The organism is Clostridium sp. L2-50 (genome assembly GCF_000154245.1).
In the GTDB taxonomy this organism is placed as follows: Bacteria; Bacillota; Clostridia; order Lachnospirales; family Lachnospiraceae; genus Coprococcus.
On record NZ_DS480321.1, the window covers coordinates 115,343 to 173,013 of the forward strand.

Consider the following 57,671-nt stretch of genomic DNA (forward strand, 5'->3'; position numbering starts at 1 on the left):
GCGTCTTGCGGAATAATAGTATGTCAGAATATGGACATAGGTACTCAAGATACTCCCTTAAAATAAATCGTCACAACAAGGAGTAGAGATGAGCCGGAAGATTTTGATTGTAGAGGATGAAGAAAAGATTGCCAGATTTGTAGAGCTGGAATTGGTTCATGAAGGCTATGAAGTAATAAAGGCATTTGACGGGCGGACAGGTCTGGATCTGGCACTATCAGAACATGCTGACCTGATCGTGCTGGATGTTATGCTTCCAAGGCTAAATGGTCTGGAGGTCCTTCGCCGTATTCGTAAAGAAGGAAATAATGTTCCGATCCTGCTGCTTACTGCAAGGGATGCGGTAATGGACAAGGTGTCCGGGCTGGATGCGGGAGCGGATGATTACATTACGAAGCCATTTGCGATCGAAGAACTTCTGGCTCGTATCCGTGTAGCGCTGAAGCGGAAAAGCACCGACCGGCAGGAGACACATAAGCTAGAGATCCATGGGGTCAGCCTGGATACCGACCGGCATGAGGTTATGGTGGCGGGAGAACCGGTGGAGCTTACCAATCGGGAATTTGAGCTGCTGCATACTCTGATGGAGAATAAGAATATCGTCATGGATCGGGAAAAGCTGATGAATATTGTCTGTGGTTATGAGTATGTCGGTGAGACAAATATCATAGATGTATATATCCGGTATCTGCGTACGAAGATCGATGACCGGTTCGGTATCAAGCTGATCACAACGGTACGAGGCGTAGGCTATGTGATCAGGGAATCATAGGAAGGTGTAACGGGATAGAGTATACGGTCTGATGATAAGGGTAGATGCAGAAACAAGAGCAAGATTGAAAGAATGTATAAGAAAAGGTATCACGGATGAATGAAAATAAGAGGATGACCTCGATCGCCAGAAAAATAAATATCAGCTTCTGGCTGAAGGAAGTAGGCAATGTAATAGGAATCAATATTATCATTGCCTTTCTTATTATGGGAACCTGGATGTACTGGTGTACCACAAAGCTTCCGGATCAGGTAACAGGTGAGCATTATTATTTTAATGTCAATCAAGAAAAGCATACACTGGAATATGTGATCGATGGAAATGACCGGAAATCATATGCATATGATTTCCGGGATGTAAGGGATCTGGTAGCTGTACCGGGAATCATACTGTTATCGGCAGAAGGATTTGTGTTGTTCTTTGCGTTATTCCGGACTTCTGTTGTCAGAAGAAAGCTGAAGCCGTTAAATGATCTGGCGGTAAAGGCAGAACAGATCAGTAAGATGTCATTTGAGCAAAATGGTATGGAGGATCAGAAGAAACGTTCCGATAAGAAGTCTGCAAAGACATTTGACCAGAATCAGATGGATCATCTGGAACAGGCAATATCACATATTTCTCCGGATGATGCCGAACAGGGAGTCCATACCGGAGACAAGGAATTGAAAAGTATTGAGATCGCGTTGAATAACCTGCTTCGGAATATGAAGGAAAACGAAAGGCGGCAGGTACGGTTTGTATCGGATGCATCACATGAGCTTCGGACACCTATTGCTGTGATCCAGGGATACGTGAATATGCTGGATCGATGGGGAAAAGAGGATGAAAAGGTTCTGACAGAATCCATCGAAGCCCTTAAGAATGAGTCCCAGCACATGAAGGAGCTGGTAGAACAGCTTCTGTTCCTTGCGCGGGGTGACAGCGGAAGAAATACTCTGAATAAAGTGAAACTGGATCTGAATCAGATGGTCAGTGAGGTCTGGGAGGAATCCCAGATGATCGATGAGAAGCACCGCTATCTGTTTCGTGGAACAGATCCTGCATATATGACAGGTGATATAGCCATGATCAAACAGTCCATCCGGATCTTTGTACAGAATGCGGCAAAGTATTCTTCGGATGGTGCGGATATTACATTAGGAGTTATGCTGGAATCCGGTTATGTCAGTTATATGATTCAGGATGAGGGCATCGGAATGGAGTCGTCAGATGTCGTTCATATCTTTGAACGATTCTACCGATCGGACGAAGCGAGAAACAGCGAGACCGGCGGTTCCGGCCTGGGACTTTCCATAGCCAAATGGATCGTCGATGCTCACTCCGGCACGATCCAGGTCGTATCCCGTCCGGAGATCGGCACCCGATTTATTGTCCGTTTCCCGATGTGTGAGTAAACAAGAGGTTGTTGATGATTCTTGTGTTATTTATAGTTGTGATATTTTGGCTCTGCTGGTATGGATATATACATAAGACATCAGTGAAGTTTTCGTTGTGAGGTTTGCACTAGCTGTCAGCACCAAGCCCATGTCTGAACCCGTAAGGGTGAGTTTGGGCGACTGCTGGCAATAAGCGTGCAAATCCGAGCAGAAAACGGAACGGTCTTTGTATATGTCCATACCAGCAGAGCCAAAATATCATGGCAAAAAGTAGAGGTTGAACAACAACAACCTCTTTAGCGGAAAGGTCTGGTGCGGAATTCGTTAAAGACCATGAAGATGGCGACCGCTCCGGCAAGTCCATCGGCGATAGGGCCGGAATACATAATGCCATCAATACCCATAAAAAGCGGCAGAATAATTAATAATGGAAGAAGGAACAGGATCTGTCTGGTTAATGACAGGAATGTTCCTTTTTTCGGTTTGCCGATCGATGTAAAGAAGTTCGAAGTGATCGGCTGCATAAAGTTTATAAACGTAAAGAACAGAAAAATACGAAAATAGCTGATCGAAAACTGGAAGTAGCTTTCGGAGCCATTTCCGAAAATGGATATGATCTGCCTTGGCACAAACTGGAATAATAGAAACGCAATGAGCGCGATCACAAATCCACAGGTAGAGGCGAACAGATAGGCAGACTTTACCCGTTTGTATTTTCCTGCACCGTAGTTATAGCTGGTGATTGGCTGTAAGCCTTGTGATATACCGATAATCAGAGATAGAAATACCTGATTTACTTTTGTGATAATTCCGGCACAGGCGATAGGGATTGCTTCGCCATAGATGGAAAGGGAGCCATAGTATTTGAGAGATTTGTTCATAATGATCTGTACGATCATCATGGCAAGCTGATTGCTGCAAGGAGCAGTACCAAGGGATGTGACTCTCGCTATGATCGGTCTACTGATGCGGAGATGTTCTTTTCTTATCGTTACAGTCTTACAGTGGGATAAAAACCAGATGACAAGACCGGCGGATATTACCTGACCGATAACGGTTGCGATGGCTGCGCCTGTCATACCCATCTGAAGAACGGATACAAACAGAGCATCTAAGATGGTGTTGATTACGGCTCCGGTAAGGTTACAGATCATGCTAATCTTTGGTCTGCCATCTGCGCGGATCAGATGACCGCTTCCGGTCGTGAGGATCAGAAAAGGAAATCCAATCGCAACAATGCCTGTGTAAGTTTTTGCATAGGAAAGTACATTGTCGGGAGATCCAAAGAAACGGAGCAGAGGCTCTAAGAACAGCAGGGTGATCGTAGTTAAAATCACACCACAGCCAAAGAGCATGACAGCGGAATTGCCGATATAATAAACTGCTTTTTCCTTTTCTCCTTTTCCCATAGCCAGATTAAAAGCAGATGCGCCGCCGATGCCGAACAGCAGAGCGATCGCGATACAGGATATGGAAAGTGGAAATGAAATATTGGTTGCGGCATTTCCGAGTTCACCGACATTTCGCCCAATGAAAAACTGGTCAACAATGTTATAAAGAGAGCTGACCAGCATGGCTACTATACTTGGAATAGCAAATTGCATTAATAATTTTTTTACGGGTTGAGTGCCGAGAGGATTTTCATTCGTTGTCTGTGTATTCATGTGAGTTGTCCTTGTTTACAGTTTCTTGCGGGTGTAGGTCGTGCGGGTAAATATAATGTCGTCACCACCGGATTCGCCAGTTGTAATATCGAATTCATCTGCATTGAATTCTGGGAAGAAGACATCTCCGTCTTCAACGACAGTATCAACTTCTGTGATATACATCGTATCAACCAGTGGAAGTGCCTCTTTGAACAGCCCATATCCACCGGAGATATAGACATTTCCCTCTTTTACAGCATCAAGAGCTTCCTGTAAGGAATGAACGGTAAGCAGGTTTTCACCGGAGTAATTGGCAGTATTTGACACAACGATATTCATTCGGTTCGGGAGAGGATGTCCGATCTCTTCATATGACTTACGTCCCATAACCACAGTATTCCCTGTTGTCAGTTCTTTAAATTGTTTCTGTTCTCCTTTGATCCGCCATGGGATCTGGCCGTTTTTTCCGATTACATTATTTTTTGAACGTGCGACGATTAATCCTATCATAGTATGGGTTCCTTTCTCAGATGTCATATTTATTTTTCAGCATACCTGATCTTACGAAAATCAGCAAGTGGATTGCTGGTTTAAGCATGCCAGTTGTTGTTTCAGATATTCATATCTTAAACGTTTTTCTTCTTTTGCAAAATGTACTTCACGGAACTGCTCAGGATTGTTCTTATAAGAAAGAGTCTCATCACCAAACTGTTCACTGGTCAGGTCAAATATATGACCGTTGACATTGTTATAGCAATGATAGTTTCCGCCGGGACGCAGGATGCCATACACCTTGCCGCCAAAGATGTCCTGAACCAGAAATGCTGTGATAGAACACTGCCCCAAGGTTTTATTCTCCGGTGTCCAGCCATCACGTAGTCTTGGTGCGCAAGTATCAGCGCACCAGATATCAGATAATCTGTCATACAGATCCTGTGGTGTATGGATTCCTTTATACTTGTTTGTTATGGCAGGAACGGTTGCCTGTTTCCAACCATAGAAGTTGTAGGTCTTCATTTTCAAATATCTCCTCATTTGCTATTGAATGAAATGTGTTGCTTTTGTTTGGATTTATAAATGATATTTATAGTATACGTTTCAGTTTGCAGTTCTCGATTCCTGCACTCCAGAATTCTGACAGCGGGATCCCTTTGACCTGACAGATGATACTGGAATTCATAGCTCCATGTCCGACAATCAGGACATCCTTTCCTTCGTCTAATTGTGGTTTTACAACCGCTTTTAGGAATTCTCCTGTTCTCGCAAATAGCTGTTTAAAGCTTTCTCCACCATCCTTTGGAACTTTATAGTTTGCCGGATCAAGAAAGAGATCTTTTATTGGACAGCCGGGAGTAGTTATGCAGTTTGCGGTTCCTTCATAGCTGCCAAAACTCATTTCTTTTAACCGGTCGTCCGTTATGATCGGAATGTTCCGCCCTTTTAATACGATCTCGGCTGTTTCCTTTGCTCGGATAAGGGGAGAGCAGTAGCAGATATCAAAATGGATATCGGCATATTCTGTTCTGGCATGCTCCGCCATCTGGCGTCCTTCTTCATTTAATGGAATGTCTGTCCGACCTTGTAGTTTCCGCATGGCATTCCAGTCTGTTTTTCCATGTCGCATGATGTATAACATTGTTGTATCTCCTATAGATATAATTTTTTATCTTCCGAATGTCTGACAAGCATCCAATTCTCTTTCCTCAAATATCTTTTTAATATGTCTCGATATAGTTGATTTATCCCTTTGAAACAGTTCTGCCATCTGGTCAAGTGATAACCAGACTGTATCATTTCCAAATTTCTCATATTTTCTCGTTGCTCTTATCTTTCACCATGTTTTCCGTTTTAATATAGTATGCCAACAGCCTAAGGACATAATCTGGAGCATTACACATTCCTCTTTCCTACGCTGTCTTTGCACTTCGTGCACGCCAATCGTGGACAGCTATCGCATGGTCAGTGCTAATGCTTCTCTGCGTCGCTAACGCTCCTTGACAAGGTTCAAGGAGGTTCTGCTCTCGCTTCGCTCGCCAGAACAACTGCGTTTCTAAGTTCAGACTTCGTGCGTTGCACTTGTCTTCTCTAAGAGAACGCAAGTTTCAGCAGTAGCCCGCATCCAATCGAACTTCGTTTTTAACTCGTTCTCTTGGGCGTGCCTTGCATGGTCCTCCGTAATCTGCTCTCACTTCGCTATGCTCGTGACAGCAGAACTACGGACTCAACGTGCCCGGTGTGGCCAAACTGGTCGACGACAGCGACTTTTTCGAGGTGGTAGCCGGCGGGAGTGAGGATGGCGATGTCACGGGCAAGGGTTGCGGGATCGCAGCTTACATAGACAAGCCGTTTTGGATTCATCCGGATCAGGGTGTCAAGGAGTACCTTGTCACAGCCTTTTCTTGGTGGATCGACAACGACGACATCTGCATGGGAACCATCGCCGCCTTTTTCGTAAATGGCAGGAACGACTTCCTCCGCTTTTCCGGTAAAGAATTCGACGTTGTGGATATCGTTAAGTTCCGCATTTTTACGGGCATCCAGGATTGCCTGAGGAACGATCTCCACACCGTATACCTGTTTTGCTTTCTGAGCAAGAAACAGGGAGATGGTTCCGATGCCGCAGTACATATCCCAGACGGTTTCCTCGCCGTTCAGATCTGCATATTCCAATGCTTTTTCATAAAGTACCTTAGTCTGCACAGGGTTTACCTGATAGAAGGACAGAGGTGAAATCCGGTATTTTACATTGCCGATATAATCTGTGATGTATGGACTGCCCCACAGTGTTTTGCAGGTTGGTCCAAGAATCTTATTTGTTTTTTCTGTATTGATGTTCAGGCAGATTGAAGTCATTCCGGAAATTTTTGTCAGACGGGAGATGAGTTCATCTGCATGAGGTAGTTTTTTTCCATTTACGATGAGACAGACCATAACTTCGCCGGTTGTAAACCCAACACGAGTCAGAATATGACGTACCAGACCCTGTCCGGTTGTTTCGTTATAAGTGGAAATGTTATATTCCGTGAGAAATGCACGGATGATCGGCAGAATCTGATCATTTACTTCTGCACCGATCGCACAGGTATCGGAATCGATGATCGAATGGGTTCTGCCGGCATAGAAGCCGATCACGATATTGCCGTTTTTGTCTCTGCCAACCGGAAACTGTGCTTTATTTCGATAGTGGTATGGTTCTTTCATACCATAGATTGGTTCCATCAGAGTATCGGGATTCTCAATCTTGCCGATCCGGCGCAGACATTCTCTTACTTTATTCCATTTGTATTCCAACTGCTTCTCATAGGAAATGTGCTGAAGACTGCATCCACCACAGCTCTTTGCGACTGGGCAGACCGGAGTTACGCGGTAAGGGGATGGTGTGATCAGGCGAACCAGCCGTCCGTAGGCGATCGATTTTTTTGCTTTCATGATCGAGATCTCGGCTACGTCACCGATCACTGTATCTTTGACAAATACAGTGATATTCTGCACGTTATTTCCATCTTCGGATGAAGCTTTCGTGGAAATGTCTGTGCCTGTTTTGTTATTTGCTACATCAGAAAGAGAGAGATGGCCGATGCCTTCTCCCTCATTTCCCATGTCCGTTATTTCTATTGTATATATACTGTTCTTTTTAAGTTCCATAAAATAAATATCGTATCCTTTATTTTGTAGATCTGCGGATATTACTTTCTATCATTTTATTGTAACCAAGCCAGCCGGTCTCGTCCTTGCTGTCTAATGCTTCCATGAATGTCTGGATCTTGGCATCTGTATTATCGGCAAATGATAATGCAAGTGCTTCGATCAGGGCAGGCTTCTTTGGAGAGCCGTATTCCAGTTCGCCGTGGTGGGAGAGGATACAGTGCTCCAGTTCGTTTGCTTCCTTTGCAGGAAATTCCGGAACAGAATCACGAATCTTGTCGCGGATCATCATAGTACCCATTACGATGTGACCAAGTAACTGACCGGAATCTGTGTAATCATTTTCCGGGAATGTTGAAAGCTCATAGACCTTGCCGATGTCATGAAGCATGGCAGCAGTCAGGAGCAGGTCACGATTTAAGATCGGGTAGTATGTAGTGTAGTAGTCACACATGCTGGTAACTGCCAGAGTGTGCTCTAACAGACCGCCGACAAATCCATGATGAATGGATTTGGCAGCCGAATGCTTTTTGAATTCTTTTGCAAGAGCTTTGTCCTCTACAAAGAAGCTTTCCAGAAGCTTTTTGTAGTAAGGTTTTTCGATCGTTGCGATAATGCCAAGCAGCTTGTCAAACATTTCATCGACATTTTTCTTCGTGCATGGCATATAGTCGTTGATATCGTATTCCCCTTCTTCAGCGATACGGATCTTCTTAATTGTCAACTGGAGAGTGTTGTTAAATGAGGTAACCTGACCGTCAACCTTAACATAGTTCATGGATTCAAAATGCCCAATTCCGCTGTTCAGTTCCCAGATCTTACCATCCATTGTTCCGCTGGCATCTACCAGCTGCAGAGAATAGTAGGATTTACCTGATTTTGTCTTTCCTGTGATCTTGTTTTTGCAGAGGTAAACCTCTGAAACCATTTCGCCTTCGCGAAGCTCGTGTATATATCTCATAATGTAAGCCTTCCTGTTATTTTGTTCCGAAAATTCTGTCGCCGGCATCACCGAGACCCGGGCAGATGTAAGCATTTTCATTTAAGCATCTGTCAAGCTGACCAACATAGATCTGGATGTCCGGGTGATCCTTTTGAAGTCTTTCCAGACCTTCAGGAGCAGCGATGATACACATGAATTTGATATTCTTGCCGCCGTGCTGTTTGATAAATGAAACAGCTTCGGAACCGGAACCGCCGGTTGCTAACATTGGATCAACAACAAGGATTGTTCTCTGCTCGATCGGATCCGGCAGTTTACAGTAATACTCATGCGGCTCGTGTGTCTTCGGGTCTCTGTAGAGCCCAATGTGTCCAACCTTTGCTGATGGAACCAGAGCAAGGATGCCGCTTACCATGCCAAGACCGGCACGGAGGATCGGTACAACTGCCATCTTTTTGCCTGCGATCATAGGAGATTTGCAGGTTTCGATCGGAGTCTTGATCTCTACATCTTCTGTAGGCAGATCACGAAGTGCTTCGTAGCCCATAAGCATAGCGATTTCTTCTACAAGTGTACGGAATTCATTTGTTCCGGTGTTCTCGTTTCTTAACATTGATATTTTGTGTTTGATCAAAGGATGATTCATAATTGTGACATTACTCATATCGGTAACCCCTTTTCGTAAAATTTTTAACTGTGTATAATTCTACCATAAGACAACAGGAAATTAAACCCTGCGATACCGGAAAAATCAACGGAAATCATTTCAGACAGACATAAAAAATCATCGACCGCGCCAACAGAACAGTTTTTAGAATGATCAGGAAAAACTGTCGGTCGGCAGGACCGATGATTTTGTAAAATATAATATTAATCGTTGTAGTCCGGCAGATCGTTATAGTACATTTTGATCGCATTTGTGCTCTTTTCCAGAACTGCCATTGTCGATGGAAGAGGAACCGCGATCAGATCGTCGAATTCAAATTCACCAAGCTCCGGTCGGATCTCATATCCAAGATTTCGTTCGTTGATCGAGAAATCAGCTTGAAACTGGTAATTGTTCCCTCTGGCGTCCAAGCGGATCCATTTCTTGACATCCGGTTCAAATACTGCATTCAGTGCATGAAGTGCCAGCTTGTTATCATATGTGAATCGTTTGATCCTCTGGTAGCAGAATCCGGTGTAAATACCATTTGCACGCATCAGTGCGGCTAACAGATTTGCCTTTGAATAGCTGATACCGGTTTTCTTTTCCAGAACATCTGATGCAGAGATCGTGATCGTGGAATCTTTGGCGTCCCAGGTGTGATCAATTTCATCTCTGACAAAATAATATATGGTTTCTATTTTTTCGTAAACAGATCTGCAGTTTTTGGTAAGATCCATAGCCTTCTCCATAACCATGGGATTGTCGAAATCGACATATTTATCATACTGTAGATATGCTGCATCCCTATTTCTCTGTATTAGCTTCATGTTTACCTCCCAAAAGTATTACAAGTAAGATAAATGACAGAGGACCAATCTCTGAAACTCCAGCTATTTGTCGCTGGTTACTTGAAATATGTAGAACTTCAGATAATATGATTCATCTGCAGCCCACAGAATCGGATGATCAGGAGCCTGAGTACGGAATTCAACCTGTCTCAGTCGTTTGTGAGAGTTGGAAGCAGCCTGCCCGATGGTTTTTGTAAAGAGTTCATAGTCCATGAAATGGGAGCATGAACAGGTGGCAAGAAAGCCGCCATCTTTAACGAGCTTCATGGCTCTCAGATTTATTTCCCGATAACCTTTTACAGCGTTTTTAATTGAGTTGCGTGATTTTGTAAATGCAGGTGGATCCAGAATTACAACGTCGAATTTCTCGCCCTGTTCTTCCAGTTCAGGGAGCAGATCAAAGACATCTTTACAGATAAATGTAACCGAATCCTCCAGATGGTTCAGCTTTGCATTTTCCTGTGCCTGTTTGACCGCAAGTGCGGAAGCATCTACACCCAGTACGCTTGTGGCACCGGCAATTCCGGCGTTCAGCGCAAAAGAGCCTGTGTGTGTGAAACAGTCAAGAACTTTTGCATCCTTACAAAGACGCTGGATCGCAAGTCGGTTGTATTTCTGGTCAAGAAAGAAGCCGGTCTTCTGACCGTCTTTTACGTCAACAATATAGTGTACGCCATTTTCAATAATTTCCACGTTCGTGTCGAATTCATCCCCAATGAATCCCTTGAATGGCTGCATCCCTTCATTTATTCTAACTTTAGCATCGCTACGCTCATAAACACCTTTGATTATTATACCATCTGATTTAAGGACATTTTTAAAATATTTATTAACAAATTTTTAACTCTGTCAATTCCAAGTGCAAGTGACTCAACGACCAGCACATCTTCAAATTTGTCAATCACAATACCGGGCAGGAAGTCTGCCTCGCCAAATACGATACGGCAGCTGCTTGTATCTACGGTTTTCTTACGATAATCCCATGCTGCCTGCAGACGCATGCGGAAGAAATCTTCATTGATCTCGGTATCGACGTGACGTGTCAGCATACGGACAGTGATCTTGGAATTCGTATTGATAAATCCCTTTCCCATCGGATATCCGTCAAAGTCTTTTACAATGATGATATCTCCGTTTTCAAAACTCCCCATGATGGTATCTATTTCATTGTCATAAATCCAGGCGCCGCCGGCTTTGATGGTTCTGCCCTCGCCCTTCTTTAATGTTACGATTGCGCTCATGTTACACCTCGTTCATTTTTTGATAAATCATAGTATATCATGGATGGCATGTTTTTTAAATCCGCTTTGCGGATGCAACAGTGGGAAGCAGAAGGTTCTTACAGAATAAAGAACAAATATTCGATTTGCTCTGTACTTTTTTTAAATGGAATGATATATTAGACAGAGAACAATAATAAGAATATTGATTGTATTTAGATAGATATATCAGGAGAACATAATGGATCATTTCAAATTAGTATCAGAATATCAGCCGACCGGTGATCAGCCGCAGGCGATCAAAGAGCTGGTGGATGGATTTAAAGAGGGAAATCAGTTTGAAACCCTGTTAGGTGTAACCGGTTCCGGTAAGACATTTACCATGGCAAATGTAATAGCACAACTGAATAAACCGACGCTGGTGCTTGCGCACAACAAAACGCTGGCGGCACAGTTATATTCGGAAATGAAGGAATTTTTTCCGGAAAATGCGGTAGAATATTTTGTTTCTTATTATGATTATTACCAGCCGGAAGCATATGTGGCATCGACTGATACTTATATAGCGAAGGATTCTGCGATCAACGATGATATTGACAAGATGCGTCACAGTGCAACAGCGGCCTTGATCGACAGAAAAGATGTTGTGGTCGTATCCTCGGTATCCTGTATTTACGGTATCGGTGATCCGGATGAATACCGGGAGCAGATGCTGTCGCTCCGTGTCGGAATGATCAAGGATCGGGATATGGTGATCGATGAACTGACGGATATCCAGTATGTCAGAAATGATATGGATTTCCACCGTGGAACATTCCGTGTACACGGGGATGTGCTGGAGATCCTTCCGGTATCGACATTTGAAGATGCTGTGCGTGTTGAATTCTTTGGTGATGAGATCGACCGTATCTGTGAATTTGATCCGTTGACTGGGGAGATCAGGCGCAGCCTGAATTTTACCTGTATCTTTCCTGCTTCTCATTATGTTGTCGGACATGAGAAGCTGGAACGTGCACTTACAAAGATCGAAGCGGAATTGGCTGAACGGGTACAGTATTTTAAGGAAAATGATAAGCTGATCGAAGCGCAGCGGATTGAAGAACGGACAAATTTTGATATAGAGATGATGCGGGAGACAGGCTTCTGCTCCGGTATCGAGAATTATTCAGGACCATTATCCGGCAGAGAATCCGGGGAGACTCCGAGCACATTGCTGGATTTCTTCGGTGATGATTTCCTGTTGATCATAGATGAGTCGCATATGACGATTCCGCAGGTCGGAGGAATGTATGCAGGTGATCGTTCCAGAAAACAGAATCTGGTGGATTATGGATTCCGTCTGCCATCCGCATTGGACAACCGTCCGTTAAACTTTGAAGAATTTGAATCGAAGTTAGATCAGGTATTATTTGTATCGGCGACACCATCCAAATATGAAGCAGAACATGAGCTGCTCCGGGCCGAGCAGATCATTCGACCGACCGGATTGCTGGATCCACCGGTGGATGTCCGTCCGGTAGAAGGACAGATCGACGACCTGATGTCAGAGATATTGAAAGAGACAGAACAGGGACACAAGGTTCTGGTTACAACACTTACAAAACGTATGGCAGAGGATCTGACAGATTTCCTGCGTGAGAATGGCATTAAGGTCAAATATCTTCATTCTGATATTGATACAATGGAGCGTGTAGAGATCGTGCGTGATCTCAGAATGGGTGTATTTGACGTATTAGTTGGTATCAACCTCCTTCGTGAGGGACTTGATATTCCGGAGATCACACTGGTGGCTATCCTGGATGCAGATAAAGAGGGCTTCCTGCGTTCGGAGACTTCATTGATCCAGACGATCGGACGTGCTGCGAGAAATTCAGAAGGTCATGTTATCATGTATGCAGATATGATGACAGACTCCATGAAACGTGCGATCTCGGAGACAAATCGTCGTCGAAAGATTCAGGATGCTTATAATAAGGAACATGGGATCATACCGAAGACGATCCAGAAGAGTATCCGTGATCTTATTACAAATGAAGTCACAGAAGATAAACCGGTTGTGGATGCAGAGAAAGATATTGAATCCATGACAAAGAAAGAGCTGAAAGCAATGATCGATAAGCTGACAAAGAAGATGAACATGGCAGCCGCCGACCTGAACTTTGAAATGGCAGCGATCGTCCGTGATGAGCTGAAAAAATATAAAGAAGCTTTACGAGATTATGATAAGTAGAAAATACAATACAGATCATGCTGTCGTACTAATTGAAAGTGTATAAACATGTATGATCATATTATTATTTGTTTGAATATTAGTTGTTAAACTAATATGAAAGATATCATTACTATTATGAAGTAAGCCTTATCCGAGGCCGGTACTTAAGTTGCGTTTTTTGCAACTTTATGTACCGCTGCACGAGGATACGAGCGGAAGCGTCTTACGGAATAATATGTAATGTATCTTTCATATTGTATAAAAGTAATAATAAATATAATGATCATACATGTTTATAAGATTCAAATAAAATGAGCAGAAAGAAGGTCAACCGAAATGGGTGATATTAAGTATATTACGATTAAAGGTGCAAAAGAACATAACCTGAAGAATATAGATGTGAAGATTCCGAGAGATAAATTTGTCGTTGTGACAGGTCTGTCCGGTTCGGGCAAATCCTCACTGGCATTTGATACGATCTATGCCGAAGGTCAGCGACGCTATATGGAGTCCTTATCTTCCTATGCAAGACAGTTCCTTGGACAGGCAGAGAAGCCGGATGTCGAGAAGATCGAGGGCCTGTCGCCTGCGATATCGATCGATCAGAAATCGACAAATAAGAATCCGAGATCCACAGTCGGAACAGTAACGGAGATCTATGATTATTTCCGTCTGTTATATGCAAGAGCAGGAATCCCACACTGTCCGAAATGTGGAAAAGTGATCAGCAAACAGAGCGTGGATCAGATGGTAGACGATATCATGCAATTGCCGGAACGGACAAAATTCATGGTACTCGCACCGGTTATAAGAGGCAGAAAAGGGGAACATGTGAAGCTGTTGGAGAAGGCGGCAAAGAGCGGTTTTGTCCGTGCGATCATTGATGGCAGTATGTATGAGTTATCCGAGGAGATCAAGCTGGATAAGAATAAGAAGCATAATATTGATATTGTTGTGGATCGTCTGGTCGTTCGTCCTGATATGGAACGAAGACTGACAGATTCTGTAGAGACAACTCTGCGGATGGCAGAAGGTCTGATGAAGATTGAGGTTATAAATACAGATGGAGAAAATGAAATCTTGAATTTCTCTGACAGCTTTTCCTGCCCGGATTGTGGAATCAGCATTGATGAGATCGAGCCCAGAAGCTTTTCATTCAACAATCCATTTGGCGCATGTCCATGTTGTGCCGGTCTGGGATTTAAGATGGAATTTGATCCGGATCTGATGATCCCGGATACCAAGCTGTCGATCAATGAAGGGGCAATTGTTGTGCTGGGCTGGCAGTCCTGTAATGATGGAAAGAGTTTCACAAATGCAGTACTTCGTGCATTGGCAGAGGAATATCATTTCTCACTGGACACACCATTTCAGGATTACAGTGATGAGATCAAAGATCTGTTATTATATGGCAAGAACAGCCGTCCGGTAAAGGTTCACTATAAAGGACAGCGTGGAGAAGGCGTCTATGATATTACATTTGAAGGACTGATCAAGAATGTCCAGCGAAGATATCGGGAGACCGGAGGTGAGACGACCAAGGCCGAGTATGAGACTTTTATGACGATCACGCCATGTGAAGAATGTAAAGGAAAACGTCTGAAACCGACAGCACTGGCTGTTACGATCGCCGATAAGAATATTGATGATCTGACCAGAATGTCGATCGAGGATCTTACAAACTTTATGGATAATATTAAGTTGACAGACCGGCAGATGCTGATCGGCGGGGCAGTTTTAAAGGAGATCCGGGCGAGACTGCATTTTCTGATCGATGTAGGCCTTGATTATCTGGCACTTTATCGTTCTACAGGCACATTGTCCGGTGGAGAGGCACAGCGAATCCGTCTGGCGACACAGATCGGTTCCGGGCTTGTGGGAGTTGCTTATATTCTGGATGAACCAAGTATTGGTCTGCATCAGAGAGATAATGATAAGCTGATCGGAGCATTGGAGCATTTGCGTGATCTTGGAAATACTCTGATTGTGGTAGAGCATGATGAAGATACGATGCGTGCAGCAGATTATATTATAGATATCGGTCCGGGAGCCGGTGAAAATGGTGGTTATGTTGTTGCGGAAGGTACAGCAGAGGAGATCATGAAAAATGAGAACTCGATTACCGGTGATTATTTAAGCGGAAGAAAAAAGATTCCGGTACCGGAGGTACGAAGAAAGCCAACGGGCTGGCTGACCGTTCAGAATGCGTATGAGAACAACCTGAAGCATATTGATGTGAATATACCACTGGGTATTATGGTATGCGTGACTGGTGTATCCGGTTCGGGAAAGAGCTCACTTGTAAATGAGATCTTATATAAGAAGCTGGCGAGAAGACTGAACAAGAGCCGTATCAAACCGGGACATCATGATCACATCGTGGGTTACGATGCACTCGATAAGGTGATCAATATCGATCAGTCACCAATCGGAAGAAGCCCGAGATCGAACCCGGCAACCTATACAGGTGTATTTGACATGATCCGTGATCTGTTTGCAAATACAAAGGATGCCAAGGCAAGAGGATATAAGAAGGGAAGATTTTCATTCAATGTATCGGGTGGACGATGCGAAGCCTGCCGTGGTGATGGTATCATCAAGATCGAGATGCATTTCCTGCCGGATGTCTATGTTCCTTGTGAGGTATGCGGCGGCAAGCGGTACAATCGTGAGACACTGGAAGTAAAATATAAAGGTAAGAGCATTTATGATGTTCTGGATATGACTGTGGATGAAGCCTGCGAGTTCTTTGCAAATGTTCCAAGCATTCTGCGAAAGATCGAAACGTTAAAGGATGTTGGCCTGGGCTATATCCGTCTGGGACAGCCATCTACCACTTTATCCGGAGGAGAGGCACAGAGAGTAAAGCTTGCGACGGAGCTTGCCAGACGTGGAACCGGAAAGACGATCTACATTCTGGATGAACCGACGACCGGACTTCATTTCGCCGATGTTCATCGTCTGGTGGATATTCTTCGCAGACTTAGTGACAGTGGAAATACCGTAGTTGTTATCGAGCATAATCTGGATGTTATAAAGACTGCCGATTATATCATCGACATGGGACCGGAAGGCGGTGTTCGCGGTGGAACAGTGATCGCACAGGGAACACCGGAGGAGATCGCAGAATGTGAGAATTCATATACCGGACAATATCTGAAGCGGTATTTATAAAGTGTGAAGATAGAGAATACAATTAAGCTCTTATATAGATATCAGTTTTATAGAATGTGTAGAATTGATATAGAGGAATTAGAGATATAGAAATTTGGAAACATAAGGAATTAGCAACATGAGGAATGATAAGATCATTGGCGCATTGATCGGCCTTGTAGGTGCGGCCGGTAATTCCGGCTGGACAGAGAAAACAGATCAGACGATCGCAAGTGCGTTATTACAGGAAGACAATGATGAGACAATAGAGGAAATACACCGGGAGAAATACCGACTTTCTCCCGGGTGTTCCACCTGTACGGCTCCATGCGGGAATACATCTGATTATGATATGAGCTGTTTCTGGAATGGCAGCCTGGAAGAACAGAAGCGTAAGCATGACATAATCAATGAATTACAGCAGGTGGCAGAACAGTATAACAGCGGAAATCTTAAGAGATTACCTGAGGTCTGTTTCCGTGCACTTGCATGCTTTTCCTATGGCATGGACGAAGCTGCATACGAGTCTTTAATGAGCGACTTCCATAATATAGCCGAAACTGTTTAAGAGTAGAACTGCAGATAGAGTTACAGTTATATCTTAGCGTTTATGTTCTATATAGATTTGCTTTTCAGGTAGCCAAGGCTGACAAATAACACTACGACTTCAACGATCGGCATAACAAACCACAGGCTGGATGCACCCAGACACAATGGAAATACAAGGATACAGATACTGCTTAAGATGATATTTCGGAGCAGTGAGATGCACAGGGATTGTGCAGATCGCAGTATCGCCTGTAAATAGTAAGAAGTCAGCAGGTTAATGCCAAATGGCAGGAATGCAAAAAAGTAGGTTCGTATACCCAGATTTGCAATATCAGTCAGTGTTGGATTCATTTTAATAAAAATACGACAGACCGCAGTCGGGAATAAGATTCCACTAAGCGAGAAGATGGCACCCATTATAAGGATAGTGGTATATGCCATCTTTTTTATTCCTTTGATTCGGACCCCATTTCCTGCACCATAATTAGTAGAGATAACAGGCTGGATCGACTGACCGACTCCGGTAAACAGGGAGTTGAACAGGATTACACAGTTTGAGATCACGCTGTAGATCGAGAGTGCATTTTCACCGCAGTATTTCAGGATCTGGATATTAAACAGCAGTACGATGAATCCATTTGCAAATTCATTGAAAAAACTTGGGATACCACCGACAATAATATGACGGATACTGGGAATCGTGTGAATCGGTCGGATGAAATGAAGACCGTTTTTGCGTGAGAAAAAGTGTGAGCCACCGACAATTACCTGGATAGTCATACCGAGAACGGAAGCGAATGCGGCACCGCCCATTCCCATATGCATAGGAAATACAAAAATGATATCCAGTGCGATATTTACGACGCCGCCAAGCAGAACTCCCGCCATTGCACGGTTTGGATCATTGTCGGCACGGATAAAGATTGCTACATAATTTGAAAATACAGCAACCGGAAGGAAAATGTTGATATAACGCATGTAGGACATGGCGTATGGGAATAAGGTGTCATTTGCTCCCATCAGATGAAGCAGCTTAGGCATGCAGGTGGCATAGATCAGCCATAATAGGGTAGTAACAGCCGTAATCAGGAAAAAAGAGATTGTAAAATAACGATTGGATTTCTGATGATTACCACTTCCCCTGTGAACACTCATCTGTACAGAGCCGCCGACACCAAACAGGATTCCGGTTGACATCAGGATGCAGAGAAGTGGTGTTGTAATACTTAGGGCAGCAAGAGCATCTGCGCCGACACCTTTTCCAATGACGATCGCATCTGTCAGTGTATAAATAGACATAACCATGGCACTTCCAAGTGATGGTATCAGAAATTTGAAGTATAATTTTTTCAGATTGTCTTTTAATAAATCCATTATAAGTCCTCCTATGCTGTGCTGTTCACAAAAAAAGAGCCAGATAAGATAATCTTATCTGGCTCATAACATTCATGTCCATCCGGGAATCCTGAATAACATTCAGAACACCTTGCAAGGTATATCATATATACCGTCCGATTCGTGCCTATTATACCAAGTTGATAGAAAATGTCAATCAATTTTATGGCATTTTTTGTATGCGGGTGTTATAATAGCATCCGCAAAAAACACAGTGAGGTAGGAATAAATGAATTTTATTAAGAAAAACTGGATAGGAATTCTGGTGTGTTTTATCATAGCAGTTCCTTCATGGTTAATTGGAAAACGGTTTCCGGTTGTCGGCGGACCGATCATTGCGATATTAGCCGGTATGTTGATCGCACTCGTATGGACGGATAAGGGAAAGGCAGAAGCCGGTATCAAATGGACATCAAAGATTGTTTTGCAGACAGCCGTTGTATTATTAGGATTTGGCATGAATCTCGGAGTAATCCTGCAGACAGGAAAACAGTCGCTTCCGATCATTATCTGTACGATCGGTACATCCTTATTGATCGCATGGATCCTTCGAAAGGTGATGAAGGTTCCGGCAAATACTTCGATTCTTGTCGGTGTTGGATCTTCTATCTGTGGTGGTTCCGCAATCGCAGCAACAGCACCGGTTATAGATGCAGATGACGATGAAGTCGCACAGGCTATTTCTGTTATCTTTTTCTTTAACGTGCTTGCGGCTATCTTCTTCCCGATCATAGGAAAAGCAATAGGATTTGATACGGCATCCGGTGATGCATTTGGAATATTTGCGGGAACAGCCATCAATGATACATCTTCTGTAACAGCGGCGGCATCAACATGGGACAGCATGTGGAATCTTGGAAGTGAGACTCTCAATAAGGCAGTAACGGTAAAACTGACCAGAACACTGGCAATTATACCGATCACATTAGTGCTTGCGGCAGTTCGTGCAAGACAGGCGGCAAAGACAGAGCAGAAGACAAATGGATTCAGCTTGAAAAAAGCATTTCCTATGTTCATTCTGTATTTTGTGATCGCATCTATAATCACAACGATCTGTATCAGTCTGGGCGTAAATGCGGATGTATTTGCACCGTTAAAGGAGCTGTCCAAATTCTTCATTATCATGGCTATGGCGGCGATCGGGTTAAACAGCAATGTTATTAAGCTGATCAAAACCGGTGGCAAGCCGATTTTGCTAGGTGCATGCTGTTGGATCGGCATTACCTTGGTCAGCCTGCTTATGCAGCATGTTATGGGAATCTGGTAAAAGCATGTAAGAACGCCCTTGGGGCATATATGGCAGAAAACCTGTAACAGCAATATGCCCCATATGGTTTATACAACAGAACACAAGTGGTCTGTGAAATAAATCCATATGGGGCATATTATTGTTATACGATATTCGTATTACGAAAGAAATTAGTCGTTAGCTTTGCCAACTGATCCGAAAAGTTCCATCTTTTCTTTAACAGTAGCCTTGATAGCTTCGAAACCAGGAGCAAGAAGCTTTCTAGGATCAAATCCCTTACCTTCAAGATCCTTACCAGCCTCGATGTACTTTCTTGTAGCATCTGCGAATGATAACTGGCACTCTGTGTTAACATTGATTTTTGAAACGCCAAGTGAGATAGCTTTCTTGATCATGTCAGCAGGGATACCTGTACCACCGTGAAGAACTAATGGCATAGTACCTGTCTTCTGCTGGATAGCATCAAGTGTTTCGAATGAAAGACCCTTCCAGTTTGCTGGGTACTTACCATGGATGTTACCGATACCGGCAGCAAGCATATCTACGCCAAGATCAGCGATGATCTTACACTCTTCTGGATCTGCGCACTCGCCCATACCAATAACACCGTCTTCTTCACCACCGATTGAACCAACTTCACACTCGATAGAAAGACCAAGCTGATGAGCAACATTAACAAGCTCTGTTGACTTAGCAAGGTTCTCTTCGAATGGATAGTGTGAACCATCGAACATGATAGATGTGAATCCGGCCTTAACACACTTGTAGCATCCTTCATATGTTCCGTGATCAAGGTGAAGAGCTACAGGAACTGTAATTCCTAAAGAATCGTGCATAGCCTTAACCATAGCTGCAACTGTTTCAAATCCAGTCATATACTTTCCAGCGCCTTCTGAAACACCAAGGATTACAGGAGACTGAAGTTCCTGAGCTGTAAGAAGAACAGCCTTTGTCCATTCAAGGTTATTGATGTTAAACTGACCAACGGCATATTTTCCAGCCTTAGCCTTTTCCAACATTTCTTTTGCTGAAACTAACATTATAAATTCCTCCATTATAAAAATTATTTTGGGCTTTCATCTGCCCGAATTGTCCACATTTATAATGTAAAAATCCGGTTAGATAACCCTACTCTGTCGCCATTATACATTATTTATTTCCAAAATAAAAGCCATTTACAAAAACTTGATAAAAATAAAAAAATACTGCGCCATAATAACCCTGATGTCGCAGCGTAGTATTTTATCATTATGTAAAACATTTATAAAAGAATCCGCCATTTCCTTGAAATGCTAAAACTGGGATGGTAAAATTTTTATAATATAATTCGTGGAGGAAACAATATATGCTTCAGTTAAAGAAGATTGTGAAGGACTATCAGACCGGAGATGAAGTGGTAAAGGCGTTAAAAGGCATTTCCATTAATTTCAGAAAGAATGAATTCGTATCGGTACTTGGTCAGTCCGGCTGTGGTAAGACAACGCTTCTTAATATTATAGGCGGACTTGATCAGTATACGAGTGGTGATCTGGTTATCAATGGCAGATCAACAAAAGAATTCAAGGCAAGAGACTGGGATTCATACCGGAATAATTCGATCGGTTTTGTATTCCAGAGTTACAATCTGATTCCGCATCAGACGGTTCTCGCAAATGTCGAGCTGGCGCTGACCTTATCCGGTGTATCCAAATCCGAGCGTAGAAAACGTGCAAAAGAGGTGTTGGAAAAGGTTGGTCTGGGCGATCAGATCTATAAGAAGCCGAATCAGATGTCCGGTGGACAGATGCAGCGAGTAGCGATCGCCAGAGCATTGATCAATGATCCTGATATCCTGCTTGCAGATGAGCCGACCGGAGCCCTGGACTCCGAAACCAGTGTCCAGATCATGGAGCTGTTAAAGGAGATCGCAGAAGAAAAGCTGGTCATCATGGTAACACACAATCCGGAGCTTGCAGACAAATATTCTACAAGAATCGTGAAGCTGTTAGATGGTAAGATCATAGATGATTCCGCACCATTTTCAGATGAAGACGAAGCGAAAGAATCAGAAGAAGCATATGCACCGAGAAAGACATCTATGTCTGTATTTACGGCATTTTCCCTCAGCTTTAATAACCTGCTGACGAAGAAAGGACGAACCCTTTTAACGGCATTTGCCGGAAGTATCGGTATCATCGGTATCGCGCTGATTCTGTCATTATCCAGTGGATTCCAGGGCTATATCAATGATGTGCAGGAGGAAACCCTGTCATCCTATCCAATCGAGATCCAGAAAAAGGCAATGGATTATTCTGACCTGATCTCGGAAATGGCGGGTAATACAAAGGAAGAAGATCTGAGTGATCATGACCCGGATCGTGTATACTCTGGTGATGTCATGGGCGATATGATGGTGTCCATGCTCTCAGAGGTAAAGGAAAACGATCTGGAAACATTTAAGAAATATATTGAAGATGATACAAATGGATTCAAGGATATCGTGAGTGATATCAAGTATACCTATGATACTCCGATGTATGTATTTAACGAAAATGCAGCAGGCGGTACACAGCAGGTAAATCCAAGTATCATGATGCGAGAGATGGGATTTGGCGATATGGAAGAATCCCAGAAATCCCTGTCAGGCTTCATGTCGGCATTCAGTTACGGAAATAATTCCATGGATATGTGGAAGCAGTTAATGAGTAATCGGGAGCTGTTGGAACAGCAGTACGATGTGCTTGCAGGACACTGGCCTCAGAATAAAAATGAAGTTGTACTGGTCGTTGATAAGAATAACGAGATCAGTGATTTTACCTTATATACATTAGGTGTCAGAAATGCTTCTGATCTTGGAGAGATGGTTCCGAAGATCATGGCAGGTAAAGATTACGATGCACCGGAGGAAATGAGCTTCTCCTATGATGATCTTTTAAATCTCAAATTCAAGCTCATTCTGCCGAGTGACATTTATCAAAAAAATGCAGACGGAACATGGGCAGACAAGAGTTCCGATGAAGATTATATGGCAGATGTGATCAGCAAAGGTCTGGATATTCAGGTTTGTGGTATCATCCGTCAGAGCGAATCCTCTTATGCAGCATCGATCGATGCGGGAATGATCGGTTATACCGCTGAACTTGCAGAGTATGTTGTATCCGAAAATGAAAAATCGGAGATCGTAAAACGGCAGCTTGACAATCCGGATACCGATGTATTTACAGGACTTCCGTTTTCAAACGGAGAAGATATCGACATGAGTCAGGTGGACATGCAGCAGATCGTTGCATCCATGAACCTGTCAGAGGAACAGCAGGCATATATTTCACAGATGTCTGATGAGCAGTTATTTGAAATGTTAAAGGAACAGGGCTATTTTGCACAGTCTACCGCAACCTATGATGATAATATCGAGAAGCTTGGATTTGCGGATCTGGCAAAGCCGTCCGTTATCAGCCTGTATTGTTCAGAATTCGCGGACAAGGATAAGCTGACAGATCTGATCGACAAATATAATGATTCACATTCAGACAGCGAGATCACTTATACCGATTATATCGGGCTGATGCTATCTTCCGTTACGAAGATCATCGATGCGATCACTTATGTATTGATCGCATTTGTAGCTATCTCGTTGATCGTATCATCGATCATGATCGGAATCATTACCTATATCTCTGTACTGGAGAGAACGAAGGAGATCGGTATTCTTCGAAGTATCGGAGCGTCGAAAAAGGATATTTCCCGTGTGTTTAACGCAGAGACATTTATTATCGGACTGGTATCCGGTGCGATCGGTATTCTGGTTACGGTGCTGTTAAATATCCCGATAAGCAAGGTGATAGAGAAATTTGTAAATGTGCCAAATGTATCTTCACTTCCGGTAAAGGGTGCGGTGATCCTTGTGATCATTAGTGTTGTGCTTACTTTGATCGGCGGTCTTATCCCATCTAAGATGGCAGCGAAGAAAGACCCTGTAATAGCACTTAGAAGTGAGTAACAGATAATTGTGAAATTAAAAATTATAAGTTATATATGAACAGTTTGAATTACCAAAACAGTGGCATTTGAGTCCGCCGGTCCTTAGATGGTGCATTAGCAGCATCTTAGTACCGTTGCAGGGCTAACTGAGACCTTAGCGAGGTTTACCGAGGTTAGTTCGAAGTTACACAGTGGGGAAACGAGCGGAAGCGTCCACTGGTTGGTAATGTCAATACTGTTCATATAAAAAAGAGAATATTTAATTCACAATTATCTGTCATGATAGAAAGGAGCGAGGCGGCATGAGTGCATATGTTGAGTTTAAGGATGTTAAGAAAATATATAAGACCGGCGAGGTTGAGATCCATGCTCTGCGGGATGTGAACTTCGAGATTGAAAAAGGAGAATTCTGTGTCATTGTTGGAGCGTCAGGAGCGGGAAAGACAACGATTCTGAATATCCTGGGCGGAATGGACACGCTGTCCGGCGGCAGTGTATATCTGGACGGAAAAGAAATCTCCGGGCTGAACAAGCGGCAGCTTACGGCATACAGGAGATATGATGTAGGATTTGTATTTCAGTTCTATAATCTGGTGCAGAATCTGACGGCACTGGAAAATGTAGAGCTTGCGGCACAGATCTGTAAGGACCCGTTAGATGCGGCAACGGTATTAAAGCAGGTAGGGCTTGAGGATCGTATGGCAAATTTCCCTGCACAGTTATCCGGTGGAGAGCAGCAGCGGGTAGCGATCGCCAGAGCACTTGCAAAGAATCCGAAGCTGCTTTTATGTGATGAACCGACCGGTGCGCTGGACTATAATACAGGAAAATCCGTACTCAAATTGCTTCAGGATACCTGTAGGAACACCGGAACTACGGTTATCGTTATCACACATAATCAGGCACTTACAGCAATGGCAGATCGTGTGATCACAGTTAAGAGCGGAACAGTAGAGAAGGTTGTTCTGAATGATAACATTAAAAATGTAGAAGATCTGGAATGGTAGGTATGTCTTATGAAATCAATGATGCGTCGTACGACATTTCGAGAAATTAAAAACAGTTTTGGACGGTTTGCAGCGATTCTCGCGATCATAGCGTTAGGTGTTGGTTTCTTTTCAGGCCTGAAGATGACCAAGCCGGCTATGGTAAAGACGATTACGGATTTCCTCAGTGATTCGGAATTCTATGATCTGCATCTGGTGTCTACGCTTGGCTATACAGATGAGGATGTGGAAGCATTTGCGGGTGAGGATGATGTCCGGTATGCAGAGGGCAGCTATTCATTTGATGTGCTTTATGATGGTATGGGTGATAATGAACGTGCACTCAAAACCTTGTCATTGCCGGAGCATGTGAATGACATCCGTCTGGTGGATGGCAGACTGCCGGAAGCGGATGATGAATGCGTAGTGGATGACAAGCTGACAGATGTGAGAATCGGTGATGTCATTACCGTGGCAGATACGAATGGTGATGCCACTGAGACAAAGCTCCGCTATAGGAAATTTACGGTTACTGGAACCGTACAGTCCTCCCTTTATATTAATTTTGAACGTGGAACGACTACTCTCGGGACCGGTAAATTAAGTGGATTTGTATATATGAAGCCGGAAGCATTTGACTGTGAATGCTACACTGACGTCTATGTCAGGTTTGATCAGGACTATGCGTTATACGATGATGCGTACGATACCTATATGGACGAGAAAAAGGATGCCTGGGATGCTATCTGTCATGACCGTGTTACGAAACGATATCAGGCGCTTTTGATGCAGACCGGGCTTACCGAAGATATGGTTGCCGGCGTAACCATAGATGACGCACCGGATGTCAGTTATTATATTCTTGGCAGGGAGACGAATGTCGGTTATGTCTGTTTTGAGAGTGATTCCGATATCGTGGATGGTGTAGCAAAGGTATTTCCGGTGTTCTTTGTATTGGTTGCTGTGCTTGTCTGTATGACGACGATGAATCGTATGGTCGAGGAACAGCGAACAATGATCGGAATGCTAAAGGCACTTGGATACAGTGAGCATACGATCATGAGCAAATATATGATCTATTCAGGGCTGGCAGCAGTTATCGGATGTATAGGAGGCTTTTTTGCAGGAACGTATGCATTCCCACGGGTAATCTGGAAAGCATATCATATGATGTATCTGAATATTAGCTTAAAATATATTGTAGACTGGAAGCTGGCAGGAATTGCTATGCTGGTATCTCTGGCATGTTCGGTAGGAACGACATGGTTTACCTGCCGGTATGAGCTGTCGGAGACTGCGGCAGGTCTGATGCGGCCGAAGGCACCGAAGGCGGGCAAACGTGTATTCCTTGAGAAAATATCATTTGTATGGAAACGATTAAAATTTCTGCATAAGGTATCGGTTCGAAATATCTTTCGGTATAAGAAGCGTTTCTTTATGATGGTAATAGGAATCAGCGGATGCACAGCCCTGCTTCTGACCGGATTTGGTATCAATGATTCGATCGCCGGCTTTGCAGATCGTCAGTATGATGAGATCCAGATCTTAGACGGAACGATGACCCTTGCAGAGAGTGTTGATGATGTAAAGAAAACGAATGCAGCTTCTGAGGAAAATCAGAAGGATCAGCAGGAAGCAACGCAGACGGGTTCGGAATCAGCGGCAGCCGGTGATCTGTATGATAAATTAGACAAATATATGCAGGACTATGATTTTGTTGGTGAGACAAGCTGGGATCTGATAGAGTCCGATGGCATTAAGAGCATTAATCTAGTTATTATGAAAGAACCGGAGCATTCGGACAAATATATGGATTTTCACAACAGTAAGAATGAGAAGGTCGCATATCCGGGCAAGGATGAGGCGGTTATCAACAGTGCTTTGGCAACCCGGTATGATCTGTCCGTTGGGGATACCATTACGATCCGGAACAGTGATATGAAAGAGATCAAGGCAAAGATTTCCGGCATCTTTGAAAATTATGTATATAATTATGTATATCTGTCGCCGGAAACATACATGGATCAGATGGGAGAAGCTCCGGTATATCATTCCGTCTATTTCAATCTGAAGCCTGATATGGATGCACATGAAGTGGCTGCCGATCTTATGAAAGAAAATGTAGTTTCTGCAGTAGTCGTGAATGGAGATATGCGCGAACGTATCAGCAATATGATGAAGAGTCTGGACTATATCGTTCTGGTCGTTATCCTGTCGGCGGCAGCACTGGCATTTATCGTGCTGTATAACCTGACAAATATCAATATTACAGAACGAATCCGGGAGATTGCAACCGTAAAGGTGCTTGGATTTTTCAGAAATGAAACCTCATCTTATGTGTTCCGTGAAAACTGGGTGCTGACGGCAATCGGAATAGCGGTCGGTCTGGTGCTCGGAGTATTTCTGCATAGCTTTGTTATGGATCAGATCCGTGTGGATATGGTTTCATTTGACACTTACATTTCACCGCTTAGTTATGTGTACAGCATTATTCTGACGTTTGCTTTTAATGGCTGTGTCAACCTGTTCATGTCGGTGAGACTGGAGCGGATCAATATGGCAGAATCCCTGAAATCAGTGGACTAAGGGAAAGCGTAAAAATGAAATCATGAAATATAGAAAACAGATACTGTATTGCGGTTGATGCAATGAAAAAAATACCATAAAGAACTGTGGGTGAACAAAAAGCCCGCAGATAGAAAAATATACAAATAAAAATATAGTGGCAGGAGGAAGAAAAAATGACAGTTACAAATGATATTAAGTACATCGGTGTGAATGACCATGAGATCGATCTGTTTGAGGGACAGTATATTGTGCCAAATGGCATGGCATATAATTCTTATGTGATCATGGATGAGAAGATTGCCGTTATGGATACGGTGGATCAGAATTTTACGGATGAATGGTTAGCAAAGCTGGAAACGGAGCTTGCAGGCCGGACACCGGATTACATCGTGGTTCAGCATATGGAGCCGGATCATTCGGCGAATCTTGCAAATTTCATGGAGAAGTATCCGACAGCAACAGTTGTTGCAACAGCGGCAGCATTTAACATGATGAAGAACTTCTTTGGAAAAGATTATGCTGATAGAAGAATGATGGTGAAAGAGGGAGATACCTTATCACTTGGAAAGCATGAGCTGACATTTGTCATGGCTCCGATGGTACACTGGCCGGAGGTTATGATGACCTATGACAGCACAGATAAGGTATTATTCTCCGCGGACGGCTTCGGCAAATTCGGAGCCTTGGATGTAGAGGAGGACTGGGCATGTGAGGCTCGCCGTTACTACATCGGAATCGTAGGAAAGTTCGGTGCACAGGTTCAGGCATTGTTGAAGAAGGCAGCAGGACTGGATATCCAGATCATCTGTCCGCTTCATGGACCGGTTCTGACAGAGAATCTCGGATATTATATCGGTTTATATGATACATGGTCATCTTATGGAGTAGAAACAGACGGTGTAGTGATCGCTTACACATCTGTCTATGGACATACAAAAGAGGCAGCAGAGCTTCTTGCAAAGAAGCTGACCGAAAAGGGATGCCCAAAGGTAGCAGTCAATGATCTTGCCCGCTGTGATATGGCAGAGGCAGTAGAGGATGCGTTCCGTTATGGCAAACTGGTGCTTGCAACAACGACCTATAACGGTGACATTTTCCCATTTATGAGAGAGTTCATCAATCACCTGACAGAGCGTAATTTCCAGAACCGCACGATCGGTCTGATCGAGAATGGCGCATGGGCTCCAATGGCTGCAAAGGTTATGAAGGGTATGTTTGAAAACAGCAAGAATCTGACATTTACTGATACAACAGTTCAGATCAAGGCGGCATTAAATGACGCAAGCCTTGCACAGATCGATGCACTGGCAGATGAACTGTGTAAATAATCGATTCTTATATAGAAGTATTGTTCTACCACTATGATAAAGAGGTCGTACATATAAATGACAGAATGGAGAAGCTATGAATCTGGTAAAAATCTGTGGAATCACAGAAGAACAGGAAGTTGAATATGTAAATGAAGCCGGCGTGGATTTTATGGGAATGGTGATGTTCTTTCCGAAAAGCAAGCGGAATATCACAGTAGAAAAAGCATCTTCCCTTATAAAAAAACTGAACCCTGCGGTCACATCCGTAGCGGTAACGGTAGAACCGACGCTCGATCAGATCCGGGAGATCGAAGCTGCCGGAATCCAGATGATCCAGATTCATGGGGATATCAGCCAGGAACTGCTGCAGGAGATCCATATTCCTGTTATCAAAGCATTTAATGTACATGATCTGTCTTCTTATGAGAAATATCATCAGGCTGATATAGTAAAAGGATATATCTTTGATGCACAGACACCGGGCAGTGGGAAGACCTTTGACTGGTCTGTACTTTCCGATATTCCGCACGATGAGAAGTTTGCACTTCTTGCTGGTGGTTTAAATCCTGACAATGTGGCAGAGGCATTTGCCGCAACTCATGTGGATGGTGCAGACACCAGCTCCGGTGTGGAGAACGACACCGGAATCGGCAAAGACCGGGAGAAGATCCTGAGATTTGTGGAGAATGTGAAGAATCAGTAGAAGATGTATTATTTCAGGCACTCTGTGGGCAGTGATACGTTTTTGAGCAGACATTGGTTATTTTCATTGACTGCTTGAAAGGTATCATGCTTATAGGGTGCTGTTTTATTGTGCGATTTGCAGCAATGCTTTTCGTATGTCATCCAGATAATTTCTTCCGACCGTCTGGGTCTGTTTATTTGCAAGATAGATCGTGGAGCCGGATAAGGAGGTGACATGATTTATATTGACAATGCAGGATTTGTGACACCGTATAAATGGTTCGGGCAGATGCTGTTCCATGTTTTTCAGCGAGGTTCGTTCTGTGTATAAGCCGGAAGCTGTTGTGATGCAGCAGTCATGCCCCAGCCTGCTTATGGAAATGATATCATTGAACGGAATCCGTGTGATGTTATTGTCCTTATGCAGGCAATAATAGTCTGAAGAATGCAGTGAAATATACTGATCCAGGCAACGTTCGATCGCTTCAGGTGAAACAGGTTTTAATAAATAGTTGATCGCCTGTGCCTGATATCCGTCAAAGACATATTCACGGAAGGCTGTAAGAAAAATAATATCTCCTTGATATCCGTTTTTCCTTAATTGTGTACAGATATCGATTCCATTTTTGATGTGATCATCGGCAGGTATATTCGTGTCGGCATTTTTCAGTTCAATATCGGAAAACAGCAAATTACAATCTTTCATAAATGCTGATCCTAAAATAGAAGTTTCATCGTGAAACCATTTGACAGAAACAGCATATTCCTTTTTCTCAGCCCAGTTATGTATAACTTCCGCTAATTGTTTATAATGTTTTGGAATGTCTTCCAGTACAGCGATATTTATATTCATCCGATTGGTTCATCCTTTCATTTAAGTGGCAATAATATCTGGATCATAAAGGTATCCGTCGTTGGTTGAATGTTAAAAATACCGTTATGATCGTTTACAATACTTTGGATTCTCGACAGCCCCAATCCATGTTCGGGTGTATCCTCTATGGTTTTCGTTGATAGGAAATGATTCTTCTTATCTATTCTGTAATATCCATTTGTCCGGTTGCTTATGACGATGGAAAGCATATTCTGAAATGGTTTCATCGAAAAATCAATCGAGCGTTGTTCTGTTTCCGGAAGCTGTTCACATGCTTCGATGGCATTGTCAAATAAATTACCAAGTAAGGAACATAATTCAATATCCGATAGCGGAATGCTGTCCGGCAGAAATACCGAGTATTCAACCTGAATCTGTGCAGATTTACATTGAATCAGTTTATTTGTGAGGATGCTGTCTACCGTGGAGTTGCCGCTCGCAAGAATGTAGTGGTTGTTATTTACGGTTGCGGTCAGGTCCCGGATAAATGCCTCTGCTTCCGGATATGCATGATTTACCATCAGGGCGTGAAGGGTGTCCAGATGATTGCTGATGTCATGCTTCAGATAGCGAAGCTCTGATATGGAGCTGATGATCTGGTCGTATTGCTTACGCTCCATTTCTGATAGGAGCTGTTGTCTGGACAACTGGATATTTTTCTCACGTTCTATGCCGAGATGGTACAGGTATATTGTCAGGGAGACAAATAAGATCAAGATCAGGAAACAGATGGCAGACAGAAGATCTGCATAGGTTTCCGGGCTTCCGGTATGGATATTTACCTGACCGGCAACGATAAGATTTTCAATCACGATGCATAAGACTGACAACAGAACGAAGATTATTTTTTCTGTTCGTGAGAGCTTGAAGGCTCTGGATGAGAAACAGAGCAGAATGGATGTCAATACCGTAAGGGTCAGAAGATACAGGATTGTAACCGGGCTTTGTACTGCATGATCCGTCAGCATCCCATCGGCATCTGTGTGCAGCCATTCCACAGGGAATATGGTCGCTGTGAATTTGGAAGCAAGTTCTACTATGCAGAATATAACGACCCAGAACAGATTGCTGATCTGGAACGTAAAGAATATACAGGTATACAGGTAATGTAAGACCAATAGTATAGTCAGGGATTTGATGATAACGGGAGCCTGCATGACATCCAGTAATAAGGCACATTCTGCCAATACGAGAACCGACAGGATCTGTAACAGATAAGAATATCTGAAGCTTCGCCGGTTTAATTTTCCATTTGCAAGTATCAGAAAAAGAAATGATACCCAGATATTTATAATAAATTCTGCAATATAGTCACTCAAAAATATCCCCTCGCTTTTCCATATCGTTTATATCCATTTCGATAAATCTACACTTCTACAATATTTATTGTAACATACCAGCCTTTCCTGTGAAGACTATAATTTCATTTCCGTATGTTGTTTGCATCCGGCAGGATGTTGTTTGCGCCGGCGCGTCTTGAACAGGGGAATGTGGATGATATGATGATGAAAAACCATTTACCTGCAAGGGATGATTTTTCAAGTGTATGGGGTGAGAGGTGGCTGCAAAATCATTTACTTGCATGGTTATTTAGGAAGGAGGGCATATCTATGATATTCGGACATGTATTAAAGAAACACATAAGCATGAATCCTGTCATATCCGGGTTGTTATTGTTGGGCGTTGTCATATGTGTATATTGCATCAGTATCATGCTGGGTTTGGCAGTTGGACAGTATCAGTTGGCTACCTGTAGCAATACGGAAGCATCTCTGACGATCGATATAGACGAGAAAAACGGTATAAATATGGATGAGATGTCTGCATATCTGAACAGCATCTCAAAAAAAGGGATGGTAAATGTATTATATTTCACAAGGTTGGAAAGTAAAAAAATATTGGTAGGCTGGGATGGAACAAAAGGAAACAATTGGTTTCCAATTACTTCAGGAAGTTTTTTTAACAAAGAGGAACAGGCAGCAGGTGAATATGTTGGTTTTGTATCTGATAATATGAAAAATGCAATAGCCGGAAGTGGAAGTTTTGAGGCAGGAGAGCATACATATGAAGTAATTGGTATGGGCTGGATCGTTCCATGGTCCTTCGCTTCAGCCAGATCATCACAGTCACAGATCGACATTTTAGGGGAAGAAGCCGGTGAGGAAATGCAATATATGTTGATCCCATATAAATGTTATAAAGAAGAATTTCAACCGGAACAGATACTGGCGCAATTCAATTATGCATCTTATGAGGTTTTGCAGAAATATGCAGAAAAAATACAGGATATGTTTCCATCGACGCGGGTATATTTACCCGATAGCAATTCCAATGATGTGCTGGAAGAAGGACGGACGCAATATGAAATACTTGCATTTCTTTTGTGTATGATCGCCGGGATAACAGTGATCAGACTCATGGCAGAGTGGATCACAACTTATAAAAAAGAGATCACCGTTTTGTGGTTGTGCGGGATGCCAAAAGTACGGTGTATGTTATTGATATATGGACACTGGCTTTTATATTATGGCGTTGGCAGTATCATTGCGATTATTCTGCAATATCTGACATTTCCATTACTTCAATATGTCTATGGAAATGCATTCCCAATGCCTGACAGCCTGATATATATATTAGCTGTTATGTTTGGATTTTCGATATTATGCACGTTAAGACCGATGGGAAAGGTGGTTCGTTTATATACAAAGGGGGAGATCGTATGAATTTTCTTCGGATATGCAGGTATTTATATACAAAGAAGTTGTTTGGGGAGATTGTTTTATTCATTCAGTTGATATGTATGCTTGAAATGTCATTTGTTGTATTAAAACCGGTCGATTCATATCTGATGGAGAAAAAGCAGGTAAAAGCGGCATATACATTAGACTTTGATTCTATGGTTCATTTTAGCAAGAATAATTCAATATATGCGCAGGAAATGGCCGGAAATGGAACTGCGGCAAAAGAGATTTATGAGCTGCTGCGGGAGTCGAACGGTGTGAAAAAAGTAGATCGATGTGCATTTGAAAATGGTATTTATATGCAGACGGATGGGAAGATGTGCAGCGCAAATCTGGTTATGTATTCAAGCGAAATGTTAGATATTATCAGATTAAATATAGAACCGGAAATTCAGGAAAATGTATCAGCAGGATGCATTCCTATATTGGTTAGCAGTTCAATGGCAGAGGAATTACCGGTTGGAACAAGGACAGAAATCAGTCTTGCTTTTGATGATACAATAAAAATATCATGTGAAGTAGCAGGCATCTTGCAGAGAGACAGTGCAGTTCCGGTGGTTTTTAGTTACGGAGATACCATGGAATTGGGAGATATGGCAGTTCCATCGAAAGATTTATCGGAATACAGATTTATTGTATTTGGCAAGGCTATGGATGAATTATTTGATCATTTGACAAATGTTAATTTCCTGATAGAACCGGAAGAACATGTATCGGGAGAAAATCTGGCAACCTCTTTGCAAAGTAAAATGAGAAATTATGGAACTTTAAATACTTACCGTACGATAGCAGCAGGAGCTTTTAAGAATATGCTGGAAGAAAATGCATGGTATGTGCTTGCATTTGCTTTGTTGACCTTGATCGCAGTGTTTGGATATGGAGGGTATCTGTATCTTATGATCGCACAGAAGAAAAATGAGTTTGCGGTATTTTATATATTAGGAATGACAAGAAAGAAGATGATAGCGGTTATTTTCTCATCCGGTGCAATTTTGCTGGCAGTGTCATTTGGAATAGCGGCACTTTTATATCCATGGTTTACAAAAACGGTATTAAAAATACAGGAGAGTTACGGATACACAGGGATATTTAGTTATGGATTTTCAGCAGGTGTGCTTTTGTTCATTCTGCTATTGAGCATATGGATGGGATTCCGGCGAACCGGAAAACAGGCAGAGATCGAATTATTAAAGGGTGGTGACTGATATGATCGAATTAGAAAAGATTGAAAAAATATATAATGCAGGAAAAGCAACCGAGACGCATGCATTAAAGGATATTAATCTGAGAATAGAAGAGGGGGATATGGTTGCCATTACGGGACCTTCCGGTTCCGGAAAATCAACTCTGCTGCATATTATTGCGGGAATTGATTCGCCGAGTTCCGGAGAATATCGTTTTTGTGGGAAACTGGTTTCTGATATGTCTGATAAAGAAAGATGCAGAATACGCAATCAAAAGATAGGGATGATCATGCAGGATTTTGGACTTCTTGGAAACGATACAGTTCTGCGAAATGTATGTCTGCCCGAAGTGATCGGAGGACGATATAACCGCAAATTTGAAAATAAAGCAAAGGAGATATTGTCGGCTGTCGGGCTTTCAGGACTAGAGCAAAAAAAGACAAATCAGTTATCCGGTGGACAAAGACAGAGGGTTGCGATCGCCAGAGCATTGGCAATGGATGCAAAAATAATCATTGCAGATGAACCAACGGGAGCGTTAGATTCTGAAAATACCGATAGTCTTATGGATTTATTGTTGGAACTAAACAGACAGGGGATAACGATCATTATCGTATCGCATGATCCAAAGGTTGCGATGCGGTGTCCGATCCGGTACAGGATAGAGGATGGAAGAATTGAATGAGTATATTTATCACCTGAAAATTGTTGAGTTTATAAAAATTACCACCTGAAAAATGTTATAGACGAACAAATTACCACCTGAAAAATGTTGATAAAATATAAATAAAAGCATATAATATTGGCATAACTGCTACGGATAAGTGCAAAGGTGGTATGAAGTTATGGAAAGAGATTTATTTATAAAGTTAGAAAAATGGAAGGATAAGAAAAAAAGAAAACCTTTAATTATCCAAGGTGCCAGACAAGTTGGAAAAACATGGATTATGAAGGAATTTGGTGCGCGATATTTTAAGAATACAGTATATATTAACTTTGATAATAATGAAATTATGAAAAGGGTATTTCAAATTGATTTTGATATTGCGCGTATTGTATCTGCTATTAAAATTGAGTATGGAAAAAGTTTTGAAGCAGCAGATACATTGATTATATTTGATGAAATACAAGAAGCGCCTGAGGCTCTTACATCGTTAAAATATTTTTATGAAAATGCACCACAATATGCCATAATTGCTGCAGGATCATTATTAGGAGTAGCACTTCATAGTGGTACTTCATTTCCTGTTGGAAAGGTAGACTTCATGCAGCTTTATCCTTTGAATTTCAGCGAGTTTTTATGCGCAAATGGTGAAAATGAGTTGGCAAAATTATTACAATCGCGTGATTATGAAATGATAAATGCCTATTCTATAAAATATACGGAGCTATTAAAAAAATATTACTATATAGGTGGAATGCCAGAAGTTATTCAAACATATTTAGATACAGATGACTTTAATGAAGTAAGAGAAATCCAGAAGAATTTACTGAAGTATTATGAAGAGGATTTTAGTAAGCATGCACCCAGAGATGTAATTCCAAGAATTATGATGGTATGGAATTCTATTCCGGCTCAGCTTGCAAAAGAAAATCGTAAGTTTATTTATGGTTGTGTGAGGGAAGGCGCCAGAGCAAAGGATTTTGAATTAGCAATCCAGTGGTTGGAAGATGCCGGTTTGATTATAAAAAGTTATCGTGTTAGTAAACCGGATATTCCTTTGATTGCATATATGGAGATGAGCAGCTTCAAGATGTTTATGATTGATGTAGGGCTTCTTGGGGCAAAGGGAAATATTGCAGCAAAAGTGTTGCTGGATGGGTGTAGAATTTTTGAAGAATTTAAAGGAGCATTGACAGAACAGTTTGTTGCACAGCAGTTAAAAGCAGCTGATAGAGAATTGTATTATTACTCTACAGAAAATTCCAGTGGGGAGATTGACTTTTTGATACAACAGGAGATGCAGTGTATTCCTATTGAGGTAAAAGCAGAAGAAAACCTACGAGCAAAGAGTTTGCGAGCTTTTTGTGAAAAATATAAACCTGAAATGGCAATACGATCTTCTATGTCGAAATTTAGAAAACAAGATTGGATGGTGAATGTTCCATTGTATATGCTGGATCAATTTCTCAGCACCCTATGAGTAACCATAGGGTGCTTTCAGAAATTTACTTCAACACCGTGCCATCTGCAAGAGTGATGGTGTAGCCGTTGAAATTGATCGTGCCATTATTGGTAAGGCTGCTGATCGTGCAGTTACCAGTCAGATTCCAGGTGCTTCCGGAATCAATCGTAACAACGGCATTGTCGGAGACAGCAGTACCACCATCGGCATTATCGATAATGTTGATCGTTCCGTTAAAGGTGCTGTTATCAGATAATGTCATATCAAGCGTGGAGATCGTATCCACAACGATATCACCGTCTAAGGTCTGGTCGCTTGCGGAAAATGTTACCTGTGCGCCATTTGCTCCAGCGGTACCCCAGCCATGGGAAGCGGAGTTGCCGCAAATATTCATCAGGTAGCTGTCGCTGTCTTTATTTGTGATCGTTCCATCGGAAAGAGAGATCACACAATTCGTATTTGTAATGTAAATATCGCTGCACGAGGATTAGAGTGGAAACGACTTACGAAATAATAGGTAGATGATATAGATGTACAGGAACTATTTAATTTACTTGTATTCTAAAAGGGAATCCTTAAACGAACTTTAAAACAGAGAAAAATACTGTCGGTGACAAGATAAAAATTCGCTTACCTGTATGCGCGGTTATAAAACAATCCGTTTCTTGTGTTGAAATACAAAAATGGAAGGATACATTACTATTATGCAGCAAGCCTTTTCTAACGCCGGTTCTTAGTGAGCCGCCAAAGGCGGGGAACTTAGCACCGTTGCGTTAGAATAGAGTGCAAACGTCTTGCGTAATAATGGGTAATGTGTTCTTCCATTTTTAAGATTCGGAAAAACGGATTGTTTTATAACTGTGCGTAAAAAAGAGCATAAAAAATCGGCGCGACAGGATTTGAACCTGCGACCTCTTCGTCCCGAACGAAGCGCTCTACCAAGCTGAGCCACGCGCCGAAAGAAAATCCATACTCAAATGTATGGATCTCAATACCTGTATTAGTATAAATATTTATTCTGAAAAAAGCAAGTGTTTTATTTGAAAGAATGAAAAATAATAAAAAAATGTGCAATACTAGCCGTTTGTCCAGTGTACAGTGCGCCAAAACAAGTGATATAATGAGTGAATAACCCCGGCAAGCAATTACACAGCATGCCTGCTAGCAGGCAAAGCTGTGTAATTATTTGCCGGGCAAACAGACATGAGCATGAAGGACGAAAGTCCGGAAAGCGAATGGCTGAGGCGATTTCGGGAGTTCGAAGAACGGAGAAATCGTAGTTATTCACGGAGAAGAAACATGAGCATGAAGGACGAAAGTCCGGAAAGCGAATGACTGAAGCGATTTCGGGAGTTCGAAGAACGGAGAAATCGTAGTTATTCACGGAGAAGAAATAAGCGGATGACAGCATGCCTGCTAGCAGGCAAAGCTGTGTAATTATTTACACTATATAAAAATTACGAAAGGAACAGCGGTTATGAACGGAAATCCATCAATAGAAAAAGGCGACTATATCAAACCGAAAAAAGCCTGGCGGTTGTTGAAGACGGCAGACGATGAGAACGTAACCGCATATATATTTGGAGTCAGCGGAACCGGAAAAAGTGAGTTGATCACCCATTATCTGGGTAAGAGAAAATACAACCTGTTCCATGCAGGAGAAATAACGGCAGAGGACCTTGAGATCCCGGAGGAAACAGCCAGAAAGATTGTTGTGATCGATGATATACATGAGCTTACATGGGAAGAAGATGATGAACTCCGAAACGCAATTTTTAATTTAATTATAAGAGAGGATATCTGGATGATCCTGGCAGGCAGATGTCCTGTTCCCCCATGGCTTTCAACACTGCGCTTCCGGGAAGGATTTTATATTATAGATGAAAGCATGCTTATTATGGATATGCCGTCAATCTTGAAATATATAGAACTGACACAGATGGTTCTGACTGAAGAGCAGAAGAAGCGACTGGCAAGAGAAACCTATGGTATGCCATTTGCATTAAGCGTAGCAACAACCATGTACTACGAACTGGGATATGAAAATGGATTGTCCGATCCGGAGTACGACGAGTACTCAAGAAAAGTAACAGAGCAGATGTGGAATTATCTGGAGTTCCATGTATACGATAATTGGGATATCCAGATGCAGGATTTTCTGATGAAAATATCGATCGTAGATACATTTACCATACGGCTGGCTGAGATGATCACGGGAGCGAATGATGCAGAGAATCTGATCGAGCATGCAAGATGGATGGGTAATTTCTTAGATGAACAGATGGGAGCAAACGGAGAAAAAATCTATAAGCTTCGAGATCATATGCGGTTATCCATGTTGCGCAGAATGAACAGAAAATATACAAAAGAACAGATAAAAAATGTATATGAAAATGCAGGATTGTTTTATCAGTTAGCAGGCAGACCTTTACAGGCACTTGAAATGTACGAGAAAGCAGACGCGATGGAACGAATGGTATCTATTCTGATCGATAATGCAAGAAAATCAGCAAACAGTGCGTATTATTATGAATTGAAGAAATATTATCTTGCGTTGTCGGAGGAGATCGTGAAGAAAAGTCCGGAGCTTATGTGTGGCATGAGTATGCTGCAATCGCTGTTGTTGAATCCGGAGGAAAGTGAACGCTGGTATTCGGAGCTGCAGGCATTTGCAGACAGTCATCAGGGCAGTATTCGAAAGGTAGCAAAGAATAATCTGCTGTATCTGGAGATCGGATTGCCTCATAGAGGTTCAGCAGATATGATAAGTATTATGAAGAATGCATATCGACTGGTATTTGACAGGCAGGCGACATTGGGCGAATTTTCAGTTACTTCTAACCAACCGTCTATGATGAATGGAGGGAAAGATTTCTGTGAATGGAGCAGAAGGGATCGCGAACTGGCAGGGAAGATAGGTAAGCTTGTGGAATTTGTTCTTGGCAAATACGGCAAAGGGCTGATCAATCTGGCATTGGCAGAGAGCTTTTTTGAAAAAGGCGAAGACAATTACGAGGTGGCTGTCCTTGCAAATAAAGGTCGTATGCAGGCAGAAGCCGGAGGCAAGATTGAACAGTGCTTTGTAGCTGACGGTATCCTTGCATGGCTTCATATTATAAACGGAAAAGTTCAGGAGGCAGAAGAAGTTCTCCGAAGCTTTTATGAGAAAGCTGAAAAGGAGGGGGCAGTAAAGCTGTTGCCGAACATACAGACATTTCTTGCCCGATGTGCACTGTATAAGGGCGAATGGGCAGAAGTAAACCGGTGGATGGATCAGACGGTAGATGAGAATGTGGAATTTTCAATCTATGACAGATTTATTTATCTTACAAAGGTTCGGGTATACATTCAACGAGGCAAATATGAACAGGCATACAGTTTATTGGTGAAGCTTCAATATTATGCCGAAGTCATGAAACGTACTTATATTCAGATCGAGTGCAGATTACTGATGGCGATCACGATGTATCGTATGGGAAATAAAGCCTGGCGGGAAGAATTGCAGGCAGGGATAAAGGAAGCGGCAGATTATCATTTTGTAAGAGTGATTTCCAGAGAGGGAGCAGCTGTCTATCCGCTGCTTCAAGCATTGCCGTTTGTACCGGAAGAGGTGGAAGATGATCCGAAACTTATAAAAAAGAATCGTCAGTATCATAGACAGGTGATGAAAGAGACAGAGAGTGTTGCAAGATCATATCCGGGATATCTGAAAATGGGAAAGGCAGAAGTCCGGATAAGTGAGACCGGTATCCGTATCATCAAACTTCTGGCAGAGGGATTCTCTAGGATCCAGATTGCGGAGCAGCTTAATATGACGGAGGCAAATGTAAAATATCATATGGCACAGACATATAAAAAACTGGGAGTAAAAGACAAAGCCGGCGCAGTTATGGAAGCGAAGAACAGGAATCTGATCTGATTCTGCATGTCATTTTTGGGGAAACAGCCTCGAAAATGGTAAAGAAATGGTAAAATAATGCAGAAAACAAGACATTTTTGCAAGGTGTATTGCAAATCCTGCGTTATTTATATAAACTAAACTATATATTGGTTTGGGGACAAATACAAAAGGGTTAAGGAGGAAAAAAGCATGGATGAGAAAGAAGTATACGGAAATGAGGTTCGCAAACTTCGTGACAGTATGGGTATGAATCGTAAAAAATTCTGCGATTATTATGGAATCCCATATCGTACCGTGCAGGATTGGGAGGCCGGAAAAAGAAAGATGCCGTCCTATGTGCTTCGGATGATGAAGTACGTTGCCGAGAAGGAACAGATGATAAGAGTATCATAAAGTTCCGATTAAAATGAAATGATCTGTATACAAGGGCAGTCAGAAAATGACAGACTTGTATGCAGATCATTTTTGCGTTATAAGAAGTAAGATGTTTTGCGGGTTTTGTTTGGAAGTACAGGAGTGGCAGATGCCATTTGGCTCTTGTGGCGGCATACCATTGAATTCTGATGGATGTCCATATATAATGGTGTGGAAAAAACGCCTAATGATAGACAAAGGCAGACTGTAGCACATAGGCCGAATTTGGAAACGGACAAGGAGATAAACAGATTTTTATGAGATTGAAAGAATATATACAGACAAAACGAATCATTGCAGACGGAGCATTTGGTACTTATTACATGTCATTATATGGAGATGGAAGTAAGCCGGAAAAAGGGCTTGCGATTTCAAATCTTCCGGAGCTTGCGAATATAACAGCACCGGAGCGGGTCATTGGCATCCACACCGAATACATAGAAGCGGGAGCACAGCTTATCCGCACGAATACATTTGCATCAAACACAAAGAGCCTTTTAAGTGATACAGAAGCGGTAAAAGAGAATATCCGGGCGGCAGTTACATGCGCGAAGGCAGCGGCAGAAAAGGCGGAGCATGAGATTTATATTGCAGGAGATATCGGCCCGATCCCCGCCGAGGGTGTACCGCATTCCGATAACCTGACGAAGGAATATATCATGATCGGAGAGACATTTATCGAGCAGGGAATCGACATTCTGTTATTTGAGACATTTCCGGAACTGGAAACGATTCTCCCGGCGATCGCATATCTGAAAGAGACACATGACTGTACGATTCTGGTACATTTCAGTGTCAATCAGTTCGGCTATAGCAATACAGGCCTGTCTGCGAAACGACTGATCGCGGATGCAGAGGCATGCAGATATATAGATGGCACCGGCTTAAACTGTGGTGTCGGACCGGGCCATATGAAGAAGCTGATCCGGAAGATATCGGCAGACGATGCTACATTCCTTTCGGTATTCCCGAACTCCGGTTATCCGAAATATCTGAATAACCGTCTGACCTTTACGGATAATGCAGAATATTTTGCGGAGAAAATATCAGAGATCGCAGAGTCAGGCATCTGCATCTTCGGTGGATGCTGTGGAACAACACCGGATTATATTCGGAAGATAGCAGCAGGGATATCACTGGATTATCCGGTTGGCAGCAGGGAAACAGTGGCAGAGGTAACTGTATCTTCGGAGAAACCGGCATATGGTTTCATGGAGCGTCGGGTGAAGGATCCGTCCCATAAGCTGGTTGCAGTCGAACTGGTTCCTCCGTTAAATGCAGATGATGAGAAGTTACTCGATGCAGCGCATATATTAAAGAATGCAGAAGTCGATGTCGTGACTTTCCCGGATTCTCCATCGGGAAGAACCAGAGCCGATTCGGTATTGATGGCAGAGAAGATAAGACTTGAGACAGGACTGTGCGTTATGCCGCATATTTGCTGCAGAGATAAGAATGCGATCGCGATCCGTTCCACGATACTTGGAGCAAGTCTGAACCATATCACGAATTTCCTTTTGCTGACAGGTGATCCGGTTCCCGTATTATTCCGTCAGACGACAAAGAGCGTGTTCAATTTCGACTCTGTAGGAATGATGAAGATCGTTCAGGAAATGAACAGTGATACATTTAGCGAGCACCCGGTTACATATGGCGGTGCAATCAATCATAACCGGATGAATACAAAGGCAGAGACAGAACGAATCCGAAGAAAGATGGCGGCAGGAGCAACATTTTTTATGACCCAGCCGATCTTTTCGGCAGAGCAGGCAGAGATTATAAGGCAGATGAAGAAAGAGACCGGAGCTACGATCCTTGTCGGACTGATGCCGCTTGTCAGCAGGAAAAATGCTGTCTTTATGAAGAATGAAATGACGGGTATCGAGATACCGGATTCAGTTATAGATCGTTACAGAGAGGATATGAACAGAGAAGAAGGAGAAAATTGTGGTATCCGGCTTGCCAGAGAATTCATGGCAATGACCGATGATTTTGCAGACGGATATTATTTTTCATTCCCATTTAACCGCGTTCATATGTTGAAAAAGATATTAGGATAATGATAGAAGTACGCCATTGCTAAGAATTTAGATGGTGGAAAGCTTACATGACAGATAAGACAGAAACAGAGGGATACAGATGAAGTCAGAAACGAAAAAAGGCACTCTGATGACAGAGGGAAGCATCGTAAAAAATATATTATTTTTTGCAATTCCACTAATATTAGGAAATCTGCTGCAACAGTTGTATAACACAGCAGATTCGATCATCGTTGGTAATTTTGTAGGAAAGAATGCACTTGCGGCAGTCGGCTCCAGTACATCGGTGATTTACCTGCTGATCGCATTCAGTCAGGGCGCTTCCGTAGGTGCAGGTGTTGTAGTTTCCCAGTATCTGGGCGCAAAGAAGAAAAAAGAGACAGAGGATGCTGTTCATACAGCCCTTGCGATATCTGTTATATTAGGCGTGATCCTTACGATCGGTGGTGTTCTGTTCAGCCGCAGACTTCTTTTGTGGATGCATACCCCGGAAGAAGTATTTGACGGCGCAGTTCTCTATCTGCAGATTTATTCTGGTGGACTGTTATTCAATGTTCTATATAACATGGCAGCAGGCATCCTGAACGCAGGTGGTAATTCGAAGCGTTCACTGATCTACCTTGCGTATGCATCGGTTACAAATATCATCCTCGATCTGGTTCTGATCCGGGGCTTTGGCATGGGTGTAGAAGGCGCTGCGATCGCAACAGATATCAGTCAGGTGGTATCAAGTGTTCTTGCGACCGGTTATCTGATACGCGTAAAAGCAGATTACAGAGTTTCTCTGAGAAAGATAAAGATACATAGACAGATGGCAGGACGTATCGTGAAGATCGGACTTCCAACCGGAATCCAGAATATGGTCATTTCCCTGTCAAATATCCTTGTGCAGTCCAGTGTGAACGGATTCGGAGCAGATGCGGTAGCGGGATTTGGCGCATATCTGAAGATCGACGGCTTCAATATCCTTCCGGTTATGAGTATCAGCATGGCAGTTACGACATTTACCGGACAGAATTATGGAGCCGGAAAGATAGACCGGGTAAAGAAAGGCATGTGGGTGACGATCGCGATGGGATTGATCTATACGATCACCACAGGAATCCTGCTTCTGGTATTTTCAGACCCGTTGATGCGGTTATTCACAAATGATGATGCAGTCGTCGCATACGGAGAACTGGCGATGAAGTACTTCTGCCCGTTTTATTTCATTTTAAGTATCATGCACGGTCTGGCAGGAACCATCCGGGGGGCAGGAAAGAGTGTACCGCCAATGGTCGTACTGCTGACATCTTTATGTCTGTTCCGTATCGTGTGGATTCAGTTTATCCTTCCTACTTTCCATGATATTGACGGAATTTTTGTCTTATATCCGGTCTCATGGGCGTTCGGAGCGGTTCTTATGGTGCTCTATGCATGGAAGGGAAAATGGCTGCCTGCGGGCATAACAGATAAGCAATCAGCTTAAATTAATAAATTAACTTAATCCTTGGCAAAATTTAATAAATATAACCCTGCCGTTTTGTTGACTTTTTTATGATAATGGCGTATGATGTGGTGAACTGGAACGTTTATGCCCTGGGGGTAGTCTGTTCATTTTAATAATCTGTAGAGTTGTACAGAGAGAAAGAATATTTAATGTAGGAGGAAGAAAGATGAATCAAATGAAACGAAGTAAAATTGTGGCATTTTTACTTGCATTTGTATTAGTTATCAATACATTATTTGTTAATTTTTCAGGTGCAGTATTTGCCGATGATGATAGTATGACGATAACCAATCTGGTCGTTGAATACTATGATGAAGCAGCGGGGGCGTACAAGCCGTTAACTAGCGGAATAACGCTGAATGACCAGACGAAGGTGAGGATTAATTTCAACTGGCAGTTCCCGAATTCCTCAATGACAACAGCGGGAGGAGATTACATAACGAAGATCGATCTGGGCATTGATAATATCAGTATGGACAGTATCACAAATGTTCCGTTTAATGATACGACCAATACAGAGATGGGTAAATACAGTATAAACGGTAGCGAGTTCACACTTGTTATTAATAAGGATTATTATGATAACTATTCCAACCGTTCAGGAAAGGCAAGCCTGGATGGTGTGGTTTCGGTTAATAACGATGATAATAAAGCAAGCACGGATGCGACGATCGCTGTCAGCGGTAATAAATTTGACATTCATGTTGTATTTAATCAGGCAGAAAGTAATCTTGAAGTAGCGAAGAAGACTGTAGGTAAAGCAACTCTGAATGCTGACGGAACATTAAACCAGACATATCAGGTTGATATTACATGTAAGGATGACAATATTTCGGATCTTGTATTAAGTGATGAGGCTGGATCTGCATTATCCGGTGCCACAAATTTTGTTTATAATGGTACAACCTATGGTTCTCTGGCAGAACTGAGTACAGCCATTGGTTCAACAATGACAAAGAATCAGAAAATCAGCTTTACATATGATATGAAGGCTGATGCATCTGTTTTGGAACAGGGTACAAACCATTATACAGGAAGCGAGTCAAATAAATTCAAGACAGAATATACGACAAACAAAGGAAATCCTAAAACATCAGACAGTAATAGTGTTAATCTGGATCTTGATATGCCATCTGTTTCAAAGAACGGTACATATGACAGCACAACGGGAAAGGTTACTTGGAAGATAACTGTTACACCGGGAGTCGTTGGATGGGATAAGGTTGATATGTCCGGGGTTACAGATAAAGTGACAGAAATGCTTGGGGGTACTGCTCTCGGAGCATCTAAGGATATATCCTTTACCAAGAGTGATTTTACAACTACCGATAATAAGACATACACATATGAATATACAACAGATGTGTCGGCTGACGCACAGAGTTCTTCATCAAAGGTTACCGCACAGAACGATGTAACAAATATTCAATTTGATGGACACAAGTACAACACTTCTGCCGAAGTGGGAATTACAGAGTCAAACTGGGCAAAGAAATCTTATGCATCTTACGATGAAGCTTCAAAGATTCTGACATGGAAGATAGATGTGGATATACCAACAGGCGAAAATATTACAGATGTTGCGGTAAATGATAGTCTGTACGGTGCTTCAGGAAATCATGACTTCAATATCGGCAATCTGGAAGTTACACTGACTGATAACACCCATACAGATGCAACTATCCTGAAGTACACAGAAAAGAGTAACCAGCAGATGGATTCTGATGTACTGGAGACCACATATACAGACTTTAATAAACAAAATAATCTTACATTTAAGGATTCATATATTGCATCATTGCAGGCAAGCGGCTCTGCACATATGACATTGACCTTTAAGACTCACATAACAGATGAAGATCCAATAGGAACATATTCAAACAAAGGTGAAGTTCGATATAAGAGTAATGGAAAACAGGGTGTGATACCGGTATCTGCAGATTATAAATTCAAGGCTGTCAGCATTACGGATAAGAGAGCATTTTTTGCCGACGACGACAAAGAAACCATCCAATACAATGTATGGGTTGATTTCTCAAAGGACGATTCTATAACTCCGGAGGTTGGAAAGCAGATAATCTTTACAGATGAGATGCCGGACAACATGGTGCTGAAATCAGTTGATTATCTGGGTGCAGGACAGGTTGATGGCTGGTTTGATAACCATAATAACTATCAGAGCTCGCAGCTTGGTGTTACGGATACATCTGCAGAAGACGGAAAAGTTGTCTTTACTGTAACTTTATCACAGGAGATGATCGATAATATCAATAATGCTGCGCCGAACCAACGTGGTATATATGTCACATATACAGCCAAGGTAAAGGATGGAATGAAATTCCACAAGGGCGGAACTACTACATTTAAGAACAAGGTATCAGCTACTTATGACGGAACAAGTGTGGGAAAGAAGACGGTGTCGTCACAGCTGACACCGGGAAAACTTGTAGACAAACAGATGGAATATAATACCAGCAAGAGCGTTGATAAAATATTCTATACCGTTGATATTAATAAATGTGGATATGATCTGGCATCAGGTACAGATGTTCTTACTTGTGAGGATGATATGGGTACCAGCCTGATCCTTGATCCATCTACAGTCAAGATCAAGCAGATTGATGATGACGGAAATTCATCGGAGTGCAGTTCAGCGTCATTTTCGTATGATAAGCTGAATAACCGCATTACATTTAAGATTCCTGATGAAACACATATCCAGATCACATATACAGTAAAGCTGGCTCTTTATGGTGATGGAACTGCTGCGGATTCAGACAAGATTACATTTGAAAACAGTGGTAATACATTTACAGTGAAAGGCGTAGAAACTGTTGATACAAAGGATCAGGTTTCCAGATATAATTACGCATATTCATCAAAGGTACAGGGTGCCGGTGATACCGGATCTATAACATTGTTAAAGTATTACAGAGGAACCGATGGTAATATGAAACCATTGGGAGGATCCTCCTTTAAGATATACAGAGCAACATATGATGAAGCAACCGGATTATATACATATGACAGCAGTGCCACTCCGGAAAAGGAGAAGACACTGAGAGATGATGAGACGGAGTGGGTAATTGACAATCTCCGACTCGATATTGTATATGCATTGGTTGAGACAGGATCTCAGCTTGGATATAAGGTGAATCCGGATCCTATGTATTTTGTACTTCCGGGTGACGATTATAAGAAGGTACAGCAGACCTCCCAGTTGGAGAGGATTGTAACCAGCAGTTACCTGAGATATAACAACGAAAAAGGTAGTTTTCAGATAAAGAAGACTATAGATGGATCAACGAAAAATCTACAGAAGTATGAGGCGTTTACATTTGAACTTCAGGAGATAAATAAACCAAGTATCAGTTCTGTAAATGGTCAGAAAGAGATCACATATACAGACAAGACGTCTGGTGTAAACCAGCAGATTACGTCAAGCACTGCGACCGGTATTGGTGATTTCAATGTAATAGATTACACAGCCTCGGATATAGGAAAAGAATTTTATTACAAGATATCTGAGAAGAAAGGATCAAATTCGAATATTGCATACGATACATCCTTCTATGTTGCAACCGTAAGCGTGAAGCAGGATGCTACCACAGGAGAGATTTATTCAGATATAAACAGTATAGATAAGTATTCGGAAGATGGAATATTAATAGGTAATACTATTCCGGAAATGATCAGTTTCAATAATTCGGCAGATATGAGTGGCAGCCTGACTCTGACAAAGACAGTAAGTGGAGATAAGACATTTGCTGATGTTAAGGATGGTTTGAGCTTTGAAATAAAAGGACCGGGAAGCTACAGTGCAACCATAAAGGGCAAAGACCTGGATGCAACAACCAGAACAAAGACCCTTACTGGTCTTGTGCCGGGTCAATATACGATAACCGAGACAATAACGGATATTACAGGATTTAAGCATTCTACTAAATATACGGTTGGAAGTGGAAGCGAAAAAACCGGTAAAGTAGCAACTGCAACTGTAGAGGCAAAAAAGAATACAGAGGTAGACTTTGTTAATACCTATACAAAGAAGGCAGGAAGCCTGAAGCTGACAAAGACAGTAAGTGGAGACAAGACGCTTGCGGATGTAGCAGCGGATATCAGCTTTAAGATCACAGGCCCAGACAGCTACAGCAAGACCGTAACCGGAGCAGAACTGTTAACAGCAGGCGGCAGTGTACAGATTGATGGCCTTGCAGTAGGTGACTACACAGTAGTCGAAACTGTAGCAGGAATCACAGGTTATACATTGACAACCAGCCACAAGGTAGGAAGCGGAAGCAAAGTTGACGGAAAGACAGCAACGGCAGCTGTAACAGATGGAGCAACCAGCAACATAGAGTTTGTAAACAATTACAAGAAGCAGGTCGGCAGCCTGAAACTGACAAAGACAGTAAGTGGAGATAAGACACTCACAGATGTAGCATCAGATATCAGCTTTGAGATCACAGGCCCAGACAGCTACAGTAAGACCGTAACCGGAGCAGAACTGTTAACAGCAGGCGGCAGTGTACAGATTGATGGCCTTGCAGTAGGTGACTACACAGTAGTCGAAACTGTAGCAGGAATCACAGGTTATACATTGACAACCAGCCACAAGGTAGGAAGCGGAAGCAAAGTTGATGGCAAGACAGCAACAGCAGCCGTACCAAACGGCGGAACAGCAGAAGTAGCATTTACAAACAACTACAAGAAGCAGGTCGGCAGCCTGAAACTGACAAAGATAGTAAGTGGAGACAAGACACTCACAGATGTAGCAGCGGATATCAGCTTTAAGATCACAGGCCCAGACAGCTACAGCAAGACCGTAACCGGAGTAGAACTGTTAACAGCAGGCGGCAGTGTACAGATTGATGGCCTTGCAGTAGGTGACTACACAGTAGTCGAAACTGTAGCAGGAATCACAGGTTATACATTGACAACCAGCCACAAGGTAGGAAGCGGAAGCAAAGTTGATGGCAAGACAGCAACAGCAGCCGTACCAAACGGCGGAACAGCAGAAGTAGCATTTACAAACAACTACAAGAAGCAGGTCGGCAGCCTGAAACTGACAAAGATAGTAAGTGGAGACAAGACACTCACAGATGTAGCAGCGGATATCAGCTTTAAGATCACAGGCCCAGACAGCTACAGCAAGACCGTAACCGGAGTAGAACTGTTAACAGCAGGCGGCAGTGTACAGATTGATGGCCTTGCAGTAGGTGATTACACAGTAGTCGAAACTGTAGCAGGAATCACAGGTTATACATTGACAACCAGCCATAAGGTAGGAAGCGGAAGCAAAGTTGACGGCAAGACAGCAACAGCAGCCGTACCAAATGGCGGAACAGCAGAAGTAGCATTTACAAACAACTACAAGAAGCAGGTCGGCAGCCTGAAGCTGACAAAGACAGTAAGTGGAGACAAGACACTCACAGATGTAGCATCAGATATCAGCTTTAAGATCACAGGCCCAGACAGCTACAGTAAGACCGTAACCGGAGCAGAACTGTTAACAGCAGGCGGCAGTGTACAGATTGATGGCCTTGCAGTAGGTGATTACACAGTAGTCGAAACTGTAGCAGGAATCACAGGTTATACATTGACAACCAGCCATAAGGTAGGAAGCGGAAGCAAAGTTGACGGAAAGACAGCAACGGCAGCTGTAACAGATGGAGCAACCAGCAACATAGAGTTTGTAAACAATTATGCGAAGAATCCGGGAAGTCTGAAACTGACAAAGACAGTAAGTGGAGACAAGACGCTTGCGGATGTAGCAGCGGATATCAGCTTTGAGATCGCCGGATCAAACGGATATAGCAAGACGATAGCCGGAACAGAACTGGATGCAAGCGGAAGTTATACGATTGATAATCTTGCAAAAGGAACATATACGGTGACAGAGACTGTGACCGGATCAACAGGTTATACAGTCACTACTACTTACAAAGTAGATGGTGGAAGTACAGAAGCCGGAGCAACAGCAACAGCAGCCGTACCAAATGGCGGAACAGCAGAAGTAGCATTTACAAACAACTACAAGAAGCAGGTCGGCAGCCTGAAGCTGACAAAGACAGTAAGTGGAGACAAGACACTCACAGATGTAGCATCAGATATCAGCTTTAAGATCACAGGCCCAGACAGCTACAGTAAGACCGTAACCGGAGCAGAACTGTTAACAGCAGGCGGCAGTGTACAGATTGATGGCCTTGCAGTAGGTGATTACACAGTAGTCGAAACTGTAGCAGGAATCACAGGTTATACATTGACAACCAGCCATAAGGTAGGAAGCGGAAGCAAAGTTGACGGCAAGACAGCAACAGCAGCCGTACCAAATGGCGGAACAGCAGAAGTAGCATTTACAAACAACTACAAGAAGCAGGTCGGCAGCCTGAAGCTGACAAAGACAGTAAGTGGAGACAAGACACTCACAGATGTAGCATCAGATATCAGCTTTAAGATCACAGGCCCAGACAGCTACAGTAAGACCGTAACCGGAGCAGAACTGTTAACAGCAGGCGGCAGTGTACAGATTGATGGCCTTGCAGTAGGTGACTACACAGTAGTCGAAACTGTAGCAGGAATCACAGGTTATACATTGACAACCAGCCACAAGGTAGGAAGCGGAAGCAAAGTTGACGGAAAGACAGCAACGGCAGCTGTAACAGATGGAGCAACTAGCAACGTAGAGTTTATAAACAATTATGCAGAGAATCCGGGAAGCCTGAAGCTGACAAAGACAGTAACAGGAGATAGAAGCTTTGCAGATGTAAAAGGAACTATTAGCTTTGAGATCGCCGGACCAAATGGCTACAGTGAGACAGTATCAGGAACACAACTTGATACAAGCGGTAGTTACACGATCGATAATCTTGCAAAAGGAACTTATACGGTGAAAGAGACGACTACCGGACCAAACGGCTATACAGTCACTACTACTTACAAAGTAGATGGTGGAAGTACAGAAGCCGGAGCAACAGCAACAGCAGCCGTACCAAATGGCGGAACAGCAGAAGTAGCATTTACAAACAACTACAAGAAGCAGGTCGGCAGCCTGAAACTGACAAAGACAGTAAGTGGAGACAAGACGCTTGCGGATGTAGCAGCGGATATCAGCTTTAAGATCACAGGCCCAGACAGCTACAGCAAGACCGTAACCGGAGCAGAACTGTTAACAGCAGGCGGCAGTGTACAGATTGATGGCCTTGCAGTAGGTGACTACACAGTAGTCGAAACTGTAGCGGGAATCACAGGTTATACATTGACAACCAGCCACAAGGTAGGAAGCGGAAGCAAAGTTGACGGAAAGACAGCAACGGCAGCTGTAACAGATGGAGTAACCAGTAACGTAGAGTTTATAAACAATTATGCAGAGAATCCGGGAAGCCTGAAGCTGACAAAGACAGTAACAGGAGATAGAAGCTTTGCAGATGTAAAAGGAACTATTAGCTTTGAGATCGCCGGACCAAATGGCTACAGTGAGACAGTATCAGGAACACAACTTGATACAAGCGGTAGTTACACGATCGATAATCTTGCAAAAGGAACTTATACGGTGAAAGAGACGACTACCGGACCAAACGGCTATACAGTCACTACTACTTACAAAGTAGATGGTGGAAGTACAGAAGCCGGAGCAACAGCAACGGCAGCCGTACCAAATGGCGGAACAGCAGAAGTAGCATTTACAAACAACTATAAGAAGCAGGTCGGTAGCCTGAAGCTGACGAAGACAGTAAGTGGAGACAAGACACTCACAGATGTAGCATCAGATATCAGCTTTAAGATCACAGGCCCAGACAGCTACAGTAAGACCGTAACCGGAGCAGAACTGTTAACAGCAGGCGGCAGTGTACAGATTGATGGCCTTGCAGTAGGTGACTACACAGTAGTCGAAACTGTAGCAGGAATCACAGGTTATACATTGACAACCAGCCACAAGGTAGGAAGCGGAACCGAAGATAATGGCGATACAGCAACAGCAACTGTAGCAGATGGAACAACGATCGATGTCGAGTTCATAAACGATTACGCTAGAGAACTTACCTCTGTAACAGTTAAGAAGATATGGAACGATAATAACAATAAAGCCAATAAACGTGCACCATTTGTAAGCGTACAGCTTTATGCAGGAACAGCCGTTTCTGGTGTAGCAGCTCGGTTGGATGAGAATAATTCATGGACGCATACATGGACAAATCTTCCAAAGTATGATGATGCCGGACAGTTAATCTCATATAGCGTCAAGGAATTAAATGTACCGGCTGAATATACAGACAGCGTAACGACAGATCCTGTAACAGGCGAGATAACGATTACAAATACAAGAGTTGGAACTAAGGGCAAACTTGTACTTACAAAGATGGTTGTTGGTTCTGTAGATAAGACTACAGCAGCTAGCGCGATCGAGTTCAAGATTACAGATGAAGCCGGAAATGTCGAGACATATTCATTGAATGATTTCAAGTATGATGTGACTACAAAGCAGTATACATTGGAACTTGAAAAACCTGCTGGCAAATATACAGTAGAAGAAACCAAGTATGATATCGATGGATATGAGACTAAGAGCATCAAGTATGCGATTGGTACAGGACTTCAGAAGGATGGTAAGACAGTAGATGTTCAGGTAGAGATAGATGAGACAGTAGATGTAACATTTGTGGATACCTACGATGAGACCACAACTACAGAGACAACCACCGAAGATACTTCTGAGACGACAACTACAGAAAAGACTACGGAAGTTACATCTGAGAAAACGACTGAGGTAACATCGGAAGATACAACCGAAGTTACATCAGAGAAGACAACCGAAGTAACAACTACAGAGACAACAACAGAAACGACGACAGAGGAGACAGTAGATAAGCCAAAGACAGGTGATGATTCACCGATAGCTTTCCTTCTCATTATGATGTCAGTATCACTTGCAGGAGCAGGAACTGTTGTCTATAAGAAACGTAAGAATCAGAAATAATATCTGATAGCAAACAAAATTAAGACGCCGGACTGTCATAATTGACAGCCCGGCGTCTTTCGATAAGATTATCATATATATAAATAAGACAAGCCTGTCTGTGATGATGGCTGCTGTGATCAGTAATGACATTCATGTAGTTTCGTAATGAGATACACTCTAGCTGTCAGCATCAAGCCCTTGTTTGAACCCGTAAGGGTGAGTTGGGGCGACTGCTGACAAATAAGCGGGTGTATCGAATAGAAACTAAATGAGTCATAACTGATCACAGTAAGCCGTTATTACAGATAGGCTTTTATATATGGTGATGTTATGCGAATATCTTATCAACAGGCTTTGCGACATACATAATGGTAAGCATCAGCGTGCAGGCAGCCCAGATGATAGGTTCGGTGATCGCTACGCCCAGATATCCGAGGGCAGGTGCCAAGAACATAACAGCAAGGATCTTTCCGACCATTTCGATCGTACTGGAAAGCACGGGAACAATCTTTCTTCCCATACCCTGCATAGCACAGCGAAGTACGAACAATGGTCCGAGTACATAGAAACAGCACATGCTGATTCGGATATACATAACAGCTGGATCGATTACAGCTGCGTCGCTTGTTCCGGCAACCAGACGGAGCAGAAGCGGAGCGGTTGGGAAACCGACCAGAATAATAAGTGTGGTTGCGATCGTATTTATAAGGATGCCGGCACGGATACCGGATTTTACACGGTCGATCCTTTTGGCACCGATGTTCTGACTGACAAAGGTTGTAACTGCGTTTCCGATAATATAGAGAGCTACATCGAGGATATCGAAGATCTTTCTTGCTGCGGTATGTGCAGTAATGATATTTGTACCTAGTTTATTGATAGAACTCTGTAAGGTAACAGTACCTATATTTACGATACAGCTCATGAATCCCATGGCGAGAGCGGATTGTACCAGATCGCTGAAATCTGTATGGTCAACTCTGTATTCATCTTTTTTGGGGATCAGGAAGTCACATTTTGTGAAGATGTATATAAAACATGCAACACCGGCAACTGCCTGCGAGATAACTGTAGCGATAGCTGCTCCAGCAACACCTGAATGGAAGCCCTGGATAAATAACAGATCCAGTCCGATGTTCAGCACAACTGCGATGCCAAGGAAGATCAATGGGGTCTTGCTGTCACCGACAGCACGTAGCAGATTTGCACCAAAATTATAAATTGCTGAAAAGATAAGTCCTGCTAAAATGTATTTGACGTACTTGTCAGCCATATGTATAATTTCCTCAGGTGTACCAAGAAGCACCAGGAGGTCATATATAAACAGAAGTCCAACGATCGTAAGAACGATGGAAGTAACAAAGGTGAGGATTGCTGAGACACCGATACATTTTCGCATGTTTTTCTGATCCTGAGCACCGAAATACCGGGCTATCGGGATCGATAAGCCGAGCGTGGCGCTGTTCAGAAATCCGATCAGTGTATTCGAGATAACACTGGTTGCTCCGACGGCTGCAAGCGCATCGGGATTGATACAGTTTCCGACAATGGCAGAATCACAGAAGCTGTAGAACTGCTGTGCGATCTGTCCGAGAATCATTGGAAGGGCATAGAGCCATATTACTTTTATTGGTTTTCCTTCGGTTAAATCTTTCATATTATATAACTTGCAGAACGCCATCAGACGCTGCTTTCTCCTTTCGTACTATTGAATTATATACATTTTTGGGAAAGTGTAAAGAGAAGTAAACATAAAAAAAGGTACAGAAAATTTACAATCAGATTTGGTGAAAATGACAGATTGTGGAAGAAAATGAAAATTGCTGCATGAAAATGGATAGATATATCATGGATTATGCAGTATGATATGTAAGATAAGTTTAGGTTTTATCGGAAATAATGTATGTTAGAATAAAAAGTTAGAAGGATTGGATACGAATGAAAAAAGATAATCAGAAAGATGAAAAGATATCTAATAAAGAAGAAAGTAGTCGGCAGAGATTGAAAGGTTTATCCTTTATAAAGGCATTTTTGTTTTTTGCTGTTTATATAGCAATATTGGTCTTGGTAGGGGTGCAGGCGGTATCCAGATCCGGGGAGACAAATAAAAAGAAGATTTCCATATATAAAGAAGCAACGCCGACGGATGCAGATACCGATATAGAAGGTGTGACAAAAAATGAGAAAGAAAATACAAAAGATCATCTGGAACTTGCTCAGCCGGCAGAATTAAAGAAGGTAGATGCTGTTTCTGCCGGACAGGACTATAATGGCATAGATCTGAAAGACAATGGAATGCCATATGCCATAAAGATTAATCGTAAAGAGAATATTGTTACAGTATACAGTCTGGATTCGGATGGTTTTTATACAGTTCCGGTTAAGGCATTTCGATGTTCGGTATCACTGGATGATACGACACCGGCAGGCTTATTCACAACAACAGAGAAGCGGTTGGAATGGGCGATCCTGCAAGGAAATGTATACGGACAGTATGCTTACCAGATTCATGAGGGAATTTATTTCCATTCCGTTCCTTATACAGAAAAGGGAAGCGATAAACTTGAGACATGGGAATATAATAAGCTCGGAGAAGGGGCATCGCTTGGATGTATCCGTATGTGTGTGGCGGATGTGAAATGGATCTATGAGAATTGTATGCCGGGAACACAGGTATACTTATTCGACAGTGATTATCCGGGACCGCTTGGCAGACCACAGCAGCCATATGTTTTTACTGAGACAGATGATACTGGCTGGGATCCGACAGATACGACGCCGGGCAATCCGTTTGCCGGAACGGCGGCGATATATGGAGCGGTAAGCCATAGCATTGAAGTGGGAGAGCCGTTTGACAGTAAGACAGGTGTTCTTGCATTTTCATCAGATATGGAGAATGTAACGGATCGGCTCATGGTAGAAGGAACAGTAGACAACCAGACACCGGGTGAATATAAATTATCTTATTACTTTTATGATAATGGAAAGAAAATATTACGGGATATCTATATTACGGTCAAGGACACGGAACCTCCTGTTATTACGGAAGCACCGGATGAACTGCACCTGAGAGGTTATCATGGGGATGCAGATGAACTGGCAGCTTTGATCGCGCGAAATGTTACAGCCTTTGACAGTGATAAGAAGATCATCTCATACGATGTGATCCCACAGACGGAGGAAGTCGGGGTAGACGATGACCGGACAACAGAGAATCCGGTTCTTGTGATAGACCTGACAGGTGTACAGGAGACACCGGGAACCTATGAAGTATCCTGTTATGCAAAAGATACCGCAGATAATCGATCAGCCGTGTGGAAGATAACGATTGCTTTAGAGGAATAGAGAAGGACAGCAGAAAGCTGAAAAAGAAGAGAGGTTAGAAGTTGGATATTCGATCAGAAAATGATAAAAAAAGCGGTTATGAAGTGCAGATGGAAGCAGAAGAACGAGTGATCGTATTTGCAGTAACCACCGGTGGAGTATCGGTAGAGGATACAGAGAAATCACTGGATGAACTGGAGGAACTTCTGGAAACCGCAGGGGCAGCTACAGTCGGAAGACTAATCCAGAGTCTGGATCGTGCAACAAGTGATCTATATCTTGGCAGTGGTAAGGTAGAAGAACTGCGAAGCATGGTCGCTATGTATGATGCGACAGGCGTCGTCTGTGATGACGAGTTATCACCGGCACAGTTGATGAACCTTCAGGATGCACTTAATATAAAAGTAATGGACAGAACGATGGTTATTCTGGATATATTTGCCGCACATGCCGGAAGCTATGAAGGAAAGCTGCAGGTAGAGCTGGCACAGCTCAGATTCCGGGCGACCAGACTGGTAGGTATGCGTGATTCCCTGTCGAGACTTGGTGGAGGAATCGGAACCAGAGGTCCCGGTGAGAAGAAGCTGGAGATCGACCGTCGAGTGATAAGAGACAGGATCTCGAAGCTGAAAGCGGATCTTCGTCAGGTAGAAGGCAGACGGACAGAACAGAGAAAGCAGCGGAACAGGACGGGGATTCCGGTTGTAAGTATTGTAGGATATACAAATGCCGGCAAGTCAACTCTGTTAAATAAGCTGACGGGCGCAGGTGTTTTGGAAGAAGATAAGTTATTTGCAACGCTTGATCCGGCAACGAGAAATGCTGTACTTCCCGCCGGACAGCAGGTGCTGTTCACGGATACGGTAGGATTTATCCGCAAGCTGCCACACCATCTGGTGGAGGCATTCAAGTCGACACTTGAGGAGGCGAAGTACAGTGATGTAATCCTCCATGTTGTGGATGCGTCCGACCCGAACTGGGATCGGAATATGGAGACGGTCTATGCGACACTCAGACAGTTAAATGTAGATGAGGAAAAGGATCATCCGATCATTACAGTGTTCAACAAGATTGACAAACTGCCGGAGGGTGGGGATATATCGATGATCAAGGACCTTCGCGCGGATCGTATGGTATATTTGTCAGCAAAGACCGGTGCTGGAATCGATGATCTGCTGGTACAGGTTGAAGAAGTTCTGCGGGAGCAGAAGACATATATCCGGCATACATTTGCTTATCAGGATGCGGGGAAACCGGGGCTGATAAGGAAATATGGCGAAGTTCTGACGGAAGAATATCTGGAGGACGGAATCTTTGTTGAAGCATATGTTCCAAAGAGCCTGATCGGTCAGCTTGGTTTGGATAAAAATCTTTGACAAATCCTCTGTTTTCTACTAATGTAGGAATTGTCGGAGTTAATATAGAATAAACATGAAAACGAAGCAGATGGATGAT

36 protein-coding genes, 1 tRNA gene and 2 pseudogenes are annotated in these 57,671 nt (G+C 42.8%); 22 read left to right on the forward strand and 17 right to left on the reverse strand.

From position 1 onward, the window contains the following. Positions 1-88 precede the first annotated feature (88 nt). Together CLOL250_RS07830 and CLOL250_RS07835 are read left to right on the forward strand one after the other, a co-directional pair. The gene (locus tag CLOL250_RS07830; protein ID WP_008401766.1) at positions 89-772 is read left to right on the forward strand and encodes a response regulator transcription factor; all 684 of its coding nucleotides are present in this window, start codon (positions 89-91) and stop codon (positions 770-772) included. A 95-nt stretch (positions 773-867) separates the two neighbouring features. Further along, entirely contained in the window at positions 868-2,166 is a 1,299-nt protein-coding gene (locus tag CLOL250_RS07835; RefSeq protein ID WP_008401767.1) for a sensor histidine kinase, read from the forward strand. Between the two features lie 278 nt (positions 2,167-2,444). Here CLOL250_RS07835 and CLOL250_RS07840 read toward each other — a convergent pair whose 3' ends face one another. From CLOL250_RS07840 to CLOL250_RS07880, 10 genes and pseudogenes are all read right to left on the reverse strand, one after another. After that, a complete protein-coding gene (locus CLOL250_RS07840) occupies positions 2,445-3,812 on the reverse strand; it encodes an MATE family efflux transporter (RefSeq protein WP_008401768.1) in 1,368 nt (455 codons plus the stop codon). A 15-nt stretch (positions 3,813-3,827) separates the two neighbouring features. Next, a complete protein-coding gene (locus tag CLOL250_RS07845; protein WP_044945550.1) occupies positions 3,828-4,304 on the reverse strand; it encodes a dihydrofolate reductase in 477 nt (158 codons plus the stop codon). A 60-nt stretch (positions 4,305-4,364) separates the two neighbouring features. After that, positions 4,365-4,811 carry a YunG family protein gene (locus tag CLOL250_RS07850; protein ID WP_044945552.1) on the reverse strand — a complete coding sequence of 149 codons (447 nt, stop codon included), beginning with the start codon at positions 4,809-4,811 and terminating at the stop codon, positions 4,365-4,367. 67 nt (positions 4,812-4,878) lie between these two features. After that, the gene (locus CLOL250_RS07855) at positions 4,879-5,430 is read right to left on the reverse strand and encodes a histidine phosphatase family protein (protein WP_008401771.1); all 552 of its coding nucleotides are present in this window, start codon (positions 5,428-5,430) and stop codon (positions 4,879-4,881) included. Positions 5,431-5,481: 51 nt separating this feature from the next. Continuing rightward, positions 5,482-5,589, reverse strand: a pseudogene (locus CLOL250_RS14180) (cell filamentation protein Fic); the annotation flags it as partial. A 398-nt stretch (positions 5,590-5,987) separates the two neighbouring features. Beyond that, a complete protein-coding gene (gene rlmD, locus CLOL250_RS07860; RefSeq protein WP_008401773.1) occupies positions 5,988-7,439 on the reverse strand; it encodes a 23S rRNA (uracil(1939)-C(5))-methyltransferase RlmD in 1,452 nt (483 codons plus the stop codon). Between the two features lie 19 nt (positions 7,440-7,458). Next, positions 7,459-8,400 carry a 3'-5' exoribonuclease YhaM family protein gene (locus CLOL250_RS07865; protein WP_044945555.1) on the reverse strand — a complete coding sequence of 314 codons (942 nt, stop codon included), beginning with the start codon at positions 8,398-8,400 and terminating at the stop codon, positions 7,459-7,461. A 16-nt stretch (positions 8,401-8,416) separates the two neighbouring features. Beyond that, the gene (upp, locus tag CLOL250_RS07870; protein ID WP_008401775.1) at positions 8,417-9,046 is read right to left on the reverse strand and encodes a uracil phosphoribosyltransferase; all 630 of its coding nucleotides are present in this window, start codon (positions 9,044-9,046) and stop codon (positions 8,417-8,419) included. Positions 9,047-9,252: 206 nt separating this feature from the next. Next, a complete protein-coding gene (locus tag CLOL250_RS07875; protein WP_008401776.1) occupies positions 9,253-9,858 on the reverse strand; it encodes a transglutaminase-like domain-containing protein in 606 nt (201 codons plus the stop codon). Positions 9,859-9,921: 63 nt separating this feature from the next. Continuing rightward, positions 9,922-11,120, reverse strand: a pseudogene (locus tag CLOL250_RS07880) (class I SAM-dependent rRNA methyltransferase). 220 nt (positions 11,121-11,340) lie between these two features. On the opposite strand from CLOL250_RS07880, the gene uvrB reads away from it, so the two are divergent. The 3 genes from uvrB to CLOL250_RS07895 all read left to right on the forward strand — a co-directional run bounded on the left by uvrB (position 11,341) and on the right by CLOL250_RS07895 (position 17,032). Then, positions 11,341-13,329 carry an excinuclease ABC subunit UvrB gene (gene uvrB / locus CLOL250_RS07885; RefSeq protein ID WP_008401782.1) on the forward strand — a complete coding sequence of 663 codons (1,989 nt, stop codon included), beginning with the start codon at positions 11,341-11,343 and terminating at the stop codon, positions 13,327-13,329. A 318-nt stretch (positions 13,330-13,647) separates the two neighbouring features. Continuing rightward, complete coding sequence (gene uvrA, locus CLOL250_RS07890; RefSeq protein ID WP_008401783.1) at positions 13,648-16,485, forward strand: excinuclease ABC subunit UvrA; 2,838 nt, start codon at positions 13,648-13,650, stop codon at positions 16,483-16,485. A gap of 118 nt (positions 16,486-16,603) precedes the next feature. Further along, positions 16,604-17,032, forward strand: a complete 429-nt coding sequence (locus CLOL250_RS07895) for a hypothetical protein (protein ID WP_008401785.1) — start codon at positions 16,604-16,606, stop codon at positions 17,030-17,032. 47 nt (positions 17,033-17,079) lie between these two features. On the opposite strand, the gene CLOL250_RS07900 is transcribed toward CLOL250_RS07895, so the two are convergent. Beyond that, positions 17,080-18,387, reverse strand: a complete 1,308-nt coding sequence (locus CLOL250_RS07900; protein ID WP_008401786.1) for an MATE family efflux transporter — start codon at positions 18,385-18,387, stop codon at positions 17,080-17,082. Between the two features lie 250 nt (positions 18,388-18,637). Between CLOL250_RS07900 and CLOL250_RS07905 the strand changes: the two genes are divergently transcribed. Next, a complete protein-coding gene (locus CLOL250_RS07905; RefSeq protein WP_008401789.1) occupies positions 18,638-19,675 on the forward strand; it encodes a YeiH family protein in 1,038 nt (345 codons plus the stop codon). Positions 19,676-19,827: 152 nt separating this feature from the next. On the opposite strand, the gene fba is transcribed toward CLOL250_RS07905, so the two are convergent. Further along, positions 19,828-20,697, reverse strand: a complete 870-nt coding sequence (gene fba, locus CLOL250_RS07910; RefSeq protein ID WP_021944348.1) for a class II fructose-1,6-bisphosphate aldolase — start codon at positions 20,695-20,697, stop codon at positions 19,828-19,830. A 305-nt stretch (positions 20,698-21,002) separates the two neighbouring features. On the opposite strand from fba, the gene CLOL250_RS07915 reads away from it, so the two are divergent. From CLOL250_RS07915 to CLOL250_RS07935, 5 genes are all read left to right on the forward strand, one after another. After that, positions 21,003-23,636 carry an ABC transporter ATP-binding protein/permease gene (locus tag CLOL250_RS07915; protein WP_008401791.1) on the forward strand — a complete coding sequence of 878 codons (2,634 nt, stop codon included), beginning with the start codon at positions 21,003-21,005 and terminating at the stop codon, positions 23,634-23,636. Between the two features lie 283 nt (positions 23,637-23,919). Beyond that, positions 23,920-24,624 (forward strand): ABC transporter ATP-binding protein, encoded by a 705-nt coding sequence (locus tag CLOL250_RS07920; RefSeq protein WP_008401792.1) that lies wholly within the window; start codon positions 23,920-23,922, stop codon positions 24,622-24,624. A 9-nt stretch (positions 24,625-24,633) separates the two neighbouring features. Next, entirely contained in the window at positions 24,634-27,189 is a 2,556-nt protein-coding gene (locus tag CLOL250_RS07925; RefSeq protein WP_008401793.1) for an ABC transporter permease, read from the forward strand. A 155-nt stretch (positions 27,190-27,344) separates the two neighbouring features. Next, positions 27,345-28,499 carry an FprA family A-type flavoprotein gene (locus CLOL250_RS07930; RefSeq protein ID WP_008401794.1) on the forward strand — a complete coding sequence of 385 codons (1,155 nt, stop codon included), beginning with the start codon at positions 27,345-27,347 and terminating at the stop codon, positions 28,497-28,499. A gap of 76 nt (positions 28,500-28,575) precedes the next feature. Continuing rightward, positions 28,576-29,184 carry a phosphoribosylanthranilate isomerase gene (locus CLOL250_RS07935; RefSeq protein WP_008401795.1) on the forward strand — a complete coding sequence of 203 codons (609 nt, stop codon included), beginning with the start codon at positions 28,576-28,578 and terminating at the stop codon, positions 29,182-29,184. Between the two features lie 105 nt (positions 29,185-29,289). Here CLOL250_RS07935 and CLOL250_RS07940 read toward each other — a convergent pair whose 3' ends face one another. Continuing rightward, positions 29,290-30,018 carry a LytR/AlgR family response regulator transcription factor gene (locus CLOL250_RS07940; RefSeq protein ID WP_008401796.1) on the reverse strand — a complete coding sequence of 243 codons (729 nt, stop codon included), beginning with the start codon at positions 30,016-30,018 and terminating at the stop codon, positions 29,290-29,292. 17 nt (positions 30,019-30,035) lie between these two features. Further along, the gene (locus CLOL250_RS07945) at positions 30,036-31,358 is read right to left on the reverse strand and encodes a sensor histidine kinase (protein WP_008401797.1); all 1,323 of its coding nucleotides are present in this window, start codon (positions 31,356-31,358) and stop codon (positions 30,036-30,038) included. Between the two features lie 291 nt (positions 31,359-31,649). Between CLOL250_RS07945 and CLOL250_RS07950 the strand changes: the two genes are divergently transcribed. The 4 genes from CLOL250_RS07950 to CLOL250_RS07965 all read left to right on the forward strand — a co-directional run bounded on the left by CLOL250_RS07950 (position 31,650) and on the right by CLOL250_RS07965 (position 36,108). Next, the gene (locus tag CLOL250_RS07950; RefSeq protein ID WP_044945561.1) at positions 31,650-32,762 is read left to right on the forward strand and encodes an FtsX-like permease family protein; all 1,113 of its coding nucleotides are present in this window, start codon (positions 31,650-31,652) and stop codon (positions 32,760-32,762) included. Continuing rightward, positions 32,759-33,985, forward strand: a complete 1,227-nt coding sequence (locus CLOL250_RS07955) for an FtsX-like permease family protein (protein ID WP_008401799.1) — start codon at positions 32,759-32,761, stop codon at positions 33,983-33,985. The genes CLOL250_RS07950 and CLOL250_RS07955 overlap by 4 nt, the downstream gene beginning before the upstream one ends. Position 33,986: 1 nt before the next feature. Beyond that, positions 33,987-34,649, forward strand: coding sequence for an ABC transporter ATP-binding protein (locus CLOL250_RS07960; RefSeq protein ID WP_008401800.1), 663 nt, complete (start codon positions 33,987-33,989; stop codon positions 34,647-34,649). Positions 34,650-34,809: 160 nt separating this feature from the next. Continuing rightward, positions 34,810-36,108 carry an ATP-binding protein gene (locus CLOL250_RS07965; RefSeq protein WP_008401801.1) on the forward strand — a complete coding sequence of 433 codons (1,299 nt, stop codon included), beginning with the start codon at positions 34,810-34,812 and terminating at the stop codon, positions 36,106-36,108. Between the two features lie 25 nt (positions 36,109-36,133). Here CLOL250_RS07965 and CLOL250_RS07970 read toward each other — a convergent pair whose 3' ends face one another. After that, positions 36,134-36,538, reverse strand: a complete 405-nt coding sequence (locus CLOL250_RS07970) for a hypothetical protein (protein ID WP_044945563.1) — start codon at positions 36,536-36,538, stop codon at positions 36,134-36,136. A 436-nt stretch (positions 36,539-36,974) separates the two neighbouring features. After that, a tRNA-Pro gene (locus tag CLOL250_RS07975) sits at positions 36,975-37,048 on the reverse strand. Between the two features lie 519 nt (positions 37,049-37,567). Here CLOL250_RS07975 and CLOL250_RS07980 point away from each other — a divergent pair. The 5 genes from CLOL250_RS07980 (at position 37,568) to CLOL250_RS08000 (ending at position 52,910) form a co-directional block, all read left to right on the forward strand. Further along, positions 37,568-40,009 carry a LuxR C-terminal-related transcriptional regulator gene (locus CLOL250_RS07980; protein WP_008401805.1) on the forward strand — a complete coding sequence of 814 codons (2,442 nt, stop codon included), beginning with the start codon at positions 37,568-37,570 and terminating at the stop codon, positions 40,007-40,009. A 171-nt stretch (positions 40,010-40,180) separates the two neighbouring features. Then, positions 40,181-40,384 carry a helix-turn-helix domain-containing protein gene (locus CLOL250_RS07985; protein ID WP_008401806.1) on the forward strand — a complete coding sequence of 68 codons (204 nt, stop codon included), beginning with the start codon at positions 40,181-40,183 and terminating at the stop codon, positions 40,382-40,384. Between the two features lie 278 nt (positions 40,385-40,662). Then, complete coding sequence (locus CLOL250_RS07990) at positions 40,663-42,465, forward strand: bifunctional homocysteine S-methyltransferase/methylenetetrahydrofolate reductase (RefSeq protein WP_008401807.1); 1,803 nt, start codon at positions 40,663-40,665, stop codon at positions 42,463-42,465. 79 nt (positions 42,466-42,544) lie between these two features. Then, positions 42,545-43,912 carry an MATE family efflux transporter gene (locus tag CLOL250_RS07995; protein ID WP_008401808.1) on the forward strand — a complete coding sequence of 456 codons (1,368 nt, stop codon included), beginning with the start codon at positions 42,545-42,547 and terminating at the stop codon, positions 43,910-43,912. A gap of 196 nt (positions 43,913-44,108) precedes the next feature. Further along, positions 44,109-52,910, forward strand: a complete 8,802-nt coding sequence (locus CLOL250_RS08000; RefSeq protein WP_274922260.1) for a DUF5979 domain-containing protein — start codon at positions 44,109-44,111, stop codon at positions 52,908-52,910. Positions 52,911-53,220: 310 nt separating this feature from the next. Here the strand turns inward: CLOL250_RS08000 and CLOL250_RS08005 are convergent, their stop codons facing one another. Beyond that, positions 53,221-54,549 carry an MATE family efflux transporter gene (locus tag CLOL250_RS08005; RefSeq protein WP_044945587.1) on the reverse strand — a complete coding sequence of 443 codons (1,329 nt, stop codon included), beginning with the start codon at positions 54,547-54,549 and terminating at the stop codon, positions 53,221-53,223. A 281-nt stretch (positions 54,550-54,830) separates the two neighbouring features. On the opposite strand from CLOL250_RS08005, the gene CLOL250_RS08010 reads away from it, so the two are divergent. Continuing rightward, positions 54,831-56,237 carry a L,D-transpeptidase family protein gene (locus tag CLOL250_RS08010; RefSeq protein ID WP_008401812.1) on the forward strand — a complete coding sequence of 469 codons (1,407 nt, stop codon included), beginning with the start codon at positions 54,831-54,833 and terminating at the stop codon, positions 56,235-56,237. 41 nt (positions 56,238-56,278) lie between these two features. Next, the gene (hflX, locus tag CLOL250_RS08015) at positions 56,279-57,592 is read left to right on the forward strand and encodes a GTPase HflX (RefSeq protein WP_008401813.1); all 1,314 of its coding nucleotides are present in this window, start codon (positions 56,279-56,281) and stop codon (positions 57,590-57,592) included. The last annotated feature ends 79 nt before the right edge of the window (positions 57,593-57,671 follow it).

Bases quoted from the DNA above. Each gene is read 5' to 3' on its own strand.
- CLOL250_RS07830 (WP_008401766.1), top strand. From the start codon at position 89: ATGAGCCGGAAGATTTTGATTGTAGAGGATGAAGAAAAGATTGCCAGA.
- CLOL250_RS07835 (WP_008401767.1), top strand. From the start codon at position 868: ATGAATGAAAATAAGAGGATGACCTCGATCGCCAGAAAAATAAATATC.
- CLOL250_RS07840 (WP_008401768.1), bottom strand. From the start codon at position 3,812: ATGAATACACAGACAACGAATGAAAATCCTCTCGGCACTCAACCCGTA.
- CLOL250_RS07845 (WP_044945550.1), bottom strand. From the start codon at position 4,304: ATGATAGGATTAATCGTCGCACGTTCAAAAAATAATGTAATCGGAAAA.
- CLOL250_RS07850 (WP_044945552.1), bottom strand. From the start codon at position 4,811: ATGAAGACCTACAACTTCTATGGTTGGAAACAGGCAACCGTTCCTGCC.
- CLOL250_RS07855 (WP_008401771.1), bottom strand. From the start codon at position 5,430: ATGTTATACATCATGCGACATGGAAAAACAGACTGGAATGCCATGCGG.
- rlmD (WP_008401773.1), bottom strand. From the start codon at position 7,439: ATGGAACTTAAAAAGAACAGTATATATACAATAGAAATAACGGACATG.
- CLOL250_RS07865 (WP_044945555.1), bottom strand. From the start codon at position 8,400: ATGAGATATATACACGAGCTTCGCGAAGGCGAAATGGTTTCAGAGGTT.
- upp (WP_008401775.1), bottom strand. From the start codon at position 9,046: ATGAGTAATGTCACAATTATGAATCATCCTTTGATCAAACACAAAATA.
- CLOL250_RS07875 (WP_008401776.1), bottom strand. From the start codon at position 9,858: ATGAAGCTAATACAGAGAAATAGGGATGCAGCATATCTACAGTATGAT.
- uvrB (WP_008401782.1), top strand. From the start codon at position 11,341: ATGGATCATTTCAAATTAGTATCAGAATATCAGCCGACCGGTGATCAG.
- uvrA (WP_008401783.1), top strand. From the start codon at position 13,648: ATGGGTGATATTAAGTATATTACGATTAAAGGTGCAAAAGAACATAAC.
- CLOL250_RS07895 (WP_008401785.1), top strand. From the start codon at position 16,604: ATGAGGAATGATAAGATCATTGGCGCATTGATCGGCCTTGTAGGTGCG.
- CLOL250_RS07900 (WP_008401786.1), bottom strand. From the start codon at position 18,387: ATGGATTTATTAAAAGACAATCTGAAAAAATTATACTTCAAATTTCTG.
- CLOL250_RS07905 (WP_008401789.1), top strand. From the start codon at position 18,638: ATGAATTTTATTAAGAAAAACTGGATAGGAATTCTGGTGTGTTTTATC.
- fba (WP_021944348.1), bottom strand. From the start codon at position 20,697: ATGTTAGTTTCAGCAAAAGAAATGTTGGAAAAGGCTAAGGCTGGAAAA.
- CLOL250_RS07915 (WP_008401791.1), top strand. From the start codon at position 21,003: ATGCTTCAGTTAAAGAAGATTGTGAAGGACTATCAGACCGGAGATGAA.
- CLOL250_RS07920 (WP_008401792.1), top strand. From the start codon at position 23,920: ATGAGTGCATATGTTGAGTTTAAGGATGTTAAGAAAATATATAAGACC.
- CLOL250_RS07925 (WP_008401793.1), top strand. From the start codon at position 24,634: ATGAAATCAATGATGCGTCGTACGACATTTCGAGAAATTAAAAACAGT.
- CLOL250_RS07930 (WP_008401794.1), top strand. From the start codon at position 27,345: ATGACAGTTACAAATGATATTAAGTACATCGGTGTGAATGACCATGAG.
- CLOL250_RS07935 (WP_008401795.1), top strand. From the start codon at position 28,576: ATGAATCTGGTAAAAATCTGTGGAATCACAGAAGAACAGGAAGTTGAA.
- CLOL250_RS07940 (WP_008401796.1), bottom strand. From the start codon at position 30,018: ATGAATATAAATATCGCTGTACTGGAAGACATTCCAAAACATTATAAA.
- CLOL250_RS07950 (WP_044945561.1), top strand. From the start codon at position 31,650: ATGATATTCGGACATGTATTAAAGAAACACATAAGCATGAATCCTGTC.
- CLOL250_RS07955 (WP_008401799.1), top strand. From the start codon at position 32,759: ATGAATTTTCTTCGGATATGCAGGTATTTATATACAAAGAAGTTGTTT.
- CLOL250_RS07960 (WP_008401800.1), top strand. From the start codon at position 33,987: ATGATCGAATTAGAAAAGATTGAAAAAATATATAATGCAGGAAAAGCA.
- CLOL250_RS07965 (WP_008401801.1), top strand. From the start codon at position 34,810: ATGGAAAGAGATTTATTTATAAAGTTAGAAAAATGGAAGGATAAGAAA.
- CLOL250_RS07980 (WP_008401805.1), top strand. From the start codon at position 37,568: ATGAACGGAAATCCATCAATAGAAAAAGGCGACTATATCAAACCGAAA.
- CLOL250_RS07985 (WP_008401806.1), top strand. From the start codon at position 40,181: ATGGATGAGAAAGAAGTATACGGAAATGAGGTTCGCAAACTTCGTGAC.
- CLOL250_RS07990 (WP_008401807.1), top strand. From the start codon at position 40,663: ATGAGATTGAAAGAATATATACAGACAAAACGAATCATTGCAGACGGA.
- CLOL250_RS07995 (WP_008401808.1), top strand. From the start codon at position 42,545: ATGAAGTCAGAAACGAAAAAAGGCACTCTGATGACAGAGGGAAGCATC.
- CLOL250_RS08000 (WP_274922260.1), top strand. From the start codon at position 44,109: ATGAAACGAAGTAAAATTGTGGCATTTTTACTTGCATTTGTATTAGTT.
- CLOL250_RS08005 (WP_044945587.1), bottom strand. From the start codon at position 54,549: ATGAAAGATTTAACCGAAGGAAAACCAATAAAAGTAATATGGCTCTAT.
- CLOL250_RS08010 (WP_008401812.1), top strand. From the start codon at position 54,831: ATGAAAAAAGATAATCAGAAAGATGAAAAGATATCTAATAAAGAAGAA.